At 35.9% G+C, this 56,777-nt stretch carries 66 protein-coding genes, 1 rRNA gene and 1 pseudogene (1 of these 68 running past the window's edge); 26 read left to right on the forward strand and 42 right to left on the reverse strand.

Annotated elements, in window-relative coordinates:
- Positions 1-181, reverse strand: a 16S ribosomal RNA gene (locus AC1DS7_RS25190); the annotation flags it as partial.
- A gap of 552 nt (positions 182-733) precedes the next feature.
- Between AC1DS7_RS25190 and AC1DS7_RS25195 the strand changes: the two genes are divergently transcribed.
- On the forward strand, positions 734-1,417 hold the full coding sequence (locus AC1DS7_RS25195) for an MgtC/SapB family protein (RefSeq protein WP_002143579.1): 684 nt from the start codon (positions 734-736) through the stop codon (positions 1,415-1,417).
- Between the two features lie 95 nt (positions 1,418-1,512).
- Positions 1,513-2,508 (forward strand): potassium channel family protein, encoded by a 996-nt coding sequence (locus tag AC1DS7_RS25200; protein ID WP_012261908.1) that lies wholly within the window; start codon positions 1,513-1,515, stop codon positions 2,506-2,508.
- On the opposite strand, the gene AC1DS7_RS25205 is transcribed toward AC1DS7_RS25200, so the two are convergent.
- The gene (locus AC1DS7_RS25205; protein ID WP_002131278.1) at positions 2,495-2,908 is read right to left on the reverse strand and encodes a YugN-like family protein; all 414 of its coding nucleotides are present in this window, start codon (positions 2,906-2,908) and stop codon (positions 2,495-2,497) included. The genes AC1DS7_RS25200 and AC1DS7_RS25205 overlap by 14 nt on opposite strands.
- Before the next feature lie 108 nt (positions 2,909-3,016).
- Positions 3,017-4,369, reverse strand: a complete 1,353-nt coding sequence (locus tag AC1DS7_RS25210) for a glucose-6-phosphate isomerase (protein ID WP_002015845.1) — start codon at positions 4,367-4,369, stop codon at positions 3,017-3,019.
- A gap of 281 nt (positions 4,370-4,650) precedes the next feature.
- On the opposite strand from AC1DS7_RS25210, the gene AC1DS7_RS25215 reads away from it, so the two are divergent.
- Complete coding sequence (locus AC1DS7_RS25215) at positions 4,651-4,884, forward strand: DUF378 domain-containing protein (protein WP_002034535.1); 234 nt, start codon at positions 4,651-4,653, stop codon at positions 4,882-4,884.
- 112 nt (positions 4,885-4,996) lie between these two features.
- Here the strand turns inward: AC1DS7_RS25215 and yugI are convergent, their stop codons facing one another.
- The 3 genes from yugI to AC1DS7_RS25230 form a co-directional block, all read right to left on the reverse strand.
- Positions 4,997-5,341 carry a S1 domain-containing post-transcriptional regulator GSP13 gene (gene yugI / locus AC1DS7_RS25220; RefSeq protein ID WP_002015848.1) on the reverse strand — a complete coding sequence of 115 codons (345 nt, stop codon included), beginning with the start codon at positions 5,339-5,341 and terminating at the stop codon, positions 4,997-4,999.
- A 252-nt stretch (positions 5,342-5,593) separates the two neighbouring features.
- Entirely contained in the window at positions 5,594-6,784 is a 1,191-nt protein-coding gene (locus tag AC1DS7_RS25225; RefSeq protein ID WP_002129685.1) for an aminotransferase, read from the reverse strand.
- Entirely contained in the window at positions 6,781-7,278 is a 498-nt protein-coding gene (locus tag AC1DS7_RS25230) for an Lrp/AsnC family transcriptional regulator (RefSeq protein ID WP_002067952.1), read from the reverse strand. Before AC1DS7_RS25230 ends, AC1DS7_RS25225 begins: the two co-directional genes overlap by 4 nt.
- 262 nt (positions 7,279-7,540) lie before the next feature.
- On the opposite strand from AC1DS7_RS25230, the gene AC1DS7_RS25235 reads away from it, so the two are divergent.
- Together AC1DS7_RS25235 and AC1DS7_RS25240 are read left to right on the forward strand one after the other, a co-directional pair.
- Positions 7,541-8,521 carry a 2-hydroxyacid dehydrogenase gene (locus AC1DS7_RS25235; protein ID WP_002034537.1) on the forward strand — a complete coding sequence of 327 codons (981 nt, stop codon included), beginning with the start codon at positions 7,541-7,543 and terminating at the stop codon, positions 8,519-8,521.
- Positions 8,522-8,631: 110 nt separating this feature from the next.
- On the forward strand, positions 8,632-9,471 hold the full coding sequence (locus AC1DS7_RS25240) for an alpha/beta fold hydrolase (protein ID WP_002089283.1): 840 nt from the start codon (positions 8,632-8,634) through the stop codon (positions 9,469-9,471).
- A 178-nt stretch (positions 9,472-9,649) separates the two neighbouring features.
- Here AC1DS7_RS25240 and AC1DS7_RS25245 read toward each other — a convergent pair whose 3' ends face one another.
- The gene (locus tag AC1DS7_RS25245) at positions 9,650-9,901 is read right to left on the reverse strand and encodes a YugE family protein (protein ID WP_002015854.1); all 252 of its coding nucleotides are present in this window, start codon (positions 9,899-9,901) and stop codon (positions 9,650-9,652) included.
- Positions 9,902-10,018: 117 nt separating this feature from the next.
- Here AC1DS7_RS25245 and AC1DS7_RS25250 point away from each other — a divergent pair, with 117 nt between their 5' ends.
- Positions 10,019-11,170, forward strand: a complete 1,152-nt coding sequence (locus AC1DS7_RS25250; protein ID WP_476999285.1) for a MalY/PatB family protein — start codon at positions 10,019-10,021, stop codon at positions 11,168-11,170.
- A gap of 118 nt (positions 11,171-11,288) precedes the next feature.
- On the opposite strand, the gene sodC is transcribed toward AC1DS7_RS25250, so the two are convergent.
- A complete protein-coding gene (gene sodC / locus AC1DS7_RS25255) occupies positions 11,289-11,828 on the reverse strand; it encodes a superoxide dismutase [Cu-Zn] (protein ID WP_002143588.1) in 540 nt (179 codons plus the stop codon).
- 68 nt (positions 11,829-11,896) lie between these two features.
- Positions 11,897-12,073, reverse strand: a complete 177-nt coding sequence (locus AC1DS7_RS25260; RefSeq protein WP_000982764.1) for a hypothetical protein — start codon at positions 12,071-12,073, stop codon at positions 11,897-11,899.
- 173 nt (positions 12,074-12,246) lie between these two features.
- Between AC1DS7_RS25260 and kapB the strand changes: the two genes are divergently transcribed.
- A complete protein-coding gene (kapB, locus tag AC1DS7_RS25265; protein ID WP_001209324.1) occupies positions 12,247-12,630 on the forward strand; it encodes a kinase-associated lipoprotein KapB in 384 nt (127 codons plus the stop codon).
- A gap of 40 nt (positions 12,631-12,670) precedes the next feature.
- Here the strand turns inward: kapB and kapD are convergent, their stop codons facing one another.
- Complete coding sequence (gene kapD, locus AC1DS7_RS25270; RefSeq protein ID WP_002034559.1) at positions 12,671-13,294, reverse strand: 3'-5' exonuclease KapD; 624 nt, start codon at positions 13,292-13,294, stop codon at positions 12,671-12,673.
- Positions 13,295-13,584: 290 nt separating this feature from the next.
- Between kapD and AC1DS7_RS25275 the strand changes: the two genes are divergently transcribed.
- Complete coding sequence (locus AC1DS7_RS25275; protein ID WP_002139350.1) at positions 13,585-14,910, forward strand: ArsB/NhaD family transporter; 1,326 nt, start codon at positions 13,585-13,587, stop codon at positions 14,908-14,910.
- 103 nt (positions 14,911-15,013) lie between these two features.
- Here AC1DS7_RS25275 and AC1DS7_RS25280 read toward each other — a convergent pair whose 3' ends face one another.
- Positions 15,014-15,481, reverse strand: a complete 468-nt coding sequence (locus AC1DS7_RS25280; RefSeq protein ID WP_002034556.1) for a hypothetical protein — start codon at positions 15,479-15,481, stop codon at positions 15,014-15,016.
- A 118-nt stretch (positions 15,482-15,599) separates the two neighbouring features.
- On the opposite strand from AC1DS7_RS25280, the gene AC1DS7_RS25285 reads away from it, so the two are divergent.
- Positions 15,600-16,313 carry a DNA alkylation repair protein gene (locus tag AC1DS7_RS25285; protein WP_012261909.1) on the forward strand — a complete coding sequence of 238 codons (714 nt, stop codon included), beginning with the start codon at positions 15,600-15,602 and terminating at the stop codon, positions 16,311-16,313.
- Positions 16,314-16,658: 345 nt separating this feature from the next.
- Positions 16,659-18,035 carry a glycine--tRNA ligase gene (locus tag AC1DS7_RS25290; protein ID WP_002034552.1) on the forward strand — a complete coding sequence of 459 codons (1,377 nt, stop codon included), beginning with the start codon at positions 16,659-16,661 and terminating at the stop codon, positions 18,033-18,035.
- A 39-nt stretch (positions 18,036-18,074) separates the two neighbouring features.
- On the opposite strand, the gene AC1DS7_RS25295 is transcribed toward AC1DS7_RS25290, so the two are convergent.
- On the reverse strand, positions 18,075-18,458 hold the full coding sequence (locus AC1DS7_RS25295; protein ID WP_002034550.1) for a hotdog fold thioesterase: 384 nt from the start codon (positions 18,456-18,458) through the stop codon (positions 18,075-18,077).
- A 96-nt stretch (positions 18,459-18,554) separates the two neighbouring features.
- Here AC1DS7_RS25295 and AC1DS7_RS25300 point away from each other — a divergent pair, with 96 nt between their 5' ends.
- Together AC1DS7_RS25300 and AC1DS7_RS25305 are read left to right on the forward strand one after the other, a co-directional pair.
- Positions 18,555-19,298, forward strand: coding sequence for a DUF3298 and DUF4163 domain-containing protein (locus AC1DS7_RS25300; protein WP_002089296.1), 744 nt, complete (start codon positions 18,555-18,557; stop codon positions 19,296-19,298).
- Positions 19,299-19,348: 50 nt separating this feature from the next.
- The gene (locus AC1DS7_RS25305) at positions 19,349-19,942 is read left to right on the forward strand and encodes a biotin transporter BioY (protein ID WP_002015867.1); all 594 of its coding nucleotides are present in this window, start codon (positions 19,349-19,351) and stop codon (positions 19,940-19,942) included.
- A gap of 45 nt (positions 19,943-19,987) precedes the next feature.
- Here the strand turns inward: AC1DS7_RS25305 and galU are convergent, their stop codons facing one another.
- Together galU and AC1DS7_RS25315 are read right to left on the reverse strand one after the other, a co-directional pair.
- Positions 19,988-20,875 (reverse strand): UTP--glucose-1-phosphate uridylyltransferase GalU, encoded by an 888-nt coding sequence (galU, locus tag AC1DS7_RS25310; protein WP_002015869.1) that lies wholly within the window; start codon positions 20,873-20,875, stop codon positions 19,988-19,990.
- 152 nt (positions 20,876-21,027) lie between these two features.
- The gene (locus AC1DS7_RS25315; RefSeq protein ID WP_002143591.1) at positions 21,028-22,752 is read right to left on the reverse strand and encodes a phospho-sugar mutase; all 1,725 of its coding nucleotides are present in this window, start codon (positions 22,750-22,752) and stop codon (positions 21,028-21,030) included.
- Positions 22,753-22,895: 143 nt separating this feature from the next.
- Here AC1DS7_RS25315 and cdaS point away from each other — a divergent pair, with 143 nt between their 5' ends.
- Complete coding sequence (gene cdaS / locus AC1DS7_RS25320) at positions 22,896-23,501, forward strand: sporulation-specific diadenylate cyclase CdaS (RefSeq protein ID WP_002067925.1); 606 nt, start codon at positions 22,896-22,898, stop codon at positions 23,499-23,501.
- 168 nt (positions 23,502-23,669) lie between these two features.
- Here the strand turns inward: cdaS and pepA are convergent, their stop codons facing one another.
- From pepA to AC1DS7_RS25345, 5 genes are all read right to left on the reverse strand, one after another.
- On the reverse strand, positions 23,670-25,154 hold the full coding sequence (pepA, locus tag AC1DS7_RS25325; RefSeq protein ID WP_002034546.1) for a cytosol aminopeptidase: 1,485 nt from the start codon (positions 25,152-25,154) through the stop codon (positions 23,670-23,672).
- Between the two features lie 205 nt (positions 25,155-25,359).
- Positions 25,360-25,986 carry a 3D domain-containing protein gene (locus AC1DS7_RS25330; RefSeq protein ID WP_033709844.1) on the reverse strand — a complete coding sequence of 209 codons (627 nt, stop codon included), beginning with the start codon at positions 25,984-25,986 and terminating at the stop codon, positions 25,360-25,362.
- A gap of 86 nt (positions 25,987-26,072) precedes the next feature.
- The gene (locus tag AC1DS7_RS25335) at positions 26,073-26,390 is read right to left on the reverse strand and encodes a YuiB family protein (RefSeq protein WP_002089308.1); all 318 of its coding nucleotides are present in this window, start codon (positions 26,388-26,390) and stop codon (positions 26,073-26,075) included.
- Positions 26,387-26,893, reverse strand: coding sequence for an NUDIX hydrolase (locus AC1DS7_RS25340; protein WP_002015875.1), 507 nt, complete (start codon positions 26,891-26,893; stop codon positions 26,387-26,389). Before AC1DS7_RS25340 ends, AC1DS7_RS25335 begins: the two co-directional genes overlap by 4 nt.
- A 120-nt stretch (positions 26,894-27,013) precedes the next feature.
- Positions 27,014-28,222 (reverse strand): NAD(P)/FAD-dependent oxidoreductase, encoded by a 1,209-nt coding sequence (locus AC1DS7_RS25345; protein ID WP_016102202.1) that lies wholly within the window; start codon positions 28,220-28,222, stop codon positions 27,014-27,016.
- Between the two features lie 464 nt (positions 28,223-28,686).
- Here AC1DS7_RS25345 and AC1DS7_RS25350 point away from each other — a divergent pair, with 464 nt between their 5' ends.
- From AC1DS7_RS25350 to AC1DS7_RS25360, 3 genes are all read left to right on the forward strand, one after another.
- Positions 28,687-29,676 carry an NAD(P)/FAD-dependent oxidoreductase gene (locus tag AC1DS7_RS25350; RefSeq protein ID WP_012261913.1) on the forward strand — a complete coding sequence of 330 codons (990 nt, stop codon included), beginning with the start codon at positions 28,687-28,689 and terminating at the stop codon, positions 29,674-29,676.
- Positions 29,677-29,854: 178 nt separating this feature from the next.
- Positions 29,855-30,331, forward strand: a complete 477-nt coding sequence (locus AC1DS7_RS25355; RefSeq protein WP_002191058.1) for a GyrI-like domain-containing protein — start codon at positions 29,855-29,857, stop codon at positions 30,329-30,331.
- A gap of 329 nt (positions 30,332-30,660) precedes the next feature.
- On the forward strand, positions 30,661-31,908 hold the full coding sequence (locus tag AC1DS7_RS25360; RefSeq protein WP_215588573.1) for an MFS transporter: 1,248 nt from the start codon (positions 30,661-30,663) through the stop codon (positions 31,906-31,908).
- 17 nt (positions 31,909-31,925) lie between these two features.
- On the opposite strand, the gene AC1DS7_RS25365 is transcribed toward AC1DS7_RS25360, so the two are convergent.
- A complete protein-coding gene (locus tag AC1DS7_RS25365) occupies positions 31,926-32,807 on the reverse strand; it encodes a helix-turn-helix domain-containing protein (RefSeq protein WP_016102204.1) in 882 nt (293 codons plus the stop codon).
- Positions 32,808-32,886: 79 nt separating this feature from the next.
- On the opposite strand from AC1DS7_RS25365, the gene AC1DS7_RS25370 reads away from it, so the two are divergent.
- Positions 32,887-33,348: a 2-thiouracil desulfurase family protein gene (locus tag AC1DS7_RS25370; protein WP_016102205.1), complete on the forward strand. Its 462-nt coding sequence runs from the start codon at positions 32,887-32,889 to the stop codon at positions 33,346-33,348.
- A 30-nt stretch (positions 33,349-33,378) separates the two neighbouring features.
- Here the strand turns inward: AC1DS7_RS25370 and AC1DS7_RS25375 are convergent, their stop codons facing one another.
- The 7 genes from AC1DS7_RS25375 to AC1DS7_RS25405 form a co-directional block, all read right to left on the reverse strand.
- On the reverse strand, positions 33,379-33,732 hold the full coding sequence (locus AC1DS7_RS25375; protein ID WP_016102206.1) for a YxeA family protein: 354 nt from the start codon (positions 33,730-33,732) through the stop codon (positions 33,379-33,381).
- Between the two features lie 177 nt (positions 33,733-33,909).
- The gene (locus AC1DS7_RS25380; RefSeq protein WP_080118317.1) at positions 33,910-34,095 is read right to left on the reverse strand and encodes a hypothetical protein; all 186 of its coding nucleotides are present in this window, start codon (positions 34,093-34,095) and stop codon (positions 33,910-33,912) included.
- Positions 34,096-34,127: 32 nt separating this feature from the next.
- Positions 34,128-34,319, reverse strand: coding sequence for a hypothetical protein (locus tag AC1DS7_RS25385; protein ID WP_016102207.1), 192 nt, complete (start codon positions 34,317-34,319; stop codon positions 34,128-34,130).
- A gap of 87 nt (positions 34,320-34,406) precedes the next feature.
- On the reverse strand, positions 34,407-35,165 hold the full coding sequence (locus AC1DS7_RS25390; RefSeq protein ID WP_151305060.1) for a hypothetical protein: 759 nt from the start codon (positions 35,163-35,165) through the stop codon (positions 34,407-34,409).
- 268 nt (positions 35,166-35,433) lie between these two features.
- Positions 35,434-35,787 (reverse strand): HesB/IscA family protein, encoded by a 354-nt coding sequence (locus tag AC1DS7_RS25395; protein ID WP_002034566.1) that lies wholly within the window; start codon positions 35,785-35,787, stop codon positions 35,434-35,436.
- A 41-nt stretch (positions 35,788-35,828) separates the two neighbouring features.
- The gene (gene dapF / locus AC1DS7_RS25400; RefSeq protein WP_002015893.1) at positions 35,829-36,695 is read right to left on the reverse strand and encodes a diaminopimelate epimerase; all 867 of its coding nucleotides are present in this window, start codon (positions 36,693-36,695) and stop codon (positions 35,829-35,831) included.
- Positions 36,696-37,022: 327 nt separating this feature from the next.
- Positions 37,023-37,262: a YuzB family protein gene (locus tag AC1DS7_RS25405; protein ID WP_002015892.1), complete on the reverse strand. Its 240-nt coding sequence runs from the start codon at positions 37,260-37,262 to the stop codon at positions 37,023-37,025.
- A gap of 428 nt (positions 37,263-37,690) precedes the next feature.
- Between AC1DS7_RS25405 and AC1DS7_RS25410 the strand changes: the two genes are divergently transcribed.
- The 3 genes from AC1DS7_RS25410 to AC1DS7_RS25420 all read left to right on the forward strand — a co-directional run bounded on the left by AC1DS7_RS25410 (position 37,691) and on the right by AC1DS7_RS25420 (position 40,467).
- Positions 37,691-38,761 (forward strand): NAD(P)/FAD-dependent oxidoreductase, encoded by a 1,071-nt coding sequence (locus AC1DS7_RS25410; protein WP_476999286.1) that lies wholly within the window; start codon positions 37,691-37,693, stop codon positions 38,759-38,761.
- Positions 38,762-39,029: 268 nt separating this feature from the next.
- On the forward strand, positions 39,030-39,689 hold the full coding sequence (locus AC1DS7_RS25415) for an ABC transporter ATP-binding protein (RefSeq protein WP_002129718.1): 660 nt from the start codon (positions 39,030-39,032) through the stop codon (positions 39,687-39,689).
- Positions 39,673-40,467, forward strand: a complete 795-nt coding sequence (locus AC1DS7_RS25420; RefSeq protein ID WP_002089330.1) for an ABC transporter permease — start codon at positions 39,673-39,675, stop codon at positions 40,465-40,467. Before AC1DS7_RS25415 ends, AC1DS7_RS25420 begins: the two co-directional genes overlap by 17 nt.
- A gap of 50 nt (positions 40,468-40,517) precedes the next feature.
- Here AC1DS7_RS25420 and phnA read toward each other — a convergent pair whose 3' ends face one another.
- The 3 genes from phnA to AC1DS7_RS25435 form a co-directional block, all read right to left on the reverse strand.
- Entirely contained in the window at positions 40,518-40,859 is a 342-nt protein-coding gene (gene phnA, locus AC1DS7_RS25425) for an alkylphosphonate utilization operon protein PhnA (protein WP_002089332.1), read from the reverse strand.
- Between the two features lie 281 nt (positions 40,860-41,140).
- On the reverse strand, positions 41,141-41,914 hold the full coding sequence (locus AC1DS7_RS25430; protein ID WP_002166528.1) for a DUF2628 domain-containing protein: 774 nt from the start codon (positions 41,912-41,914) through the stop codon (positions 41,141-41,143).
- Between the two features lie 353 nt (positions 41,915-42,267).
- Positions 42,268-42,642, reverse strand: coding sequence for a hypothetical protein (locus AC1DS7_RS25435; protein ID WP_002089336.1), 375 nt, complete (start codon positions 42,640-42,642; stop codon positions 42,268-42,270).
- Between the two features lie 41 nt (positions 42,643-42,683).
- Between AC1DS7_RS25435 and AC1DS7_RS25440 the strand changes: the two are divergent.
- Positions 42,684-42,944, forward strand: a pseudogene (locus AC1DS7_RS25440) (DUF4304 domain-containing protein); the annotation flags it as partial.
- Between the two features lie 42 nt (positions 42,945-42,986).
- Here AC1DS7_RS25440 and AC1DS7_RS25445 read toward each other — a convergent pair.
- Positions 42,987-43,781 (reverse strand): nucleotidyltransferase domain-containing protein, encoded by a 795-nt coding sequence (locus tag AC1DS7_RS25445; RefSeq protein WP_215588575.1) that lies wholly within the window; start codon positions 43,779-43,781, stop codon positions 42,987-42,989.
- Positions 43,782-43,833: 52 nt separating this feature from the next.
- Positions 43,834-44,142 carry a YuzD family protein gene (locus tag AC1DS7_RS25450; protein WP_476999287.1) on the reverse strand — a complete coding sequence of 103 codons (309 nt, stop codon included), beginning with the start codon at positions 44,140-44,142 and terminating at the stop codon, positions 43,834-43,836.
- A 206-nt stretch (positions 44,143-44,348) separates the two neighbouring features.
- Here AC1DS7_RS25450 and AC1DS7_RS25455 point away from each other — a divergent pair, with 206 nt between their 5' ends.
- Together AC1DS7_RS25455 and AC1DS7_RS25460 are read left to right on the forward strand one after the other, a co-directional pair.
- Positions 44,349-44,585 (forward strand): NifU family protein, encoded by a 237-nt coding sequence (locus AC1DS7_RS25455; RefSeq protein WP_000431159.1) that lies wholly within the window; start codon positions 44,349-44,351, stop codon positions 44,583-44,585.
- 204 nt (positions 44,586-44,789) lie between these two features.
- Positions 44,790-45,005 (forward strand): hypothetical protein, encoded by a 216-nt coding sequence (locus AC1DS7_RS25460; protein WP_002068096.1) that lies wholly within the window; start codon positions 44,790-44,792, stop codon positions 45,003-45,005.
- Positions 45,006-45,084: 79 nt separating this feature from the next.
- Here AC1DS7_RS25460 and yutH read toward each other — a convergent pair whose 3' ends face one another.
- Complete coding sequence (gene yutH / locus AC1DS7_RS25465) at positions 45,085-46,086, reverse strand: spore coat putative kinase YutH (RefSeq protein ID WP_215588576.1); 1,002 nt, start codon at positions 46,084-46,086, stop codon at positions 45,085-45,087.
- 120 nt (positions 46,087-46,206) lie between these two features.
- On the opposite strand from yutH, the gene AC1DS7_RS25470 reads away from it, so the two are divergent.
- Positions 46,207-46,698, forward strand: coding sequence for a phosphatidylglycerophosphatase A family protein (locus AC1DS7_RS25470; protein WP_002015902.1), 492 nt, complete (start codon positions 46,207-46,209; stop codon positions 46,696-46,698).
- Between the two features lie 19 nt (positions 46,699-46,717).
- Here the strand turns inward: AC1DS7_RS25470 and AC1DS7_RS25475 are convergent, their stop codons facing one another.
- Complete coding sequence (locus AC1DS7_RS25475; protein ID WP_016102214.1) at positions 46,718-47,197, reverse strand: GNAT family N-acetyltransferase; 480 nt, start codon at positions 47,195-47,197, stop codon at positions 46,718-46,720.
- 681 nt (positions 47,198-47,878) lie between these two features.
- Here AC1DS7_RS25475 and AC1DS7_RS25480 point away from each other — a divergent pair.
- Positions 47,879-49,153, forward strand: coding sequence for a helix-turn-helix domain-containing protein (locus AC1DS7_RS25480; protein ID WP_215588577.1), 1,275 nt, complete (start codon positions 47,879-47,881; stop codon positions 49,151-49,153).
- Positions 49,154-49,294: 141 nt separating this feature from the next.
- Positions 49,295-49,474: a hypothetical protein gene (locus tag AC1DS7_RS25485; protein ID WP_071737381.1), complete on the forward strand. Its 180-nt coding sequence runs from the start codon at positions 49,295-49,297 to the stop codon at positions 49,472-49,474.
- Positions 49,475-49,570: 96 nt separating this feature from the next.
- Here the strand turns inward: AC1DS7_RS25485 and AC1DS7_RS25490 are convergent, their stop codons facing one another.
- The 8 genes from AC1DS7_RS25490 to AC1DS7_RS25525 form a co-directional block, all read right to left on the reverse strand.
- Positions 49,571-49,876, reverse strand: a complete 306-nt coding sequence (locus tag AC1DS7_RS25490; protein ID WP_215588578.1) for a response regulator transcription factor — start codon at positions 49,874-49,876, stop codon at positions 49,571-49,573.
- 22 nt (positions 49,877-49,898) lie between these two features.
- Entirely contained in the window at positions 49,899-50,501 is a 603-nt protein-coding gene (locus tag AC1DS7_RS25495; RefSeq protein WP_215588579.1) for a hypothetical protein, read from the reverse strand.
- A 254-nt stretch (positions 50,502-50,755) separates the two neighbouring features.
- Positions 50,756-53,329: an FtsX-like permease family protein gene (locus AC1DS7_RS25500; protein ID WP_215588580.1), complete on the reverse strand. Its 2,574-nt coding sequence runs from the start codon at positions 53,327-53,329 to the stop codon at positions 50,756-50,758.
- Positions 53,313-54,101 carry an ABC transporter ATP-binding protein gene (locus AC1DS7_RS25505; protein WP_215588581.1) on the reverse strand — a complete coding sequence of 263 codons (789 nt, stop codon included), beginning with the start codon at positions 54,099-54,101 and terminating at the stop codon, positions 53,313-53,315. The genes AC1DS7_RS25500 and AC1DS7_RS25505 overlap by 17 nt, the downstream gene beginning before the upstream one ends.
- 109 nt (positions 54,102-54,210) lie before the next feature.
- Positions 54,211-56,043, reverse strand: coding sequence for an asparagine synthetase B family protein (locus AC1DS7_RS25510; RefSeq protein WP_215588582.1), 1,833 nt, complete (start codon positions 56,041-56,043; stop codon positions 54,211-54,213).
- On the reverse strand, positions 56,040-56,432 hold the full coding sequence (locus AC1DS7_RS25515) for a lasso peptide biosynthesis B2 protein (protein WP_215588583.1): 393 nt from the start codon (positions 56,430-56,432) through the stop codon (positions 56,040-56,042). Before AC1DS7_RS25515 ends, AC1DS7_RS25510 begins: the two co-directional genes overlap by 4 nt.
- Positions 56,429-56,713, reverse strand: coding sequence for a PqqD family protein (locus AC1DS7_RS25520; protein WP_215588584.1), 285 nt, complete (start codon positions 56,711-56,713; stop codon positions 56,429-56,431). The genes AC1DS7_RS25515 and AC1DS7_RS25520 overlap by 4 nt, the downstream gene beginning before the upstream one ends.
- 15 nt (positions 56,714-56,728) lie before the next feature.
- Positions 56,729-56,777, reverse strand: the final stretch of a protein-coding gene (locus tag AC1DS7_RS25525) for an ABC transporter ATP-binding protein (protein WP_215588585.1). The gene runs 1,730 nt beyond the window's last position; only the last 49 of its 1,779 coding nucleotides appear in the window; its start codon lies off the right edge, out of view; its stop codon occupies positions 56,729-56,731.

Below are 56,777 nucleotides of genomic sequence, written 5' to 3' on the forward strand. Positions count from 1 at the left end.
GGTATTAGTATTAGCCCCGGTTTCCCGGAGTTATCCCAGTCTTATGGGTAGGTTACCCACGTGTTACTCACCCGTCCGCCGCTAACTTCATAAGAGCAAGCTCTTAATCCATTCGCTCGACTTGCATGTATTAGGCACGCCGCCAGCGTTCATCCTGAGCCAGGATCAAACTCTCCAATAAAGTTAGTTTGTCTAGCATCTAAAAATAAAAATTGACGTTCACGTTGTTTGTTTCGTTCAGTTTTCAAAGAACTTATCTGCCGCTTCARAAGCGACTTCATCATATTAACATCTTCATTTTTCGATGTCAACTATGTTTTTCAATTTCTTTTTTGTCGTTTTCTGCGTTTCTGCATCAGCGACGTTTATTAATATATCATGTGAAAAAATGAAATGCAACACCTTTTGAAAACTTTTTTGAAACCAACTACAATTCTTTTTTAATATCATATACTTAAACGAAACATCTCTTTCATTTCTAAGTAATTCCTACATATATTCTATAGAAAGTCACTCTGTCAAAAAACGTTTCTTTCTATATAAAGTGAAACTTTAATCAGTGGGGGGTATTCATCCCMCACTGATTATTAGCCTTCACCAATCGGGCATTTACGGGCAGTCGTCTCCCACCTAACTTTCTCGCATTCGGCGAATTTTGAGGCGGGGCTGACTGCCCGCAAATAGTGGGATAAACGTTTTATTCATATACCATATCATACAAGGAGGAATATACATGGACTACACCGACTTATTAATAAAACTAGGTCTCTCGGCTATTTTAGGATTCGCTATCGGTTTAGAGCGCGAATTAAAACGTAAACCACTCGGCTTAAAAACGTGTTTAGTTATTTCTATTATTAGTTGCCTCCTAACTATTGTTTCTATTAAAGCAGCTTACAACTTACCACATACCGATCATATGAATATGGATCCACTTCGACTTGCCGCTCAAATTGTATCAGGAATTGGTTTTTTAGGTGCCGGTGTAATTTTACGCAGAGGAAACGATAGTATTGCGGGGTTAACGACCGCCGCTATGATTTGGGGTGCTTCTGGCATCGGCATTGCCGTTGGAGCTGGTTTCTATATCGAGGCTATTTTCGGAATGTGTTTCCTTATGATTAGTGTAGAACTTATACCATTAGCGATGAAATACGTCGGTCCTAGATCATTTCGCCAACGTGATATCGCAGTGAGACTCGTTGTACGAAATATGGACAATATCCCGACCGTAATTGAAGAAATAAAAGAAATGGATATAAAAGTTAAGAACATGAAGCTCAAAACATTGGAAAATGGTTCGCACTATTTACATTTAAAATTGTCTATCGATCAAAAAAGACATACTGCTGATGTTTATTATGCTCTTCAGCATCTTGAAAGTGTTCAACAAACTGAAGTTGAAAGTATGTATTAATTATGGAATGAACTCTCTTTTTAATTAGAGAGTTTTTCTTTTTTCTATAATGGTAACAATGAATGTAGTCCTGAAAAGTAAGGAGGAATAGGAACTTGAAATCCCGTCCGAATTTAGTAGATACATTTCGTGATTCCATTATTTTTCGTTTAATTTGTTTTATTATTGTACTTACTGCCTTCTCCGGCTTTCTTATACATATATTAGAGCCATCTCACTTCACCACATGGTTCGACGGGGTTTGGTGGTCAATCGTTACCATTTTCACCGTTGGATACGGCGATTTCGCCCCCCATACAACGATAGGAAAACTTATTGGTATATGTATTATTTTATTAGGAACGGGACTTTGTTCTTATTATATGGTTCTATTCGCTACCGACATGATTAATAAACAATATATGAGAATTAAGGGTGAAGCAGCTGCTACCTCTAATGGTCATATGATTATCGTTGGCTGGAATGAGCGTGCAAAACATGTTGTAAAACAAATGCACATATTACAACCGAACCTTGATATCGTTTTAATTGATGAAACACTTTCTTTACTTCCAAAGCCATTTCATCATTTAGAATTTATAAAAGGTTGTCCGCATCACGATCAAACTTTATTAAAAGCTAACATTACAACAGCTCACACTATATTAATAACAGCGGATAAAGAGAAGAACGAAAGCTTAGCAGATACACAGTCCATTTTAAATATTTTAACTGCAAAAGGACTTAATCCAAACATTCACTGCATCGCTGAACTTCTTACTTCTGAACAAATCCAAAATGCAACGAGAGCTGGCGTATCAGAAATTATAGAAGGAAATAAATTAACGAGCTATGTATTTACCGCTTCTCTTTTATTCCCTTCCATTTCAGGTGTACTATTCTCACTTTACGATGAAATCTCTGATAACAAATTACAACTGATGGAGATTCCCCCGTCCTGCACCGGACAATCCTTTGCAAATTGTAGCTATACTCTTTTAAAGCAAAACATTCTCTTACTAGGTGTAAAGCGCGACGAACAATATATGATCAATCCAGTTCATTCTTTCATTCTCATCGAAAGCGACATACTCATCGTTATTCACCATTAAAAAAATGATTTTCTAGTTCTTGTACCAATACTTTACCAATATTGACATACTTTCTTTTCACATCTCCATCTGGATCTTGCGGCTCCGCAAATTGATCCAATCCACTCGTTCCAGCTGTTAAAGCATTAACATTATCATCTAGTTCGTCTTGATATACGTGCGAAAGAATATACGGTGTTTCAAGACGGACTATTACACCAGGCACATCTAGTTCCCCATCCACCGCTGTAAATGGTACGCGTAAAAATTGATACCCTTCTTCTTCGTCGATTTTATAATCAAAGCATCCTTTATCATAATCCCAATTGCCGCCAATACTATATCCAAGTGGTTTCATAACCTCTTCTAACTTATATAACGCATATGTACATCCTTCTAATTTTGATTGAATCGGAATCAAGCCCATCCCTCCTAGACTTTTCCTTTAGCATACCCATTCTAGTTTGAATATACCGATGTACCTTTCAATAAAATAATAAAAAGCGACCGGAGACCCGATCGCTTTTCATTATTTTAAACGCTCTTCTAATTCTGCTTTTAATTCTTCAAATCCTGGTTTACCAAGTAAAGCAAACATGTTTTTCTTGTATGCTTCTACTCCTGGTTGGTCAAATGGATTTACGCCTAATAGGTAGCCGCTCATCGCACATGCTTTTTCGAAGAAGTATACAAGGTAACCGAATGTGTACTCATTTAATTCAGGGATGTTTACGATTAAGTTTGGTACTCCGCCATCGCTATGTGCAAGTAATGTACCTTCGTATGCTTTTGTGTTTACGAAGTCTATCGTTTCACCAGCAAGGTAGTTTAATCCATCTAAATCGTTGTCGTCTAATTCGATTTTTAGTTCGTGTGTAGATTTACCTACTTTAAGAACTGTTTCGAATAGGTCACGACGACCTTCTTGAATGTATTGACCTAATGAGTGTAAGTCAGTTGAGAAGTTTGCTGAAGATGGGAAAATACCTTTTTGATCTTTTCCTTCACTTTCACCAAATAACTGTTTCCACCACTCAGAGAAGTAGTGAAGTGCTGGCTCATAGTTAACAAGCATTTCAATTGTTTTCCCTTTATTATATAGAGCATTACGAACTACTGCGTATTGGTAAGCTGGGTTTTCTTCAAGTTCTGATTTCGCGAAATCATTATGACCAGCAGCTGCACCTTTCATCATCTCTTCAATGTTTAGGCCACTTACAGCGATTGGCAATAAACCTACTGGTGTTAATACAGAGAAACGACCGCCAACATCATCTGGAATAACGAACGTTTCGTAGCCTTCATTATCAGATAATGTTTTTAAAGCACCGCGTGCTTTATCTGTAGTCGCATAAATACGTTTGCGTGCTTCTTCTTTTCCATACTTTTCTTCTAATAATTTACGGAAAATACGGAATGCGATTGCAGGCTCTGTTGTTGTACCTGATTTGGAAATAACGTTAATAGAAAAGTCTTTACCTTCTAGTACGTCCATTAAATCTTTCATGTAAGTGGAGCTAATGTTTTGTCCAACAAATAGCACTTGTGGAGTTTTACGTTGTTCTTTAGAAAGCGTGTTATAGAAAGAATGGTTTAACATTTCAATTGCTGCGCGTGCTCCTAGGTAAGAACCACCAATACCTACAACAAGTAAAATGTCAGAGTCATTTTTAATTTTTTCTGCGCATTTTTGAATGCGAGCGAATTCTTCTTTGTCATATTGAAGCGGAAGCTCTACCCACCCAAGGAAATCGTTCCCAGCTCCAGTTTTTTCGTGGATTGCATGATGTGTTACTTTTACTGCATCACGTAAATAAGTTAGTTCATTTTCACCGATGAAGGATAACGCTTTAGAATAGTCGAACGTTACATGTGTACTCATCTTTTTCCCTCCAATTATGTATATGTATTTCTGTATTCACTTTAGCGAAACTAAAGTTGTAAATCAAGCGATTCAACAATTGTAAACGTAACCATTATTTATTTTTTAGAAAAAGTTCATTTTTTGCATAAAAATTCGAATTTTTCGGTATAGATGTATATACATCGTTTTTCGTACATTTTTCATGTATAAAAACAACAAAACTATACCATTCTATAAAGGAGTTAAATTTTCTTATTAACTCCTTGCTTGCTCACGCTTCACATTAAGGGGGGCTTTTCATGAGTACCTTGCAACGTATCGCATTAGTCTTCACTGTAATCGGCGCTGTTAACTGGGGACTGATCGGGTTCTTCCAGTTTGACTTAGTAGCAGCTATTTTCGGGGGACAGAACTCAGCTCTTGCACGTATTATTTACGGCATCGTTGGTATTTCTGGGCTTATCAATCTCGGCTTACTATTTAAACCATCCGAGAATCTTGGTACTCACCCAGAAACACATGAAATTCAATAGTCAGTATGTCTTTTTCGCCTCCGACATACGAATATGATTGCATGCAATCATATTTGCAAATATATATATCATAAGTCACAGTAAAAGAGGAACGCTCATATGCGTTCCTCTTTTACTTTATTACCTCCGACTCTTCAATCCATTCTGCTAGCTTTTCTCGCAGTGTATTAAATCCGTTCTCTGATGGATTCGGTATAAGAATTCGTCCTTGCTTTCTTTTCGCCGCTTTTAACGATAAACTCATTTTTCTGTGTTCTTCATCAATTGAAAGTACTTTTACTTCTACTGTATCTCCGACCTTTAAAAAGTCATGAATGTCTTTTACATACCCATTTGTGATTTCAGATATATGCACAAGTCCTTGTGTTTCTGCATCCAAAGCTACAAATGCACCGTAATCTTGAATTCCAGTTACTTTCCCTGTTACAACCACTCCCGTTGTATATTGTTCTGACATGTGAAACACTCCCATACGTTTACCATTTTCTCTACAATTGTAAATAGCAAAGCAGATGTATTTATTGTTAAATATCCGATTAGTGGTAAGTATCCTAAGTAAAACACCGAGGATACTCCCACCTTATATTAGTAAATTATACCACTTTGATAGAACTCATTCAAAATTCACGAAAAAATTTCCTGTAATACGTATAATTCTCCAATATTAGGATAGAATACTAACACATGGCTTTCTAGTATTCCCCCCCTTTTATGGACAAAACGTATTGTGTTTTGTCCTTTTTTTATTCTCTATGAACCGTTCCATTCTCTTCATTGCTTCCATAAGTTGCTCAAGCGATGTTGCATACGAACAACGAATAAATCCTTCACCACTCCCGCCAAACACATTTCCAGGAACAACAGCCACTTTTTCTTCTAATAATAATTGTTCTGCAAATTCTGCTGAAGATAGTCCGGTTGAAGCTATAGAAGGGAAGACATAAAATGCCCCGCCTGGCACATGACATGTTAAGCCCATTTCATTGAAAGATGTCGTCATAAAGTTACGACGTTTTTTATAGCTATCTCTCATTCGAATTACTTCATCATTTCCCCCGCGTAATGCTTCAAGTGCTGCAAATTGAGACATCGTCGGTGCACACATCATTGAATACTGGTGGATTTTGAGCATTAATTCTGAAAATTGAACAGGGGCTGCAATCATCCCAAGACGCCATCCCGTCATGGCAAACCCTTTTGAAAATCCTGAAATTAAAATCGTATGGTCACGCATATTTTTAATACTCGCGAAACTCGTATATGCTTCGTCGTATACGAGCTCTGCATAAATTTCATCCGATAACACGATTAAATTATACTTCTCAACAATAACAGCTAGCTTTTCTAATTCGGATTTATTTAACATTGCGCCTGTTGGGTTATTGGGAGAACAAAGTAATATTGCCTTTGTTTTCGTTGTAATAGCTGCTTCAATTTGATCTGGCTGTACTTTAAATTCATCTTCTAATGAAGTCGCCACTGGAACAGGGACCCCGCCCGCTAACGTAACAAGCGGTGCATACGAAACGAAACTTGGTTCAATAATAAGTATTTCATCATCAGGGTTTACAATAGCACGCATCGCTACATCTAGCGCTTGACTCGCTCCAACTGTAACAATGATTTCATCATTCGGATCATAAGATACTGCAAATTGTTTTTTTAGATACTTTGCTATTTCTTGACGGAGCTCCAATAATCCTGCATTTGCTGTATATGACGTATATCCTTGTTCTAAAGAACGAATACATGCTTGCCTTACATTCCAAGGTGTAACAAAGTCCGGCTCTCCCACTCCAAGTGAAATAACACCTTTCATACTTGCCGCTAAATCAAAAAACTTTCGTATACCGGACGGTTGTAAAGATTCTGCTACTCTAGATAGGTCAAATTGCTTCACGGTGTCACCACAATTCTCTTATCATCATCTGTCTTTTCATAAATAATCCCCTCATGTTTATACTTCTTCAAAATAAAATGAGTTGTCGTTGAAACGACAGATTCAATTGTTGCTAATTTCTCAGAAACAAACATCGCTACTTCTCCCATCGTCTTTCCTTCTAATGTAATAGAAAGGTCATATGTCCCAGACATTAAATAAACGGATTTCACTTCTGAATAGCGATAAATTTGTTCAGCTACTGCATCAAAACCGACACCACGCTTCGGTGTAACTTTCACATCAATCATCGCCGTTAAACCAGTATGTTCTTTCACTTTTGTCCAATCGATATGTGTTACATAGTCCACGATAATCTTTTCACTTTCTAATTTCGTAACCATTTTTTTCACTTCTTCTACTTCTATATTTAACAACTTCGCTAATGTATCTACAGATAAACGACTATTCTTTTCAAGACAAGCTAATAATTCCAATTCTTTCTCTGTCACCATATAAATCATCCTTCCTTTTAGTTTCTGTCTAAATTATACAAATACTCTTTCCAATTTGAAAAGAAGATTTTTTTAGTGAATTATGTCAAAATAAAGTGAAACTTTAATCAGTGGAAAGACTCACCCCGCTGATTATTATTTGAACCAATCGAGCTTTTACGGACCGTTGCTTTCCCACCTAACCTCTTTGCTTAAGCTGCTTTTTGAGGCGGGAGGCTTACTGTCCGTTAAATCGGGGTAAAGTGAAAAAACGCAGGATAAAGTGAAAGGGGATGGAACCGTGAAACCAAAAGTATATATTGCCGAACCAGTTCCAACATTTGTAGAAAACTATTTATCAGAACACTGTGATTTTGAAAAATGGGATCAAAACGAGAAAGTACCTCGTGATGTTCTATTAGAAAAAATAAAAGATAAAGATGGGTTATTAAATTTCGGATCTACTATAAATGAAGAATTATTGCAGGTTGCTCCTAATTTAAAAGTAGTAAGTAACATTTCTGTTGGCCATGATAACTTTGATTTAAAAGCGATGGAGAAACAAAATGTTATCGGAACGAATACTCCATATGTGTTAGATGATACAGTAGCCGATCTCGTTTTCGCTCTTATGTTATCTGCTGGTCGCCGTGTTTGCGAACTCAATTCCTATGTGAAAAATGGTGAATGGAACGCTGAAATTGGAAAAGAACACTTCGGACTAGATGTACATCATAGTACGATTGGTATTATCGGAATGGGACGAATTGGAGAAGCTGTCGCAAAACGAGCGAAATTCGGCTTTGATATGAATGTCCTTTACTATAACCGTCGCCGTAAAGAAGAAGCTGAGCAAAAATTTGATGCTACATATTGTGATTTACAAACTTTAATCAAACAATCTGATTTTATTATTCTTCTTACTCCATTAACAGATGAAACGTATCATCTTATCGGTGAAAAGGAATTTTCACTAATGAAAGAAACAGCAATTTTCATTAATGCTTCTCGCGGGAAAACAGTAGATGAAACTGCATTAATTCATGCGTTAACAGAAAAGAAAATATTTGCAGCCGGCATCGACACATTTACACAAGAGCCGATTCAAAAAGAGAATCCGCTCTTATCATTACAAAACGTTGTAACTTTACCGCACATCGGATCTGCAACATTAAAAACTCGGCAGCAAATGGCAATGACAGCTGCTGAAAATTTAGTAGCAGGATTACAAGGAAAAACACCACCTAATATTGTGCGTGGGTAATTATAAATAAGCGAAAGGCAAGATGACGATGTCATCTTGCCTTTTTTTGTTAACATATTTTGTTTCTTGCCGGGAGATGATATGAACAAAAATCAATGGAGTGACAAAAAATGAACCATGAATGCAAATGCCCTTACTTCACTTTTTCCACTCGCGGGACTACTATTCATTACGAATTGTATGAACATAATACTAAAAAAGAACGACCTACTTTCGTACTCGTTCACGGCTTCCTCTCTTCCTCATTTAGCTATCGACGACTCATTCCTTTACTAACAAAGGAAGGTACAGTAATTGCCCTTGATTTACCACCATTCGGAAAAAGTGATAAATCTCATCTCTTTAAATATTCTTATCACAATTTAGCAGCTATTATTATCGATTTAATCGAACATTTATCTCTCGCGAATATTGTATTAGTTGGCCATTCTATGGGCGGACAAATTTCACTCTTTGTAAACCGACTACGCCCTGAATTAATTTCAAAGACGATTTTACTATGTAGCTCTAGTTATTTAGCACGCGCAAACTTACCTTTACTGTACTCCTCTTATTTACCGTTCTTCCACTTATACGTGAAGAACTGGATTATTCGAAGGGGCATCGTCCATAACTTAATGAATGTCGTTCATGACCATTCATTAATTGACAATGAAATGATGGAAGGCTATGCTGCTCCTTTTTATGATGATCGTATATTCCCTGCTTTAACTCGAATGATAAGAGACCGTGAAGGTGACTTATCTTCAACTGAATTACAAAAAATCGAAACCCCAGTATTACTCATTTGGGGTGAAAAAGATCGCGTCGTCCCTGTACATGTAGGACACCGTCTCCATAAAGACCTGCCAAATTCAACTTTCATTTCTTACGAAAATACAGGGCACTTACTACCTGAAGAAAAGCCCGATCATGTTTATGAAGAAATTATTACGTTTGCGACGCAATAAAGTGAAGCTTTAATCCGTGGGGGTTTTTACGGGCAGTTTGATTTCTCGCCTAACCTCTTTGCTTCAACCGAATTTTGAGGCAGGAGTCTTACTGCCCGCAAATAGCGGGATAAAGTGAAGCTTTAATCAATCAGCACAAATGAAAATAAACAAAAAGGCTGTCGTAAATTCCGACAGCCTATAACGAACAACTTCCGCCTTCTTTTAGTACGAGTAACTCTACTGCTAATTTTTCGCATTTTTCAAGTGCAGGTACTTCTTCAAAAGACATAAAGTATATATGTTGAATCTTCTTTGCGATGTATTTCGGATCATCAAACACACTTACGACGTTTACAACATCGCTCGCTTCTGTTTCATAAAACTCCGGTCCCATTTGAAACGGATCCCAATTTTTCACAACCTCAATCATTTTGTCATATGCACCCATCTGCTTCCCGCCTTTTCACTTTTTAATGCTTTTCTTTATCGTATCACATCAGCTATTCTATAAGAAGAGTGAGAATTTTCATAACTTAACAGTTTGACAGAAGAAAGGAGCAAACATATGCAACTATTTCATAAAACGGTAAATCGTCGCGGAACGCATAGTACAAAATGGGATACATATAAAAATGAAGAGCTCATCCACGCTTGGATTGCCGATATGGATTTTGAAGTACCAAAACCAATTCAAACTGCATTACAAAAACGCACAGAACATCCTATTTTCGGCTATACACTTCCTCCTGAAAATATTGGGGATATCATTTGTAATTGGACGAAAAGCCAATACAATTGGGAAATACAAAAAGAATGGATTGTATTTAGCGCAGGTATCGTTCCAGCTCTTAGTACGAGCATACAAGCTATAACGAAAGAAGGAGAAGCCGTACTAGTACAACCTCCTATTTATCCACCATTTTTTGAAATGGTCAAAACAAATAATAGACAATTATGTGAGAGTCCCTTATTTAAACAAAATGGCATATATAAGATAGACTTCGAGCATCTAGAAACTCAATTTAAACAAGGTGTAAAACTAATGCTTCTTTGCAGCCCTCACAATCCTATCGGGCGCGTTTGGACGAAAGAGGAGCTAACAAAACTCGGTACGTTATGTACGCAATATAATGTAACCGTTGTCGCGGATGAAATTCACGCCGATATTATTTATAGAGGCCATACTCATACACCGTTTGCTTCTTTATCTGAAGAATTAGCAGCACGCACTATTACTTGTATGGCTCCGAGCAAAACATTTAATATCGCTGGATTACAAGCATCGATCATTATTATTCCGAATGAAAATCTCCGTAATGCCTTTATGTCTATCCAATATAGACAAGGATTCCACGGATTAAATACATTTGCTTATACAGCAATGCAAAGTGCCTATACAGAATGTAATGATTGGCTAAATGAAATTCGATTGTATGTTGAAGATAACGCTCAATTTGCTTGTGAGTATATTCAAAATCACATACCATCTCTTTCTGTAATTAAACCAGAAGGTAGTTTTTTACTGTGGATTGATTGTTCCCACTTGGATCTTTCTCAAGATGAACGAACAGCATTGCTTGAAGAGAAAGGTAAAATCATCGTTGAGCCTGGTGAGAAATACAGAACAGGTGGAGAAGCCTATATCCGAATTAACATTGGCTGTCCTAGATCTGTTTTAGAAGAAATTTTAAACAGACTACACCATACATTCTCATAACAAAAAAGGAGGCTATCCCAAAATGATTTTGGGACAGCCTCCTTTTTTTCGATAAATCGATATAATTCCACTTACTATTATGCGGTTTTACAACAAAATCTACCATTCAAGGTAGCTTCTATTTTTTCTTCATATCCGACACTTTTTTTACGATAACACCGCAAGCAATTCGGCCACCAGATTTACCCGTTGGTTGCGTCATACCATCATCAGCGTTTTCTGTAATAATAATAGACGCTCCATCTTTTCTATGAATCGTCGTTTTTCCTTCTTCAAGCGTTATATGCGGAGCATCGATTTCTGCTTTAATCTTTCCCGAACCGTCTGCAACTACGTTCGGTAAATCACCATTTTCTGCACCCTTCGGATTCAAGAGCCCATGTTTTTTATTATCCGGATTAAAATGATTCCCAGATGATTCGAAACGTGGCGCTTTACATTCTCCGATTTCATGCACATGTATCCCGTGTGGTCCTGGTGTAAAGCCTTCCGCTTTAATCGTAATTTTCACTCCACTTGTTTGCTGAACTACTTTTGCAGTCCCAACTTCATCACCTGAAGCATTATGTAATTTCACATCAATTTCTTTCGGCTTCCCTTGGTCACAACCCGCCATTAGAAATAATAAACAACAACTGAAAAAAAGCCGTCTTTTCATTCAATTCCCTCCAAAATGCTTTCTGCCCTTAGATTGTCCGAGCATAGAGGGAAACATACAAAAATGAATTACCGTTTCTTTTCAGCTAAAAGCTTTTCTTCTACCTTCTGTAATCGCTCTGCTTCTCGTTTTGATACACGAATAAACATACGCCACGTAGCAACCGCACCGATGATAAATAGAACGCAAACAATACCTGGAATAATATACTCCGTTTTATCTTCAGGGAAATATAAAGGCATCATATGAAACACTCCTTATCGGGGAATTTATAGTAAGAATAAACATCAGAATTTTCTGTTTTATCATCTTAAATTATAATTGAAGCCTGTCATATTCTCAAGGGGGCGTTCCGAAAGCGAATGATTTCTTTGACTCCTTCGCGCACTTTCCTTACTATAAACTTGAGGTGAAAAATATGAGAGAAACATTTGAAATTGGTGAAATCGTTACTGGTATTTATAAAACTGGAAAATACATCGGCGAAATTACAAATAGCCGTCCTGGCAGTTACGTCGTAAAAGTACTAGCTGTTTTAAAACATCCAGTGCAAGGTGATTTACATAATGTAAAACAAGCTGACGTACCATTCTTCCATGAAAGACGTGCTTTAGCTTTTCGTGAACAGACGAACATTCCAGAGCAAATGGTGAAGAAATATGAAGGGGAAATTCCGGATTATACAGAGTCACTAAAATTAGCATTAGAAACTCAAATGAATTCATTTTCTGAAGATGATTCACCTTTTGCGGGGCGTAGTCTAGAAACACTTCAGCAATTGAAGCAAGATTACAAACTTTAAAAAACAAAACGACCAAATTACATATTTTGCAATTTGGTCGTTACTGTGTACTCACTTTCTTTAACACTTTCGAAAAATCAACAAGTTCCCCTAATGTCGGAGGTGCTGGTTTGACTAAATACTCTTTATCTTTTTCTACTAACTTAAAAATATTATATGTCGTCATCGCATCATCAAGCGCACAATGATGCTTTCCTGTTCCTGCTTTTCCATACGCCTCAATTGCTTTCCACAGCCCTGTTTGATTTCTCTCTCCAAAAAACTTCTTATACTCAAGCGATAAATCACGACACTGTCCAAAGAATGGAAATTCTACTCCCGCCATTTCACAGTTATGCTTTAAGACTTTCATATCCATATTTCCCCACGTTACAATTGTCGGTTTACCACTCTTCTCATATTCTGCAAGTTTCTCAACAAGTTCATGAAAAGAAATTCCTTTGTCCACTACTTCCTGTTTAATTCCTAAAAATTTTTTACATCGATCCGTTAAAGACGGAAATGTTTTCGGTCTAATATGCGATGAATACGTATCTTCCACCTTACAACCAACAACTGAAACGAGTCCGACCTCAATAATTTCTGGGAAAAAACCTTTTGGCTTTTTTCTATGCTGGGGCATCGTAAACTCAAAGTCTAAAAACAAAAATCGTTGTTCATCCATACGATCCCTTCCTTATCATATTTGTCATTCCTTTCTATTTGACACTCCTACACGAACAAGCTCGAATGCTGATTCGATTTTAAATATTCAGATTGGATGTATCTTATATATATGTCAGATGCCCACAAATATTTTTAAAAATAAGAAAAAATGACCTATGCAGAAAATATGACAAAATAAACCCTTCCATTTACATCCGCCATTTTTCTACTTTATAATGACGTTATGTGTGTTTCATCTAGTTAATTTTTTGACACACTAAGAAAAGTGAATGAAAGGAGATGAGAGTTTTGCACGAAACAACGCAAGAACTCGCAAACTGGCAGTATTATTTCGCTATCGCAGTCTTTTTAATTACATATGCCATTATTATTTCTGAAAAAATTAACCGTGCTGTCATCGCACTTCTTGGTGCAGCATTCATGGTAATTGCAGGGGTCGTTGACTTACACAATGCCTTTACGAAACATATTGAATGGGGAACAATTACATTACTCATCGGTATGATGATACTCGTAAACATTACAAGTAAGTCAGGTGTCTTCCAATACGTTGCCATTAAAGCCGCAAAAGGAGCACAAGGAAATCCAATTAAAATTTTAATTTCACTTTCCTTACTTACCGCGCTCGGCTCCGCATTTTTAGATAACGTTACAACAGTACTTCTTGTTGTTCCAGTTACTTTATCTATTACGCGCATCTTGCAAGTAAATCCTGTTCCATATTTACTTTCTGAAATTATTTTTTCAAATATCGGAGGAACAGCAACATTAATTGGTGATCCGCCAAACATTATGATTGGTTCTGCAAATAAGCATTTAGATTTCAATGCTTTCTTATTCAACTTAGCACCTATCGTGATCATCATTATTGCTGTTACGGCAACAATTCTTTACTTCATGTACCGTAAGCAATTAATTGCTGATCCTGTACAAATTAAAAAATTAATGAGCTTAGATGAAAAACAATACATTAAAGACCCAGTATTAATGAAGAAATCTTTAACAGTACTTGGCCTTACTATTTTAGGTTTCATGACTCATTCCATTTTCCATATTGATGCAGCTATCATCGCCTTAACTGGCGCTACTGTACTTATGCTAATCGGTGTGAAAGAGCATGAAATTGAAGAGGTATTCGCAAGTGTAGAGTGGGTAACAATCTTCTTCTTCGCGGGACTATTCGTACTCGTTGGAGGACTTATTGATATCGGGCTTATCAAAATGTTAGCTCAAAAAGTAATTGGAATAACAGGCGGAGATATTTCTCAGGCATCTATCCTTATTCTATGGGTATCTGGTATCGCCTCTGCAACAATCGATAACATTCCATTCGTTGCAACAATGATTCCACTTATTAACGATATGGCAGTTGGGCTAGGTTTATCACCTTCTGACGCACAAGTCGACGTACTATGGTGGGCATTAGCATTAGGTGCTTGCTTAGGTGGAAACGGAACATTAATCGGGGCTTCTGCTAACGTAATCGTAGCTGGTATCGCAAGTCGTGAAGGACATAAATTCAGCTACATGGAATTCCTTAAAGTCGGCTTCCCAATTATGATCGTTTCATTAATCATTTCTCATATTTACATTTACTTACGCTATCTTATGTAGTAGAAAAAAGCGCCCTGCTCAGCAGGGCGCTTTCGTTCTTTTTTCAGCATATCCGAATTATTATAGAACCAAATATATCGACCGCAGGGCAACTTTGATACGCCTACTCGTTATACCTCACCGGCTCATTCCGAATAATGAACAAATGAATCGGCAAGAAAACCGAAAATGTGATTGTATGAATGATCGTAAATAGTATGGAATTCGTTCCGTATCTATCCAAAATAGCATAGATAAGATAAATAGACAGTACAAGTGATACAGCTGTTGCTAATATATATAGAATTGGTACGAAATTAAAGATGAAGCATCCAACATATATGCCAAATACTTTCCACCCTGCTTCTTCTTTCAAGAAATCTGGTAATTTATCTTTCGCTAAATCACCCCATATCTTACTATTTATAAACGGAATAAAAGCAAGAACACCATCAGTTGCACCATCATTTTTCGCCATCGTATAAAGTGCAAAAGCCGTTAACAAATACGAAATAATTGCCCAAATTATTATAACAAGCATAAACGCAAAACTAAGAGCAAAGAAACCTGCTAGTACGCCTTGATCTTCCATCTTATCCTCTCCTCTCTCTTCTCAACATATTTCATTACAGTGCAAGTTATGTTTTAAAATTTAACCAAACTCTTTGTATAATAAGAAGAGAAAGATAATGAGAGAGGAGTACATACCTATGCATCCATTTGTAAAGGCATTACAAGAGCATTTTACAGCTTATCAAAATCCCGAAAAAGCAGAACCGATGGCACGTTATATGAAAAATCACTTCCCGTTTCTCGGTATTCAAACTCCTGAGAGAAGACAGTTATTGAAAGACGTCATTCAAATACATACTCTCCCAGATAAAAAGGACTTCCAAATTATCGTGCGTGAACTTTGGGACCTACCAGAACGTGAATTTCAAGCTGCCGCACTCGATATCATGCAAAAATATAAAAAACACATAAACGAAACTCACATCCCATTTTTAGAAGAACTTATTGTCACAAAATCTTGGTGGGATTCTGTTGATAGCATCGTCCCTACATTTTTAGGTGCTATCTTTTTAAAACATCCAGAATTAATTTCTGCATATATTCCAAAGTGGATTGCATCAGAAAACATATGGTTACAACGTGCCGCTATTTTATTCCAGCTAAAATATAAACAAAAAATGGATGAAGAACTCCTTTTCTGGATTATCGGACAACTACATTCCTCAAAAGAATTTTTCATTCAAAAAGCAATCGGCTGGGTCCTTCGCGAATATGCAAAAACAAAACCAGATGTAGTATGGGAATACGTTCAAAACAACGAACTTGCCTCGCTTAGTAAACGCGAAGCAATTAAGCACATTAAGCAAAATTACGGAATAAATAACGAAAAAATAGGCGAAACTCTATCCTAGGTGGGCACGTTCCTCTATTGAGATTTAAAAAAGAACGTGTTAAAATATGTTCATTATTATTAATATAAGTAGCGATGACGGACTTATAAGTACTTGCATAAAAAGCGATTCAGGGATAGTGAAAGCCTGAAGCTGCGAGGAAACGGCAGTCTCGAGCAATACGTGATAAAGTGGATGCACATTTTGTGTATCAACTAGGGTGGAACCGCGGGCAAACGCTCGTCCCTAGGCGATTAAGCCTTGGGATGAGCGTTTTTTTATGTTTTTCAAAGCATATATTGCTCGTTTCCAAAGTACCCATCACGTCATCGCAAATACGTTAACTTTCAAAAGGAGGATTTTATTATGTATTCAATGGAACAAGTTGTAAACTTAGCGAAACATCGCGGTTTCGTTTTCCCTGGTTCTGAAATTTACGGTGGTCTTGCAAACACATGGGATTACGGTCCACTTGGAATCGAATTAAAAAATAACGTCAAAAAAGCTTGGTGGAAAAAATTCATTCAAGAATCTCCACACAACGTTGGTTTAGATGCTGCTATTTTAATGAACCCAAAAACTTGGATCGCTTCTGGTCACGTTGGTAACTTTAATGATCCAATGATCGACTGTAAAAAATGTAAAGCTCGTCACCGTGCTGACAAATTAATTGAAGATGCATTAGACGTAAAAGGTATCGAAATGGTCGTTGACGGTCTTACTTTCGACCAAATGGCTGACTTAATGAAAGAACATGAAGTAAAATGCCCAGATTGCGGTAGCCAAGAATTCACGGAAATCCGTCAGTTCAACTTAATGTTCAAAACATTCCAAGGTGTTACAGAGTCTAGCACAAACGAAATCTTCCTTCGTCCTGAAACAGCACAAGGTATTTTCGTAAACTTTAAAAACGTACAACGCTCTATGCGTAAAAAACTTCCATTTGGTATCGGCCAAATCGGTAAAAGTTTCCGTAACGAAATCACACCTGGTAACTTCACATTCCGTACACGTGAATTCGAACAAATGGAACTTGAATTCTTCTGTAAGCCTGGTGAAGATTTAGAGTGGTTCGCATTCTGGCGTGAAACTTGTAAAAACTGGTTACTTTCACTTGGTATGACTGAAGAAAGCATGCGTCTTCGTGACCACGGTGAAGACGAATTATCTCATTACAGTAACGCAACAACTGATATTGAATTCAGATTCCCATTCGGTTGGGGCGAACTATGGGGCGTTGCATCTCGTACAGACTTCGATTTAAAACGTCATATGGAACACTCTAACGAAGACTTTAACTATATCGATCCACAAACGAATGAGCGTTACGTGCCTTACTGCATCGAGCCATCTCTAGGTGCAGACCGTGTAACATTAGCATTCTTATGTGATGCATATGAAGAAGAGCAATTAGAAAACGATTCTCGTACAGTTCTTCGTTTCCACCCTGCTTTAGCACCATATAAAGCAGCTATCTTACCATTATCTAAAAAGCTATCTGAAGGTGCTACTGAAGTATTCGCAGAACTAGCTAAAGACTTCATGGTAGACTTTGATGAAACTGGTTCTATCGGTAAACGTTACCGTCGTCAAGACGAAATCGGTACTCCATTCTGTATCACATACGACTTCGACTCTGTTGAAGACAAAGCTGTTACAGTACGTGACCGTGACACAATGGAACAAGTTCGTATGCCAATTAGCGAACTAAAAGGTTTCTTAGAGAAAAAAATCCAGTTCTAATTATAAAAAAAGAGGCTGCTCATCAGAGCTGCCTCTTTTCTATTTTTCACGTTTTTCTTTAATTGCTACTGTACATCTTGATATGCATAGTAACTCATCATTTTCATCAATGATGCGAATATCCCAAACCATTGTCGATTGTCCTCTATGTATCGGTGTTCCAATTGCTGTTACAATTCCATCTTGCTTTGAGCGAATATGATTTGCATTAATTTCTAATCCGAAACAAATACATTTTTCTTGATCAATTAAATTGTATGAGCCAACACTTGCCACAGTTTCTGCTAATGCAACAGATGCACCACCGTGTAAAAATCCAAACGGCTGATGCGTGCGTTCATCAACAGGCATTGTAGCAACTACTTTATCCTCTGTCATTTCTAACAACTCAATTCCAAGCGAATCCATTAAAGTTTTTGACATATCGTTTTCAACCTCTCTCCCTTTAGATCAAATGTATAATTTTACCTGTTTAATTTCAAACTACCTATAACACTTATATAAGGAGGTTTCACCTAAATGAAACAGAAATTTTGTATACTATTGCTTATGTTCTCCTTGCTGACTATTGTACCAAATTGTGCAATAGCAGCCAAAGCATCCAACCTGACAATCAATGTTAAGACTGTAACGCAAAAAGGTAAGAAACCTTATATAGAATATCAAATTAATAGGCCTTCCTTTCACAACTTTTCTGATTCGAAATTTCAAAATAAGCTGAATTCCTATTACAAAAACTCTACTACTAAATTTAAAAGTAAATTAGAAAAAGAAGCGAAGAAATATTATGAAGAAACAGAAGGATCTAGCACACCTTTTCATCCATACGTTGCAAATGTTGACTATAAAGTAGCTTTAAACAAACCACCTTTCCTAAGTCTATATGTGAATTACTATCAATATACAGGCGGAGCGCACGGACTGTATACGTGGAAGGCAAATACATTTGATTTAAACGAAAAAAAATTATTACACTTAGACGATTTATTTCAACAAGAGGATAAATATAAAGAAATAATTCGCACAGAAATTGTAAGACAAATTAAACAAAATGAAAGCATTTATTTTCCTGATGCAGTCGAAAAAGTAACGAGCACTAAAAAGTTTCACTACTTTTTAGAACCCGATAATCTTGTGATTTATTTCCCTTTATATGAAATTGCTCCTTATTCAAGCGGAATTCCGCAGTTTCGTATTCCATACACATTGCTTAGAGACTATTTAAAGCCTTCTTATCAAAATATTTTGATTGACAACAAGTAAATATTTTCGCTACGATAATGTTAACCTAAACACAACTGGAGGTTAACATTATGAAGAAGCTTCATGTTTTAGATTTAGCATTAGCTGCCATGTTCGTCGCTCTTATGGCTATTGGTGCAAATATTGTATCGTGGGCACCATTCTTACAAATAGCGGGCATTCCATTATCTATGCAACCATTTTTCGCAATTTTAGCAGGTCTTCTTCTCGGGAGTAGACTTGGGGCATTATCAATGACTGTTTACATGCTTGTTGGAGTAGCAGGTGCGCCAATCTTCGCTAACTTCAAAGCTGGATTTGGAGCACTTTTAGATCCTACTGGTGGTTTTATTATCGCATTTATTATCGTTGCTTACGTATCAGGAAAACTAGTAGAACAAAAAGAACGACCAACATTCAGCACCTTTGCAATTTCTTCTTTCGTCGGAATCATTTTAACGTATATTATCGGTACTACTTATATGTACGGGGCAGTCAATATTTTCATGGGTGGTAATATGAGTTATAAAGCTGCCTGGATGATTATGATGTGGTTCGCAGTAAAGGATATTGCGTTTACAATTATCGGCGCTATTATCGCACCTCGCATATACTATGCTGTACGTCGTTCCGCTTATCAGCATTCTCATTCGACGATTTCATAATAAACAAGGAGCTGTTCCTATAGGAACAGCTCCTTGTTTATTATATTAAGACTCTTGCTTCATTTGCTCGTCTAAAACTTTCTTCATCATTACTAGCATATCATCACGTAATTCTGGGTGCTGCAATGCCATTTCAATTGTCGTTTGAACGAATCCTAATTTTTCACCAACGTCATAACGCTTTCCTTCAAAATCATATGCAAATACACGTTGAATTTCATTTAAGCTTTGAATTGCATCCGTTAACTGAATTTCGCCACCCGCTCCAACTTGTTGCTGTTCCAAGAACATAAAGATTTCAGGAGTTAAAATGTAACGTCCCATAATCGCTAAGTTTGAAGGCGCAGTACCTTGCGCTGGTTTTTCAACGAATTTACGAACTTGATAACGACGTCCCTCTTGCTCTAACGGATCAATAATTCCGTAGCGATGTGTTTCTGCTTCAGGAACAGTTTGTACACCAATAACAGAAGAAAGTGTTTTGTCATACTCGTCCATTAATTGACGTAAACATGGTTTTTCAGCTTGAACGATATCATCGCCTAATAATACTGCAAACGGCTCATCACCAATGAATTTACGTGCGCACCAAACAGCATGTCCTAATCCTTTTGGTTCTTTTTGTCGAATGTAATGGATATCTACCATTTTAGAAGAAGCTTGTACTTTTTCAAGTAACTCATACTTTTTCTTCTCTAATAAGTTTTGCTCTAATTCAAATGCGTTATCAAAATGATCTTCGATAGAGCGCTTTCCTTTACCAGTAACGATAATAATATCTTCGATGCCTGATTTTACTGCTTCTTCTACGATGTATTGAATTGTTGGTTTATCTACAATTGGAAGCATTTCTTTTGGCATTGCTTTCGTTGCTGGTAAAAAGCGTGTTCCTAATCCCGCTGCCGGGATAATTGCTTTTCTCACTTTTTTCATGACAAATACCCTCGCTTTTCATTCTAATTCTCTTAGTAAAGTGTAAATTTATAACACTCGCTCGTAATAATCCTCTACATCAAACAAAACTACAAGAAAAGAGGAGGCCGTTCTCCGTTCTCCTCTTTTCCTATCAGTAGCACTCTATTCTATTATAAACGATTCATAATATCTTCTTTAATAGTAAGTAACTTTTGTTCACTATTTTGTAAGGAATCATCTTGTACACCAAAGTAGAATTTAATTTTCGGCTCTGTTCCAGATGGACGTAAGCAGAACCAAGAACCATCTTCTAATTGATATTTTAACACATTTGATTTCGGTAAGTGAATCTCTTCCTTATTTCCATCTTGTAACGTTGTAATGATGCTTTCTTTATAATCCTCAACTGCAACGACTGTTAAACCAGCTACTTCTTTCGGAGGATCCTCACGGAATGTTGCCATCATCTTTTGAATCTGTTCGGCACCATCTTTTCCTTTTAACGTTAACGATACAAGGTCCTCACGGAAGAACCCATACTTCTTAAATACTTCTAGCAGACCATCGTATAACGTTTTACCTTGTGATTTGTAGTATGCAGCTACTTCACATGCAAATAGGACGGATTGCACCGCATCTTTATCACGGCAGAATGGACGGATTAAATAACCGTAGCTTTCCTCATAACCGAATTGGAATTCATATTGTCCGCTTTCTTCATACTGTTTAATTTTTTCACCGATAAATTTAAATCCAGTTAACGTATCAACTGTATCTAAACCGTATGCTTTTGCGATTGTACGGCCAATTTCAGACGTTACGATTGTTTTTAAAACAACACCGTTTTCTGGAAGCGTTCCGTTTTCCTTCTTTTGTGATAATAAGTAATCAAGCATTAACGCACCTGTTTGGTTACCAGTTAATACTTGGAATTCACCATCGTGATTGCGAACTGCTACACCTAGACGGTCTGCATCAGGATCTGTTGCGATTAACACATCTGCGCCTACTTTTTCACCGTCGCGAATTGCATACTCAAACGCTGCATGCTCTTCTGGGTTTGGTGATTTTACTGTAGAGAAATTTGGATCTGGTAACTCTTGCTCTTTTACAACTGTTACATCTGTAAATCCAACTTCTTCTAAACCACGGCGTACCGAAATATTTGATGTTCCATGCAATGGTGTAAAGACGATTTTTAAATCTTTTCCTACTTCTTTCACCATCTCTTTATTAATAATGACATTGTTCAATTCTGCTGCATAAGCATCATCTACTTCTTGTCCAATTATATGTAATAAACCGTCAGCTTTTAATTGCTCAACATCAGCAACTTCAACTGTTAATTCATTCTCTACTGCATTTACGTAGCTAATTAACTCATCAGCTTCCTTTGGAGGCAACTGGCCACCATCTTCACCATATACTTTATAACCGTTATATTCGGGCGGATTATGGCTTGCCGTAAGAACGATTCCACTTGCTGTATGTAAATGACGAACTGCGAAAGAAAGCACTGGTGTTGGACGTAAGCTTTCAAATACATATGTTGTAATACCGTGTGCACCAAGAGTAGCAGCTACTTCCATTGCGAATTCAGGTGATTTATGACGAGAATCATACGCGACAACAACACCGCGTTTTTTCGCTTCTTCACCTAGTTTTTCAATAAACATAGCTAATCCTTTTGTTGCTTTACGAACTGTATATACATTTAAACGGTTCGTACCAGCACCAAGTTCACCACGCATACCACCTGTTCCGAACTCTAGATTTTTATAAAAGCTATCCTCGATTTTCTTCTCATCTTGCTTCATGTTTTCTAGCTGTTCTTTTAATTCTGCGTCTAATTCTGCATATGAAAGCCAGCGACTAAATTCTTGTTTCCAATTCATACTTCCATCTCCTCTCGCCTGTCGTACCTTCATTATATGAAAAAAACAACCTGAATCTCAATATTTTTTAAAATCTAGCAGGATTTTACTATAAATATTTGTATACACTATGGTTAAATACTCCACCAAAGGGAATGAGGATTATGCAAGAATGGGGCTTGTCAGAAGAGCTCAAAATAAAAACAAAGCAGATGATTGAAATTGCTGAAAAAGAATTATCAAACATGAAGCATGCAATCGATAAAGAAGATGAATGTATTCTATGTAAAATGGAAGATATTCATCATATGTTAACAAATGTACAGACGTTAGCAGCTACATATTATATTCAAGCATATTTATCACCTTATACGGAAAGTTCACATTTCATCACTACAGCTGTCCAACATTTAAGCGCTCGAAAACACGGTGCTCTTATTATTGTGGAACGAAGTGACGCTCTTGATTCTTTCATTCAAACTGGAACGACATTAAACGCACACTTAACCGCGCCACTACTTGAATCGATTTTTTATCCAGGGAACCCTCTTCATGACGGAGCCGTTCTCATTAAAAATAATCATATTGTCTCAGCAGCTAATATTCTTCCATTAACAAAAAGCATGGAAATCAATCCTGAGCTAGGAACACGTCATAGGGCTGCAATTGGCTTATCTGAGAAAATTGATGCACTTATATTAGTTGTCTCTGAGGAAACAGGGCGTACTTCATTCGCTTTAGGTGGGACGTTATATACGATTTCTTTATAGGACGAATCTTTAGCTATGTAGCACTTTTTGGAACGGTAAAATAGTAAATGAAATTATATTAACCGTAACTCCAAATATATCGACTTACCGACAAAAACTGACAATAGTCATACCATATCAATAAGAAAAGGCTATCCCAAAAATTTGAGACAGCCTTTTCTTCAAAAATTATTCTTCTCCGAAACGCTCAACAAGTGTTGCAAGTGTACGCACCATTGCACCTGTTGCTCCAGATGGTCCTAAATCATGTGCTCCTGATGTTTCAGATGTTCCAGCGATGTCTAAGTGTACCCATGGTGTTTCTTCTGCAAATTCACCAATGAATGTCCCAGCCATAACCGCATGTCCTTCACGGCCTGGTGAGTTATTTAAATCAGCAAATTTACTGTTTTTGACACGTTCTTTATCACGTTCAAAAATCGGCAATTGCCAAATTGGCTCATCCGTTTCCATAGAAGCCTCTAACACTTGTTCAAACAATTCTTCATTATTTGTCATCGCGCCTGTTGTATGATTTCCAAGTGCAACAATTACACCGCCTGTTAATGTTGCAACATCAACTAAGTAATTTGCGCCAAGTTTCTTCGCATACGTAATACCGTCAGCTAACGCTAGGCGACCTTCTGCATCTGTATTTAATACTTCAATTGTTTTTCCGCTCATAGATGTAATAACATCATCTGGCTTAAATGCTGTACCACTTACAACGTTGTCAGTTGATGGAATAACAGCAATTACATTTTGCTCGGGGCGAAGTTCACCGATGATCTCCATCGCGCCAAGAACAGCTGCAGCTCCGCCCATATCACCTTTCATACCAACCATGCCTTCACGTGGTTTTAAAGAATAACCGCCTGTATCATATGTAATCCCTTTTCCAACAAACCCAATTACATCTTTCCACTCTTCTTTTCCTTTATAAATAAGAGCGATCATTTTTGGCGGTTCAGTAGATCCTTGGTTTACTGCAAGTAATGCACCCATACCAAGCTCTTCCATCTCTTCTTTCTCAAGAACCTTATAATCCATATCGTATTTTTCTGCTAATTCAACTGCATACTCAGCAAGCTTTGTCGCTGTTAATACGTTTGGCGGCATATTTACAAGCGTACGAGCTGAATTCGTTGCACGTCCATGTACGTATCCTACCGTTAATGCTGCTTCAATTTCTTGTGCATCTTCTGCTGTAATAGCCGTAAACTTCTCTAATTCTACACGATCCTTTTTATCTGATTTATACGTTTGTAATTCATATGTACCAAGACCTTGTACTTCTGCCGCAATATGAGCTACATCAATCGCATCTAATTTATCTGTCACGAAAGAATCAAGTAAGATTGCTGCATCTTGTACTTTTGCTGCTTGTAACGCTTTAAACGCCTTACCAAGAGCAGCACGTAACGTTTCCGTTGTATATGACTCTTTCTTACCTAAACCAACAAAATAATAACGTTTAACATTTGTTTTTCCTAAGCTATGTACTTTTGAAATGGCTTTCTTCTTAGTTGAAAGTTCTTTTTCTTCTAATAAAACTTGTAATTGTCCTTCAAACGCTTTATCCAGTTCTTGTACAAAGCTACTCTTTTTATCTTCTTCAAATAAGGCAACAATTACCGCTTCATGACTTACTAATTCTTTTTGTACTCGAAACATGTTCAGACCCCCTAAATTTCTCTACGTCCATTATAACTTTATTTTCGATAAAATGCGACAATTCTAAATTCTGTTATTTCATATAAAGTGAAACTTTAATCAGTGGGGGTTTTACCGGCCGCAAATAGCAGGATAAAGATACTATCTCCAATATCTTCTATGGTGAAATAAGACAAGAAAAAAGTCTAGCGTTATTACCACTAGACTATCTTTGTTTTAAATATTGTCCACGAAACACTTGCATCGTTTCGTCTTGATTTAACATCGTTAACTCTTCTTCCGAAAACTTGCCATTTCCTATTTTCACTATATACACATTTACTTTTTTCTTACCCCATTGGCTATAAACATCTTTCACCGTATCATAATATAAATCGAGACGATTTCCTTTTATAGCACCGCCCTTATCAGCTACAACACCATATCCGTAACCTGGCACGAATAGAATTGTCCCAAGCGGGAATACGCGTAAATCGGCAGCGATTGTGGAATATAAATCCCTTTTTGCTTTAACACCTGAATATGTAATGCCATACTCTGGATGCCCCGGCCTCTTTCCAGTTGACTCTATACCTGATGTATAACCAGTTGCAGTCATTTCTATAACACGATATTTAGACCAGTCATTTGCCTGCTCTAAAGCATTTATCACTTCTTTACTCGGAGCAATTTTTTTCTCAATTTCTGCTGCATGTACTTCTTTTACACTTGTTCCTTCATATGATTTTATAATCTCTACTAAAGAAACTCCTGTGAAAGCCTGCCATGTTACGCATAATGCGAATGCAAGTAAACAAGTCATCATAATGCGAATACAATATCGTTTTAACATTTTTATATTCCACACTCCTTCATCGTTAATCATTCCCTATACGATGAAGGAATATGCAAAAAAATAATCTCCAAATTGATTGGAGATTAAAACATTTGATATCCACTTTTCCGAAGTTTTTTAATTATAATTCCTGCTAAAGCAGCACCTACTAATCCAGTAGATAGAATAAACACATCTGCGTGTCCTAAATGCGATACACTTGTCCCAAATGAAGAAAATGTTTCTTTTGGCTTTGAAAAATAGTCCCATACACTCGCTTTATTAATAATAAGCATACAAATAATCGGATATACAATAACCATTACCCACGTAGCTCGCAAAATCATGTTGAGTAAAAATCCAATTCCAAAAAATAAAATAAAGAACAACATCATTGAAATAAGTAGTACCGGTATACTCACTTCTTCTCCCTCTCCTTCGCATACGCCGTAAACACATGATAAGCCGTATAACCAAATTGCTCTCCTGGATTTAATGTTTTGTCCATTTCAAAATGCGACTCTGCTCTTCCTTCTAATAAATATTTGATGAGTACAGAAGTATTTTGATCATCTGCAATATTTTCTGGATGTAAAAAAGCTACTTCCGACAATTCTTTCTCCTGTACGATAACGTCTTCTCCCTCTGGCTCTAGAAGAAAAATAATCATATTATCACTAATTTCATTATGAATAACACCTGAGCGAATACCAATAATCCCCTTTACATGAGCAACAATGCCTGTCTCTTCCAAAATTTCACGTTTCACAGCTTCATCAACAGTCTCGCCTTCATTAACAAAACCAGCAGGTAAAGACCATTGCCCTTTCAATCCACCGTATTTTTTCTTAACGAATAGCCATCTCCCATCTTCTGTAGCTACTAAGCCACTGACAGCTAACCACACTTTCCCTCGCTTCCCCATGATATAACCTCCTCCATCAAAACGAACAGAATATTCTTTCTTTTTTATATATTATACTATATTTTCAATACGAAAAAAGCAGAAACAGCTCATAGCCGTTTCTGCTTTTTCTACTATATATTAAAAGAACTTCAATTTACCTTTTTTAAGAACTAATAAAGGTCCGCCTAGTAAGAATAAGTAACGGTTGTCGATTACTTTCTTCATGAATGAAGCTTTCCAACCTGTTAACTTTTTACCCATAACAACGCCCATTGCATCGTCATGACCTAATGAACATACAGATCCTTTATTATCAAATGCGAACTTTTTCATTTCACCTTTGCCGCGAACTAACACAGTTAAATTGTGTGCAATATTATAACCTTCTTGAATTGCAATCTGTGCTGTTGGTGGGTATGGACGGTTAATCTCTTCGTTGATGATTAACGCTGCATCACCAACCATGAATACATCTTCATGACCTGGAGCGTGCATGTACTCATCCACTTTAATACGTCCGCGCATTGCTTCAAATCCAGACTCTTCCACAATACCATTACCACGAACACCTGCAGCCCAAACTACAGTTTCAGATTTAAGAAGTTCAGCATCATCACCGTTGGCAACGATAATACCTTCTTCAGTTGCTTCCTTAATTGCTGTACCGATGCGGAATTCTACACCTTTTTTCTCAAGTTGTTTTACAGCGTACTCTACTAATGCTGGATCGAAACCAGGAAGTGCTGTTGGAGCAGCTTCTACACAGATGATACGTGCTTTTTCACGTGGAACATCGTACTCTTTGCAAAGTTCAGGAATACGGTTTGCAAGCTCACCTACGTACTCGATACCCGTAAATCCAGCGCCACCAACAACGATTGTTACTAACTCATCACGTTTTTCAGTCGCATATTGAGCGAATTTTTCTTCCATATGCTCACGAATTTGACGAGTTGCATTAATGTTAGTGATTGAGAATGCATGCTCTTTTAATCCTTTAATTCCGAACGTTTCTGATTCGAAACCAAGACCGATTACTAAGTAATCATACTCTAATTCACCATCTTTTAAGATAATACGTTTTTCAGCAGCTTTAATCTCTACTACTGTATCTTGTACAAAGTTCACTTTATTTGTATCGATAACGTCTTCAATATCTAGACAGATTTTATCATCTTGTAATGTACCAGCTGCACTCTCATGTAACCAAGTTGCTTGGTAGTGATAGCTGTTGTTGTTTACTAACGTAATTTCAGCTTCACTTACAGATAATGTTTTTTGCAGACGAACAGTCGTAATCATCCCGCCATAACCTGCACCTAAAACTACGATTTTTGGAGTCTTCACTAAATCACAACCCTTTTCTTTATATAATAGTAATAAAAAATAATACCAAGTACTAAAAACTCTATTTGTCAAGAATGTGGAATTTATCACATTCTATATCATAACAAAACGCAGTCAAAAAATCGTACGAAATTTGTCATAGAAATTTAACATAATACTTCCCTATATTAGTCGGTTTCATTCCATAATTCAAGCACCTAGAGAATTATCAATATTTTAAAATAACATAGCGTTTTCAAGGGTTTTTCAGCCTTTTTTTCATGTATTTTCCTTTCGCTACATTTTATACAATTCTAAAACATCTATGCGCAAACTTACTTATTATTCAGTCGTTTTCAGAAGTATTATTAACTGAAATATGCTATCATTTATTTGAAAGTGTCATCATTTGCAGGATTTTCATGTACATATGAACAATATATGAAATCAATATTAAAATTCCATCATCTATAGGGGGAATGAAAATGACAGAAAATCAAAAAGTTTACGACATAACGATTATTGGTGGTGGCCCAACAGGACTATTCACCGCATTTTATGGCGGAATGAGACAAGCAAGTGTAAAAATTATCGAAAGCTTACCTCAACTTGGAGGGCAATTATCCGCGCTATATCCCGAAAAATATATTTATGATGTAGCTGGATTCCCAAAAGTGCGCGCACAAGAGTTAGTTGATAACTTAAAAGAACAAATGAAAAAGTTCGATCCAACCGTTTGCTTAGAAGAAGCTGTTGATACTCTTGAAAAACAAGCTGACGGTATATTTAAGCTTGTTACAAATAAACAAACTCACTACTCTAAATCTGTCATTATTACTGCTGGTAATGGTGCGTTCCAGCCACGCCGCTTAGAATTAGAAGGCACAGCAAAATATGAAAAGAAAAACTTACATTATTTCGTTGATGATATGAATAAATTTGCTGGAAGACGCGTCGTTGTATTCGGCGGTGGTGACTCAGCAGTAGATTGGACAATGATGTTAGAACCGATTGCGGACAAAGTTACAATTGCTCATCGCCGCGATAAATTCCGTGCACATGAACATAGCGTAGAAAGCTTAATGAATTCCCGTGCAGAAGTAAGCACACCTTACGTTCCAGTTGAACTTATCGGTGATGATACTATTGAACAAGTTGTTCTTCAGCACGTAAAAACAGAAGAAAAAATTATCATCGATGTTGATGACGTAATCGTAAACTACGGCTTCGTTTCTTCACTTGGTCCAATTAAAAATTGGGGCTTAGATATTCAAAAAAACAGCATCCTCGTGAACTCAAAAATGGAAACAAATATTCCTGGCATTTACGCTGCTGGTGACATTTGTACATATGAAGGAAAAGTAAAACTCATTGCTTGCGGCTTTGGTGAAGCACCGACAGCAGTAAACAATGCAAAAGCTTACTTCGATCCAAACGCAAAACTTCAACCAATGCATAGCTCAAGCATGTTTTAATATAGAAATGAAAAGAACTCCTTTTACATGAAAGGAGTTCTTTTGTTATAAAGATCCCTAATCCAAATTACCTCTCTTTCTTCACAGCTATGTACTTTAGAAAAAAATACCACATACTCCTAAAATATGTTACAATAAAACAGAACATACGTTTCATTCAATGGAGGGGAATTTTATAATGAAAGAACCTATTATCATTAAGAAAGAAGCTTTCCAAGCAATCGGCGTTTCTATTACGACGACAAATGAAAAAGAAGCATCTACTGAAGGAAAAATCCCACAACTTTGGAACCAATACTTCCAAGAACAAATCATGCATCACATCCCAAATCAACAAACAAAAGAAACATTCGCTTTCTACTCAAACTACGAATCAGATGAAACTGGTACATATCAATTTACTATTGGCATGCCTGTTTCTTCATTAGAAGACGTTCCTGAAAATATGACAGCCTTAACAATACCTGCCGCAACGTATGCGGTATTTACAACGAGAAAAGGTCCTGTGTCTGAAGTCATTTGTGAAACTTGGGAATATATTTGGCAATGGTCGAAAGAAAACAAACGTGCTTTTACAACAGACTTTGAGCTTTATGACGAAAATGCAGTAGATCCAAATAACGTACAAGTGGATATTTATATCGCTTTAGCGTGAATGACAAAAAAGAAGATACCCTTTGGTATCTTCTTTTTTGTCGTTAAATAGCCACTGTGCAAATTCATTATTATTGTCTACAATGAGAAAGTGCAGTATAGAAATATTAGAAACTGTATAAAGTGAAACTATACTCAGTGGGGGTTTTTGTTCATCCCCCACTGAGTATTAGCCTTCACCAATCGGGCGTTTACGGGCAGTTGGTCTCCCACCTAACTTCTTTGCCCTATTCCAATTTTGAGGTGGGAGTTTTACTGCCCGTTAACGCGGGATAAAACGATTGTTAATAGGTTTTTCAGTCTAAATTTGGTACGTAGAAAGGAAGCAATATGGAGGAACTACAACAAAATAAATCTGCTTTAGAAGGAAGCGAAAAACCGTTATTAAAAAATACGAACTTCCTTTTTCTTTGGGCAGCTACTCTCTTTTCAAGTTTTGCTTTAGCCTTTTTTACTTTTTCACAAACATGGTACATAGCAAAAACATTAAACCTTGAGGCTTCACTCGGTATTGTTTTCGTGGCTCTTAGTGTTCCAAGACTCATCTTTATGATTATCGGCGGTGCATTAGCTGATAAATTCCCGAAAAAAAATATTATGTTTTACTCTAATATTATTCGCGCTATTCTTGTCGCAACCATTCTCACCTGGTTCATCGTCGGTGATGTAACACTATATACATTTGCTTTGTTTGCTTTGTTCTTCGGACTTGCTGACGCTTTCTTCTGGTCAGCAGATGGATCTATTCTGCCTGAACTTGTAGAAAAAAGCCGTTTAACACAAGCAAATTCACTTACTCAAATGACAAACCAAGGATCGGTCATCTTGGGCCCTGTACTTGGCGGTATTCTCATTAAATTTACGAACTATGAAACAATCTTTTCAATTACAATCCTGCTACTCATTATCGCTGCGATACTCGTTCAAAAAATACAATTTACAGTACCCGAAAAAAATGAAACAGATAAAGGCATGTTTACTTCTATTAAAGAGGGAATTTCATATGTAAAAGAATCACCATTTCTTTCAACTTTCCTTATATGTAGCGCCTTTTTAAATTTATTTTTAATCGGCCCAATGCAAGTAGGCTTCCCGCTCTTCGTCAAAAACGTTCTGCACGGTGATTCACTTCAGTTTAGTTACTTAGAAGCGTCTGTTGGCGGCGGGATGGCGATAGGAGCTGTCATTGTCGGATTAAAAAACATTAACCGCAGACGTGGTCTATTTTGTATTATCATGATGCTACTGTCTGGTGTATTCTTCCTAGCCATCAACTTTAGCACCGTACTTTGGCAAGCGTTATTAGCTGGAATGTTTTACGGTATTACAATTGCGATGGCTATCGTTCCACTTATGGCAATGATTCAATCAACAGTAAAAGAAGAGATGATGGGACGCGTTATGAGTTTACTCATGCTTTCATCGATGGGATTCATTCCGCTCTCTTACGCATTTACATCGCTTGCACTTGGGATAGGCATTCCAATTGTAACGGTTATGAAAAGCGGTGCAATCGCTGTTATCGTCTTTGTACTATTTGTAGCAATTCGTGTTCCAGTTGTAAGAAAGTTCGATTAGCTACTTGGAGTCATGTATTATACGCATGGCTCTTTTTTAAATGGATCGAATAACGGTATTCCCTTACTTCTCCTTAATGCCGCTCCCCACTCTAATCCAATTTCTAAAAATAAATCTCGCATCGTACTATACAATAATGCTCCAACATCTTTACGAATTTCTCCGTACTTATACGCTCTCACAACACTTTTCACCCTCCAAATTAAATTTCCACACACTTCTTCATCAGCTAATATTCCCTCTAATAAAGCACCTTGCTCTAGTAATCCGCTCTTTTTATAAGCAAGTTCCACCTTACTCCAAAATATATTAATCTTCTTCGGATTACTCGTCATCGGCACCAGTGCGTATATAAAAGGCTTCGGTATATCGTGACGACAATACGTTTCATCAAGCTCGTACGTTACTTTTCTTTTCTCTTTTATTTGTGGAATGTTTTTAGAAAGAATTGTTTCCTCCTCATTTTTTTGCTCGTTTCCACTACAGCCATCTGTACGATCATCACTTTCACATGCGGACATTTTCATACGGTCATCCATGCGGTCAATTGCAGATTTAAGAAATACATATAAGTTTGCACTATATCCCCCGCGCTTATATCTTTCTTTTGTCGCAACACGTTTTATAATCCCTAGTTCCTCTAACTTTGCAATCGAGCGGCGTACCGTACGAATACTCTTTCCAACATTTGTAGCAATCGTCTCCATTAACGGACAAGCAACTCCCACTGTTTTCTGTTTCTCATTCACTGCATACTTTCCTAAAAAATGAATAATGATAGCATCCGTTTTATTCAATTGAAATCGATAGCACTTCAAAACTTGTTTTTGATATGCATTAAACTCCTCTTTACTTCGAAATTGACTATATGGTTTCATTAAATTATATAAGCTTCCCATTTTTATCACCTCACTTATAGGTAAGAAATAGGAAGAGAAATTGGCGTGATATTTAATATTTTTTATTGGAGATGAAAATATGATTGTAATTAGTGCTTGTTTAGGTGGTATTGCTTGTCGTTATGACGGTAACGATAATCTCGTTTCACAAATAGAAGAGTTATTACAGAGGGAAGATACCATCCTTGTTTGTCCCGAAGTATTAGGCGGTTTACCAACACCACGCCCTTCTGCTGAAATTATCGGCGGTAATGGCGATGATGTTTTAGATGGAAAAGCAAAAGTAATGACGAAAGAAGGACAAGATGTCACGGAAGCTTTCGTGCGTGGTGCTTATAAAGCATTAGAACAAATAAAAGATTTAAACCCAGAATATATAATTTTAAAAGAACGCAGTCCATCTTGTGGTAGTTCTACTATTTACACAGGGGAATTTAACGGCAATAAACAAACTGGTTACGGAGTGACAACTGCTTTATTTAAAAGAAACGGATTTAAAGTCATTTCAGAAGAGGATTTTGAAAGTAAAAAAAGGAATTGACCCTGTTCGTCAATTCCTTTTCCATCTGTCTTATTTCACACCTAATTTTTCTTTCACTTTCGCAGGAAGCTCGTCTTTCTTCACTTCTTCCCAAGCAGATACACCCTTTTTATCTGAATGATATACACGTAGGAATGCTTCTTTACGAAGATTTTTTTGCGCTATGAATTCCAATTCTTTCTCTTTACCGTCTTTATCAAAACCAGTTAGTTTATATTCGTAATCTTTAAACGTCTCACCATTATCAGCTTTACTATGATATTCTTTTCCATCTACTGTAATTTGAACGTAATACTCATCTTTACCCATACGGTTTAAATCACAGCCAACTAATAGGCTTGCAAATACGACTAAAATACTAAAAAGTGCAATATATCTTTTCAATTCCTTCACCTCATATGTTTTTCTTATATTGTTATCTTAAGGCCTTCGCTTTAAAGAAGAAATTCAAAAACATGACATAAACATTACACTTTTGTAAGATAGTAAATTAAAACTTTAATCAGTGTTTTTTCATTGAAAACGTTATTGACACTCATCTAGCCTAGTCATGACAATCTATTAACGCCAATAACGTCTTCCACGCCAATTTTTCCACTTGTCACGAATCTTATCACGTAATTTCCTTATACCGCTTATTACACCTTCTATTACGCACTCTATTATGATATCAATTACAAGGTAACTTACAAATCTAATTATAGGTTTAATCACATATCTCCTTACGAATTCAAAAATATCGTCAATCTTGCGTCCCCTCCCGCTCGTACAAAAAACTGCTACTTCCCATTCATTTTGCGCAATCTACGTTCTGTTACAACCGCTGCGCCTACTGCAGTAGCTATCAACAAAAATAGTACGGCGATAGCGTCCACAATGAGGCTATTGAATTTGGACGAAACCCCAACAAATACTAACGCTATCGTTAATACTGCTAGCATAATTATCGTTATCTTATCTTCGTTCATCATTGTCCTCTCCGATTACTCACGGTTCTCTCTCCAAGACTTTATAAAGCCACCGACAACTTTACTGCAATTGTTCCCGTAATTAATTTATTATCGATGCAATCCATCTTCTACTACCTGCGTAACAGTTCCATTTGGTTCGAAGATTACACGTAATGTTCCTTCGCCGCCATAACCGGTATAGCCGTATACTGAATACGATTTATATTTCTCAATCATACGTGGCTGTCCAATCGCAGCTTTTACTTGATTCGCAGGCATACCTTTTTTGATTTTCAAATAGTGATTATAGTCTACTTCCGCCGAATCGTTATTTACATCTTTATACCACGGTACGCGGTCGTTTTTTTCTTCATATTCCTTTACAGGTTCTTCACTGCTTTTCGTAGATACCTGACTCTCTTTATCCGCATCCTTTATAGCAGTGCGTTCAATATTAACAACGTAACCATATGTATTTAATTCAACCATAATTTCATATGTACCATCCGTATCCTTTTCAGTATAAAACACGCGTTTTTCCTTGTTATTATAATGTTTTATGTTCTCACCACCGTAGTCAATCTCGTTAAGGATATCCGTATATGTCATGCCTTCCTCAATCTTTTCGGCTTCGTCACGAGAAATATAACGCTTCTGTGACGATGTAGCGTCCTCATATTTAATGCTGTCACGTTCGCTCGTAGTCATAGGGGTTTCCTTCTGTTCTTTTAGTACTTCCGCTTCCGATTTCACTTGTTGCTTTGCTCCCGCTTTTGTTAACACGTCTGTATCGTTAGAACAAGCTCCAAATATTGATGCTGTAACCAACGTCATCCCTAATACCAGTACTTTCTTAAATGACTTCATTGTAATTCCTCCGGTAGTTTTTAATTTCTAGTAATCAGCGTATTTTAATTAATATGGAACGAGTCAGTTCTATACAATTCGATATAGCCTGCACCTTCATGCATCCTCTTTAGCCTTCTTCTTGCATATATTCGTTATCTTTGTCATGCTCTTTTTCTTTTTAGCGCAAAAGAAAAGACCTTCCTAACGATTTGGTTTCATCGCTAAGAAGGTCTTTATATGCAACCTACCCATTCAATTTCCACTTAGAATAAAGGGATGAAAAAACTTAGCAATCTTCTGGCTTACCAGCATTCGACGCTGTACGGAAAGATGATCCGCATCCACATGATGCGATCGCGTTTGGATTGTCGATTGTGAATCCGCCGCCAAGCATAGATTGCTTATAGTCAACTTTCACTCCCTTTACAATCGGAGCACTTTCTTTATCGATAACAAATTCAACACCGAAAAACTCAAGAACTGTGTCGTCTTCTTTTGGTTCTACTTCAAATCCTAAGCCGTAAGAAAGACCACTACATCCGCCGCCATGTACAGCAAGGCGCACGTACTTCTCTCCATCTTCAGCATCTTTTAACATATCTTTAATTTGAAAAGCTGCTTGTTCTGTTACTTCAATCATGAAATACACCATCCTTTCTGTTCTCATTCTATTATACATCTTTACGCTTCTATCTTGTACTCATACACTCCGCGGCAAATTATTTCCGCAGGTCCTTTCATTAATACATTTCCTTCTTCTGTCCATGCGATCATTAAGTCGCCGCCTGCTAAGTGAACCGTAATTTCTTTACCGTGTTCCATTTTCCCATTTAAAATTGCCGCAACGACAGCTGCGCATGCTCCTGTCCCGCAAGCTTGTGTTACACCAGATCCTCGTTCCCAAACGCGGAAATTCATCTCTTCATCATTCAAAATCTCGATGAATTCAACATTCACTCGCTCTGGGAACATTTCATGCGTCTCAAGAACCGGTCCTAACGTTGTAAGAGGCGCTTTTTCTACATCATCAACAAAAATAACCGCATGTGGATTCCCCATTGAAACAGCTGTAAATGCATAACGGTGATTATTGTATAAGAAGTTTTCACGAATAAATGGTGTTTCTCCTTCACCAAGCATCGGTATCTCTTCACGTGTTAAACGAGGTGCTCCCATGTCGATTTTCGCTAATGTAACTTTGTCATCTTCTACCGTTACTTCTGCCGTAACAATACCAGCTAACGTTTCAATTGTGAAAACTTTACCTTCTACTAGTTTATGCTCATACGCATATTTCGCTACGCAGCGTAAACCATTTCCACAGCTCTTTCCTTCTGAGCCATCGTTATTAAACATGCGCATTTTTACTGGTGCCACGTCAGAAGGACAAATTAAAATCATTCCATCTGCACCAATACCAGTATTAATATTTGAAACCTTTTCCGCTACAATTGCTAAATCTTCTTCTCTAATTTGTTCCTCAAACATATTTACATATATATAACTATTTCCAAGACCATGCATTTTTGTAAAAGAAAATTGGCTCATTTTTATTCACTCCAAAAATAATTTATTATTTCAAGTATAAAATGCATGCTTTTAGAACACAATATGAATGTCCCCCGTTTCTCATATTTGACAGTGTTTTGGCAATAAGCCGTTCTTACACAAATCGTGTAAGAAAAAAGCCCTTCTAAAAGGGCTTTTTTTTCGAAATAAACACTCCTAATAAAGTGAAACTTTAATCAGTGGGGGGACGGGAAACAGGGCTTCAACCTAACTTCTTTGCTTCAGCTGAATTTTGAGGTGGGAGTCTTACTGCCCGCAAATAGCGGGATAAATGAAAAAAGAAAAACGTTGCCTGTTTGCAACGCTTTAAAACATTGGATTTTCATCCATATAATCATATACATTATTTACAAGTTCTTCTACTGTTGCACCTTGTACCACTTCACCATTTACAAGTGCAAATGGACCTTCAAAACAGATGCCACAATATCCTAAACAACCATATTCCATTACGTCTAAATTAGGATCTTTTTCTAATTTTTCTAAAGCTGCTTGCGAACCGCTTGCAAGGTTACCTACACAAAATTCGATTAATGGTTTAATCAAAACTCTCTCCCCCCTGTATCTCTAAACAAATTACCATTTACTTTATATGGTATGTGCATACCTAATTTGCGAAACGGATAAGTAACCCTCTCTACTTGTTACCATTCCACTTTATTTATAAGAAGGAAACTAAGCTGTTTCTTGTTGTTTTCGTTATATATTCTAAACTATTTGGTTACTTCACTATTTCACTTCATAATAGATAGTCTTCTTTATATAACATACTACTCATAATGAAATAGTAAATAGTAACTAGAAAATGAAAACCATTTACTTTACTTTTCTTCTTATTGTACAACAGAGTATTCATTCATGCATTGTTATTTGTTCACAAATTCGATATAATTTGATTGTGTAAAGTCAAAATATTTTATTAATATAAAATTGTATGATTAGGGGATATTTCAACAGAAAAGGGGTAATCCATCATGAAACACCTCGTACTACTAGGTGGTGGCTACGGTGGAATGAGAATTCTGCAGCGGCTACTTCCAAGCAACCAACTTCCAGATGATGTACAAGTGACATTAATCGACAAAGTACCATATCATTGCTTTAAAACTGAATATTATGCATTAGTTGCGGGTACAATTTCAGAAACGCATATTCGCATACCGTTTCCTGAGCACCCACGTCTCAATATTCAATACGGAACAGTAACAAATATTGACCTCGAAACGAAGGCCGTTCATCTCGATGGCGGTGAAACGATTCAATATGATGATTTAATTATCGGGCTTGGCTGTGAAGATAAATATCATAACGTTCCTGGGGCGAAGGAATATACACATAGCCTACAATCAATTGAACAAACACGTAAGACATATGAACAATTAAATAGCTTAGAACCAAATGCAACAGTAGCTGTCGTTGGGGCTGGTTTAAGCGGCGTTGAAGTGGCAAGTGAACTTCGCGAAAGCCGTTCAGATTTAAAAATCTATTTATTTGATCGAAAAGATAGAATTTTATTCCCATATCCAGAGAAATTAAGTAGATACGTAGAAGAATGGTTTGTAAAACATAAAGTTACCATTATACGAAACTCTAACATTACAAAAGTGGAACCAAACATTGTATACAACCATGATGAACCACTTGAATGTGATGCAATCGTCTGGACAGCTGGTATTCAAGCAAATGAAGTTGTTCGAAACCTTCCAGTAGAACAAGATGGTAGCGGACGGGTTGTTTTAACTAAATGTCACAATATTCCAAATAACGAGCACGTTTATGTCGTAGGAGATTGTGCAGCACTTCCACACGCACCATCTGCTCAACTTGCTGAAGGCCAAGGAGAACAAATTGTCCAAATATTATTAAAACGTTGGAATAATGAACCCCTTCCTGAAGAACTGCCTGTTATTAAATTAAAAGGTGTTCTCGGTTCTCTCGGCAAAAAACACGGATTTGGTTTACTAGCAAACCAACCATTAATGGGACGTGTACCGAGATTATTAAAATCCGGTCTTCTTTGGATGTACAAATATCATAACGGTTAATACTTTAAAGGCTGCCTACATAGTAGACAGCCTTTTTCTATTCATTTTTTGTAACTACTCAGTCATTCTATGAAAAACCGACAGAAAAGCATTTTTTTAAATGGTCGAGAGGGACTGGCTATGTATAGTATAGGATCGGTCAGTGCCTTTTCCTGCCACGCGCAAAGTTTTAAAACAAAGAAAAAAGATGTTCCTTCTAAAGAGACTTTATTTTTCTATTTCCCTCTCTTTTTGATACGATATAACTAGAATCAGAAAGGAGCAATTTATGTTTATATTAAAAGACATCACATATAAAGATATTCTACACATTCCTTATTTACAGATTCAAAAAGAAAAAACAACTTGTATTATCGGTGAAAGTGGTAGTGGTAAAAGCACATTACTTCGCATGTTAAACGATTTACAATCACCAACATCTGGCACAATTGAATATAACGGAAAATCTATTTTAGATTATCCTCCCATTCAATTACGCCGTGAAGTTGTCATGCTCGGACAAACTCCGCCTATTTTTGATGGAACAATTAAAGATAATTTATTAATGGGACTTCGATTTTCTGAAAAGCCATTTCCAAATGACGATGCCCTGCAAGGCGCATTAACGACTGTTAGCCTAGATAAAAAATTAGAAGATAACGCCTCTTCTTTATCAGGTGGCGAAAAACAAAGACTTGCTTTCGCTCGTATTATACTAATGGATCCGCCCGTCTATTTATTAGATGAACCAACTTCGGCACTAGATGGTGACACAGAACGCCGCGTTATGAAACAATTTACTATGCTGGCAAGAGAAAAGAAAAAAACAGTTATCTTCATCACGCACTCGCAACAACTTCCAGAAGAAATCGCAGACGATATTATTGAAATTAGTAAAACAAACGGTGCAACTAGAAAGGAAGTGCTATCAATTGAAGGGCGTTATTGAACTACAAATTTGGCAACTTGCAGCTGCATATATTTTCATCCTTATTTTAATCGGACTTGTGAAATTAAAAGGAATACCGCGTGAGAAACAAATTACAATTGCTACATTACGTATGACAATTCAGCTTGTACTAGTTGCATATGTTCTTACATACATATTTGAAAATAGTAATCCGTTTTATACAATAGCTCTCATTACTTCTATTACTACATTTGCTATTTTCAACATTTATAAACGAATAAACCTTCCTATGTCAAAAGAATTAAAAAGAGTTGCTGCCATTTCCATGATTGCTGGATCAATTGGCCCTCTTCTACTATTTATCTTTGTCATTATCGGACACGATCCTTGGTATGCTCCGCAATATATCGTTCCTATTGCCGGCATGCTAATCGGTAACGCTATGACAGGTATTTGCCTCGGGGCAAACACCTTTTTAAACAGTATGAAATCACAAAGAGACCATATTGAAGGTGCACTTATGCTTGGCGCAACTCCAAAACAAGCAGCTGCTCCGCTCATACGGGACGCTTTCGATTCTGCTATTTTACCAACAATTAATTCCATGGTCGGAATGGGAATTATAAGTCTTCCAGGCATGATGACAGGACAAATTTTATCCGGTGTATCACCATTTACAGCTATCCAATATCAAATTGCGATTATACTTGGCATTTCTGGAAGTACAGCTTTCTCTGTTATTATCTTCTTACAGCTTGGTTATAAAACGTTCTTTAATAAGCGGTGCCAGTTGAAAGAAGTTGAAGTACAATCATAAAAAAGACGCTCTGCAAGTTACTTACAGAGCGTCTTTTTTCTTTGCTAATCTTACGCTTTCTTAACGAACTGTGATTTTAACTTCATAGCTCCGAAACCATCGATTTTACAATCAATATCGTGATCTCCCTCAACTAGACGGATACTCTTTACTTTCGTACCAATCTTTACAACTGAAGAAGTTCCTTTTACTTTTAAATCTTTAATGACAGTAACAGCATCGCCATCTTGAAGAACGTTTCCGTTCGCATCTTTTACAACTTTTGCACCATCATTACTTTCAGCTTCCGCTTCTTGACCCCACTCATGGGCACATTCTGGACATACGAAAAGAGCGCCATCCTCATACGTATATTCTGAATTACATTTTGGACAATTTGGTAAAGTAGCCATAAATTCATTTCCTCCGTTCATTATTTATACGTAAAAATCAAATCGAATTTTTACATGTCGATAAATAAAATTTGTATAGCATTTCTTTATACTGCCATAGTCTTACGTTATTGACAAGCCTACCTCAAATTCTCATTTTTTATTGTATTTTACAAAATTTCAATTAGTATGGCGTTTGTTTACTAATGTTTTTCTCTTCTTGTTACATATCCTTTCTCATAAATAAAAAGAAGAATCTTCATTAGACTCTTCTTTTTGCGATACATCATTATCTATTTATATTAATACCAGGCATTTTCTTCAATATAAAATTGATACTCTTCTGCTTCTTCTTCATTTAACTTTTTATCGTTTAAATAAATTTCTTTCCATTCAAATCTCTGTTTATCTAAATACACAGCGAACTTAACCTTTACATCCTTTTTTTCCTCATAATCATAACCAGTAAATTCTACTATATCAAAACGTCCTTCTTTTTTTACATACGTCCATTTTGGATCATCAGTAAAAACTTCCAATGTAATCCCTTCATCACTTAAACGAACTACATCTTTTATATTCGGTTCCGTCGGTAAATACGATAACCCGTAACCAGCTGCACCAAATACTACAAATAATAACGCATTTAATCCAAGCATAATCCCAACATGAGTGCCACCCTTTGTTTGGAAGTAATAATTGTGTTGTGCATCAGATAACTCTTTTGCCTTATGTAAAACACGAACTGTATGCTTGTAATATAAACGATTCCCTTGCCATCCAGTAAATAGCATAGTTCCGAAATAAACAATAAAATCGATCCACATCGGGATATCTATAAAAACAGAGGTAATTAAAGTAGGAACTCCTACTAATGCAATAATAATAAATAATTTATACATTTTGCGATAAGCTAACCACAATAATGGGAAGAAAAAGGCTATCCAGTTCCAACTATTTCCCTTCTCGGGATCTTTTGCTTTCCCCCACTTAAAGTCGTAATATGCAGTATTATTTCTCACAACTTTATGTAACTCTTTAGGAGCTATCGCTTCCTGTAAAACAGTGTCCTTCACGTACATCATCCTTCTCTTATTTCTATATAACTTTATTGTATATCTATAAAAAGAAGGAATCTAACAAAAAATAGTTATATTTCATAAAAATGAACAAAAACCGAATACATTCCGACAATTATCCATTCTATATTCCATTTTACTATTAAATATATTAGAATACTCATATATAAGACATTTAATACACTATGTTAAACATCTTGTATATTCGCAAAAAAGGATGTATCAAAATCATTTTGACACACCCTTCTCCTATTAAACTACTATTGTAATATGACCAAACCTAAAATCTCGACTTAAGAGACTTCACAAATTAGCTCTCTACTATTTCAAACATATTTCCACTTACACAACTATCCCACATTACCCTTCACTTTCTCAATAACATCTTCTATACGCTTAGCTATACATTCTGGCTCCCAATCTCCCTCACCATGCATAGCTGTATAAACCGGATAATTCTCATCATTACTATCTACAAAGATCGGGTCTCCGAGATAGGAATCTATCCCAATTACAATCCATCCCTCTTTCCAATCTCCCTCTTCATTTCCGACTAAGCTTTGCCCTTCCTCATCAAAGCTATAACCAAGTTGTCCTTCTTCTATTTCTTCACTATTAAATAATTCGATTGTCATAGGTTCAAATTCACACTCTAACTCAATTTCATTATCCTCAGCGCGATCTACATGTGCTAAAAGTTGTTTAATTTTATTGTGGTTAATCATAATATCTTCCCCCTCTATTGCGCAATATTTTAATTAACTATAATATACAAAACAGCCAGTTTGGAGACGATTTCTATATAGACATAGGTGTTCATCCTATCGGTCTCCCCCAGCTTATAACGAACCATTTACAAATAAGAGAAAACATTTCAATATTCGATTGTATTCTACAAACAAGAATAGATCTTATAAACATCAAAAAGAACAGTCTATTGCATAATGTTTCACATGAAACTATCCATATTTTAGATTATCTTTCGACTTCTCATTCCTTGCAAAGTACTTTTTCATTATATAAAAATAGTAAAAGCATCCTTTATATGAAGGATGCTTTTACTATTCACCTACCACTTCCTCCTACACTCTTCAATCAAACACAGCAAATACCTCTTCGTCATATCAGCCCTCCTCCAAATAGAGAGCTTGCGCTTTCCCTTTGGATTATTTCGCATTCGCTCTACCTCTTTTAATAAAGGCTCCCATTCTTTCGCTGAACGTTCTAATAAGTATTGCAATCCTCTATCTTTTGAAACAATTGTTTTATGTTCTAACGTATATAAAATACGTCCCATCGTAACGACAGCTGATTCTACCCATTCTTCCATGAAAAATAAATAGGGACGCTTCGCTTTTTCAAGCCAGTAATGTTCTACGTTGTATTTCATTGTATTTACTACATCGTCCCACTTTATTTGAAAGGAAAGGTCTTCTACTTCTTTCCCTCTAACTGTAATACCTTGATTTTTCAATGTCCACCATGTGACCGCGTTAATATCCCAATGACCAATATCAGCCTTACCATCTGAACAATACACGTACTCATTTATTTCATGATTGTATTTCCCTAAGTCAGCAAGCGGAATATACATACCGTCCATTCTTTTACCTAACGTACTTTTACTAATTTTTTTATGCAGTTCTATAATTTGTTGTTTTTCAGCTTCATTCACGGAATCACTTATTACCGTAACAAAGTCAACATCGCTCGTTTCTATATGAAATGCTCCTAACGCGATTGATCCGTAAATATATACCCCGACTATTTTTTCATCCGAAAAAATTCCTTTTAATTTTACTATGTACTGCTCCATTAATTGCTTTACTTCTTCTGGTAAAACTTGTTTTATTCCATTCTCCACATCTATCCCTCCATTAAAAAAAGCCTTTGCAAATTCGCAAAGGCTTCCTGCTTTATAAATATTTCTCGATTTCTTCGTAAACATCCTTCAAACGAGGATTTCCTTCTCCAACAATTTCTCCATTTACAAGAACGACCGGATAAAATAGATTTTCTTCCACTACGCGCTCTGCGAATGCTTTTTTATCTTCATCTTCTTGTTCTTGTTGAAAATCAATATACTCGAAATTAAATTTATTTTCTTGTCCTTCATATTTACGACCAATCGCCGCTTGTAACCACTCAAATGTTTCTGTTGAAGATGGCATTCCGACGCAGCTCGCACAAATTACTTTCGTCCCATACACTTGCACATTAACCATTTCTTCTCCCCCACTTCTTGCCCTAACAGTATATTCAGATGTCTTAGTACATAAGCACATCATTTTACAAACTTATTCCATACCCCTATACTGAAAAAACACGTTGTACACACGATATAATATTTTGACAATAAAACAAGAAGAGAAAAAATAGATTTTCCCCTCTATCTTGATTATAATAAAACTGATGAAAGGAGTCGATAAAAATGGAAAACCCACATATGCAAGAACAAGTACTAGAGGTATTAGATAAATTACGTCCATTCTTACTTCGCGATGGCGGAGACGTTGAATTAGTAGACATTGAAGAAGGTATCGTAAAATTACGCCTTATGGGTGCATGCGGAAGCTGCCCAAGTTCTACAATCACACTAAAAGCTGGTATCGAACGCGCATTACTTGAAGAAGTACCAGGCGTTATTGAAGTAGAACAAGTATTTTAATTTAAAAGCGGCGGTGGCTCGTTCAAAGCTACTTCTAAGAAAAGAGACCAAATTTGGTCTCTTTTTTTGTACGCAAAAAAGACATACTCCCCTACACTATTAACATCATAAAACAAAATTGGAAATCCTTCTCAAAAAATGCGATAATTAATATATAGTGAATCGTTCACACATATACAGCGAAAAACATAGGGGGGACGACGTATGCCAAAAATAGGGAGTACTTTTGTAACAATTCAAGAATTAGAGCAGAAAAAAGAATATTTATTAAGTCTTTCACCCGTTATACCGACATGGAATACGAGCTATCAATTTTTATTTAAAGAAATACAACAAGAATTATTAAAAAAGGTAAATGAAAAAATTGAAAGACACCACATTATTTTAACTATATGTACAGATCAAAAAGTAGGAGCATAGCTTCTTATTATATAAAGATAGACACGGTTATCTGTTGTGGTATAAAAAAAAGACCTCAATTGGTCTCTTTTTTATACGTTTAAGACAGCCAATCTAATTTCCTAATGCCTAACTTCTCAACAGGTAAACGAAATGACTCGTAAAAATGATTCATAAATTGCTCAGTGTGCTTCACATCATGTAAAATGATTTCTAAACGGGCTCTATATATGCCTTTTTGTTCTTCGTTTCCTGTTTGATAATATCGTTCAATCGTTTCAAAGTAGTGAAGCGGGAACAGAAGCCTTGCGAATAATAAGCGCCAGCCAAATGAAGAGAGCGAATAATTACGTTCATAATCTGTAATGAATTGAACTACCGTTTGCTCCCAATCTTTCTTTTTTTCTATCATCATATAGCGAATACATTCTGCTATATCTCTACTTGGGTGATCATATACCCAATCAAAAGGAAGTTTTAAACGCTTCGTTTGCTGCCATAATAAAGGTGTAAATCGTTCTTGGCAAATTGTTGCTGCGTCAGTTATTTGTGGTGTATCGTCCATTTCTGTATCGACAACATATTGAATTGCATTTTCTGCAACTCCTAAGTAATACGGGAAGGATTCAATAAACAATTGATCGAATACGTCTGAAGGATGGTTCATCACTTGCGATTGCCAAAACCTTTCTAATTGGTCGAGCCTTTTTTCCCATAATGCTTTCCATTCACCAATGCGGCTTAATTGCTCAACTTCTTCTGGAAAGAATGCGCCACGTTTATGGAATATAGAAAGCTCACTTCCTAATGATGTAGCATGTCGCTCTAACATACGCATACCTTTTAATAAGCAGTAATTTTTTTCTTCTATCTCACTTACATAGTAGCCGTGTATAGTCGGAACGAAAGTCGAAACAGTTATATCCCCTTGCTGGTTCATATAATCACTGAGCTTTTTCATCTCTACAAGTACTTCTTCCTCCATTTCTCCAATTGGAACAAGTACATAAATTTTGTTGCGAATCCAAAAGCTTTTATAGGGGCCAAGGGGGATTAATTCTTTAACATGCATGTGATAATGCTCATAAATATGCTGAATCATCGCAGTCGCCACCTATGGTTTTTCTTTATATATATGAGCTTGTGCTCGCCTTTCATTCCTATGCACATGATAAAGCAACGAAACGTATACAAATACTAAAAAGAAAAAAAGGTGATAAACATGAAAGACTCAAATCAACTACAAGAAAGAGCATTACAACTATTACAAGAGCGCGGTGTAACAATTGACGATATTGCTGATCTTGTTCATTTTCTTCAAAAGAAATACCATGCAAATTTAGAGATGTCAGAATGTCGCTATAACGTTGAGCGTGTACTATCAAAACGAGAAGTACAAAACGCTCTTATTACAGGCATTGAACTTGATGTCCTTGCTGAAAAAGGAATGTTAAGTCAGCCGTTACAAGATATCGTAAAACGCGATGAAGGACTATATGGAATTGATGAAGTCATCGCACTTTCAATCGTTAACGTGTACGGGTCAATTGGCTTCACGAACTTTGGATATATCGATAAATTAAAACCAGGTATTTTAGAATACTTAAATGATAAATCAACTGGAAAGGTGCATACATTCCTTGATGATATCGTTGGCGGAATCGCTGCCGCTGCTTCAAGTCGTTTAGCACACCGTGCTGAGCATTCAGAGTAACGTATCTAGGCCGTCAGTTTCACACTGACGGCCTTTCATATTCCATAAGCATGAACTCTCTTCCACGGCTCAAAAAAAGAGGTCCTACTTGAAATCCAATGTTTTTATACAGCCTAATCGCTCTCTTATTGAATGTCGCTACACTCAGTCGAAACATTTTCGAATTCAATTCCTCAGTAGCAAATGCTATTCCCGCTTGAAAAAATATTTCCCCCATCCCTTTCCCTGTTAACTCCGGCTTCATTCCAAGCCCAATATCTACTACATCTTCTCCCCTATATAAATTAGCATCTCTTCCCCCTGGCACTTGCGCATTTTCTCCAAAACAAAAATAGCCGATGAATTCTCCATTCTCATCACAACAACCGTAATACGTCCCATCTAATAGCTCTTCTATTACTTCAGCCTCTCCTGAAAAACTATATAAATTGTACGGTTCCTCATACGTCCACATATTTATTTCATTCGCTTCTTCCTCTGTTAATTTATGTATTTTCATTCCTCTCGCTCCTCATCAAATATTCTATATATATTTACTCATTCATTTTTCACATTCAATTTCCCTCTAATTACAATATGCATAATTGCATGCGCGCACCCATTTAAAAAATGCTACAATTTATTCGAATCGCTGTTGCTACACTTCTTGATTAAAGAAAAGACGTTAAAACGGAAATTAGCGTCTTATCAAACTCAAGCAATTGACACATTTTGTCATCATGAAAGACACTCGAAAGAGTGTCTTTTTTTTCTATACCTGAGAAGGACCTGCTCATTTACAAAATAAATGCATAAATTAATATAACTCTTAAACGTATTATTCCCTTTCTATACGTTGCAGCGTTCGTTGCGACAGATTCGGATAATAAAAAGCACTCCAGCCAGAGTGCTTTACTTTCAAATAAGGAGGTTACATATATGGATAGTACTCTTTTATTTAACTTCGGCATTGGTATTGTCATCATTTTATTTGTCTTCTTTGTTCTTTGTATGAGCGGGGTATGAATACAAAAAACACACATCACTTTACATGTAATTAAAAGTTGAAAAACTTTTTTTTGCTAATAAACACTTTATATATTTGTATTTCTTGATTATTATATTAATTATATCCATTTTTTAGGATGAAACTATATTTATTAAATTAAAATAGTATAAAGCATGAAACAGAGGTGATATTTTGAAGCTGGGTGAAAGAATACGACAAATTCGAATACATCGTGAAATGACACAAGGGGAACTAGTAAAGGGTATATGTTCTATTACATATTTAAGCAGAATTGAAAATGGTCAAATAAAGGCCTCTCAATCTTTCCTGCAAAAAGTCGCAAAAAAACTTGATATAGATATAAACCACCTTATCAAAGTAAATATGCATAGTGCAGAAGAGACAATATCTAATATTACGGATTGCTACAAAGAGACGAAAGAATTAGCCGAAAACGAAGTTTCTATTTTGGAACTACACGCACGTGAAATGCATCCAACTTCTATACTTTTAAAAATTTTTGGTGTCTTAGTTCATTATTATGTCCGCTCTGAATCAATTAAAAAAGCTCAAACAATTTACAATCATTCTACAAATTTAATACCAAGTCGTCCAAATAATCAATTTACTTCCGACTTTTTATATTATTACATAGCATGCGGAAATTATTTTTACTATATACAAGATTTCCTTAAGGCAAATGAACATTATGTACAGGCTGATAAATTATTGACTTCTGAAGAAACTCTACAACGCGCCGACCTATACTACAATATGAGCTTAGTAAAACAACGTATTATTAATAGTCAATCTGTCAGCTTAGCATATTCAAAAAAAGCATATAACATTTATCAAAAATTGAATATCCCTTCAAGAATAACAGAAACCCTTATAACAATATGCGTTCAATATCATTTAGACGGAAACTACGAAGAATCATTAAAATATTTAAAAAGAGCTGAGGAATACATAAAACCTCTCAATGACCCCAATCTATTAGCGATGGTTGAATATAATTATGGAAGAGTATTCCAAGGGCTAAAAGAATACGAAAAAGCTATTCAACATTTTAATAATACACTTGAGATTAATGAAAGCTTACATCAACATATGGATAAAATATATGCTTTGCGAAGTCTCATTGAAATTTATTTAGAATTAAAAGAATGGGAGCAAGTAGATAAATATATGTCAACCGCTCTACAGATTGTTGAAACTTATGATATTTCCTCAATACAAGTTGAAATTTATATGTACAAAGCACAAATACTTAAGACTCGTGGCGACTACTATAGTTACGAAAAAGAAATGCAAAATACAATTCAGTTAGGTATAGAGAAAAACCAATATGTTCGTACAAAACAACTGGCTACCGAATTGGGAGATTATTATTACGACATTAGGGCATATAAACAATCTGCTAAATATTATAAAACGGCTTTAAATTGTTGCATTGATATAAAATAACTCTATTAACTTATGTTGTAAAATAAGAGCTATTTTTCATGTAAATAATGCACTTAAATTTAACTAATTTTTACTTATTCTTTTTAACTACCCCTTTGATTTATATTTTAATTAACAAAACAACTCAAAGGGGTAGAGAAAATGTTAAAAATTAAAGCTTGTATCATGTTTTTATTGATTGGATTACTTTGTATTAGCTCATACAATTTTTCAAATCACTCAACAACAACACATACAAAAACACTTCATTTAGCAGAACTACAACCAAAGCCTCATTCTCCCGCTGTCCCAACTGAAATTTCAAAACCTCATACAATTTAACATCTATACTTCAACAGACCTCCTTATAATAAAGGAGGTCTTATTTTGTTTTAAATTATGAATTTAAAATAAAAAAACTTACTTGATTTATAAAAATCAAGTAAGTTTTTTTATTAATCCTCCAGTATGTTTGAATAACGGGATACGATTTATTGCTTTTGCATATATACCAGAATCATCATGTATCTCATTAACTTTATTTATCGTAATCCACCCGTAGTAATACGCCCAAATCCCAATTTCCACACGATGATGAATATTCCACTTTTCTTTAATAGATGCTATAATTTCGCCAACTCGTCTTCGGCTAATATACAATGTTTTAGCAATATCTTTATCCTTCATACCTTTAGATACCAGAATAGCTACCTCTTTTTCTTTTTCACTTAATATTGTACTCATCATTCATTCTCCTCTTATCATATTATTTATTTATAATCCATTGATATAAAAAAATTGCTGATAAATTATACTGGTACAACCCAGACTCTTGTATAGTATTCTCTTCAAAATCACATGTTAATTCACCATGAATATTTAACAATTCATTCATTCTATGAATCATATACATAAGCTCTTCTTCTATTCTCATATCTATATCTTCCGGACTAACATGTACTAGATTATTTAACTGTACGACGTAACCAATCGCTAATGAAGCGCTATAATTTTTTTCTCCCTCTAAATTTTTAACGTCATCAATACGAACCAGTTGCTCCCCCTCAAAGTCAACGATATATACTCCAGGTTCATTTACATTCGTAACAGTTAAGGAATCTAAAATCACAATTGTAGGAACTACTAACGTTTTTTGAAAATCTATCTTTTTGAAAACCCCATATAGTAATTGAACCAATACATTAATATGAATATTAAATTTACTTTCCAACTTCACTACACTTAGATCTTCATTAGTTTTTAAAATGTTATACGATATTCCACACTTTCTTTTTTGAGAGAATTGTTCTATTCCAATAATTTTCGGAACAATTTCTTTTATACGTACCTTTATTTCTTTCTTTTCCATTATTTTTTCACCCCTGCCATTCATGTTCTAACTTTAATTTATAGCTTTTTGTTGGTTAATTAATAGAAGTTAAATACAATAAAAAAAATACAAATAAATTAAAGATTTACAGACCAAATTTAACTAAGGATATACTGTATTTAGTAATATTTCCTCTTCACTTCTAATCACGCGAACTTATGGTTTACATATTTGTAAAAAATAAAAAAGACCGTATTTGAAATACGGTCTAAACAAAATATTATTAACTCATTTTATGCAGATAATTCTTTTAACGTATCGCTTAATTTAAATTGACGAAGTTGGAATGCTGCAATGCTTGCTGCACCTGATCCAAGTAAAATACTTGCAATAGCAAGGAAAATAATTTGATCATACGGAACAATAAAGGCAGTTAATTCTAGGCCTGATAAAACAATATAACTAAAAATTAGCCCCCCTCCAATTCCAATAACTCCTGCTATAGCTCCAAGTAGCGTTCCTTCCAACCATACAATTCTTCTCATTTGCTTCGGTATCGCACCTACTGCACGAATCATACTAATTTCAGCACGTCTTTCATGTAGACTTGCTACAATTGCATTCATTAAACCTATTCCTGAGATAACAAAAATAATACCTACTAATAAGCGAATTAAAGTAACCATTTGTGATAACAATTGTTGTTGTTCTTGTAAAAGATCGTTACTATTGATTACTTCTACATTGTCTCTTCCACTTGTAATGCTCTTTACTTCTTCTTTTATTTTCTCAAAAGGAACCTTTGAATCAGTCATTACTTGAATAGATTCATATCCTTTTAGATTAAATTCGCTCTGAGCCCATTGTTCATTTACAAATACATATGATCCCTTTAAGCGTAAATCCTTTTCAATAATCGAAACAATTTTTATCTGCTGTACTTGTTTTCCCTTTGCTTGTATAGAAATTGTCTCATTCAGCTTAATTCCTAAATTTTTAGCAGTTTCTTTTGTGACAACGCCTTCTCCATTTTTTAATGGAGTACTTAATTCTCTTCCAGATACAACATTCATTTTCGTGATTTTTTGGAATGCTACAATATCTACTCCTGCAACTTCCATTAATTCATAATCAAGTTTACGAGTTTTCATAAACTCATACCACTCTTGATTTGCCTTTTTAAAGTTATAATCAATTAACTTAGATGTAGAATCTGGAGCTATTCCTACGCTTTCTCTTATACCGTTAACTTTTTGAACTTTAGATAACCAGCTGAAAGGTAATGATTCTGTTTCCTGTACTTCAACAGGAACACGGATTACTAAATCTGCCGGCAAATTCTTCTCTAGTCCTTGTTTCATGCCTTCATACATGGAATTCACGTACATTGTCCCTACAAGAGATAGCATAAATCCAAATGCCAATATTGCAACTGAAACAGCAGCTTTTTGACGATAACGTACTACATTTCGGCTACTAATGGCCGTTTCAACACGAAATATAGCTTGAAACGGTTTAGAAACAATTGGAGTAAGTAAGCGAATAAATAAAGGTATTGTAAACAATAAGCCAATTGCAAAAAAGATTGCTCCAATTGCACTAGGATTAAACCCTATATATTTTTCAATAAACGATCCACCCAGACCAATTAACGTACCAATGAATAAAATACAAACACTAATTATACTCCATCTTCTTTCCTTCTTTTGATCACTTGGAAGTCCAGGTCTTAATGCTTGAACTGGTGGAATCTTTCTTACCATAAACGCCGGAATGATTGCTCCTACTACTGACATAATCATTCCTAGGACAAAGGTAATAAGTAAAAGTGTTCCTGAAATAGCAAATACTTCGTTCCCTGTACTTTCTGCATTCACCCATTGATTTATAAAGGAAGCGGTAATTTGATGCGTAGAAGCACCTAAAATTACCCCTGCCAAAGAACCAATACCACCGATAAACAATGCTTCTAATAGTACAACCATAATAACTTGGTTCGGATTACTACCAAGCGCTCGTAAAAGTGCCCATTGCTTAAACCTGCTACGAACGGATAAGAAAAAGCTTCCCATAATTAAAAGTGCTACAACGAATAATGCAATTCCACCAAGACTAAATATTAATGGTTTCATGACGTTTAATCGTTCAAATGCTTTATCTACATATGTACGTTGATCAATTTTCACATCTTCTAGCTTCTTATTTAAGTCAGAAGCTATTATCCCTTTTACACTCGGATCAAACACTTTTATTTGAACAAGATTGAACTTTCCATTTAACTGCAATTCATCTTGTAGCCAACGAATAGGGAAATAAGCACTATGTCCCATCGCTGCCATCGCTGGAGGATTTAATATCCCAACAACTTTAACTGATTTTTCACCATGTGGAGGAAAGGGTAACTTTATTTCCTCTCCTACCTTTATATGTTCCCGCTCAGCATATCCTTTTGTAATAGCAACTTCTGCTCCTTGTTCTGGATATCTTCCTTCTGCCAATTTATAAGAAAGCATGTCCGGAGAATCTTTTTCAACTCCCCAATACGATGGTTTTCCAGTAAGCTCTTGCTGGTTTGGCATTGGATACGGAATTAATATTTTTGATATTTTTTCAGCATTTTCTAAACTATCGATTTTTTTTAGTTCTCCATCATTTAAGTATGCATCATTTTTCACATACCCAAATTGCATATCATAATCACCATAACGGCTTACTACTTGTTGATGAACTGTTTGCTCTACAGATTGATTTCCAAGCAATAGCATAGTTGCCAACATAACACCTAGAGCCGCTCCAAGCGCAATTAACATATTTCTTAACCAATTTTGTTTAATTGATTTCGCTGCATACTTAATTGCCCAATGCATCGTCCCTACCTCCTACCTTAAAGTGCGTATTCATAATTTCTTGAATACGAGCAACTTGTTGAGAGATATTACGGAATTTCCACCCCTTACTTTCTGCATGCTCATAAATGATCTGACCATCTAATAAGAAAATCACCTTATCTGCATGAGCAGCAACAAATGGATCATGTGTAACAACAACAGCGGTTTGCCCTAACTCATCACAAGCATTTCGCAAAGCAGCAATAATATTTTTGCTATTTTCAGAATCCAATGCCCCTGTTGGCTCATCGGCTAATATAATAGCTGGCTCATTCGCAAAAGCTCTTGCAATTGCAATACGTTGCTGCTGACCACCTGATAGCTGAGACGGAAGATATTTTTCTTTTCCCTTTAAACCGACAATCTCAAGTAAACGCTTTGCTGTAACTGTTGCTTTTTTCTGAGATACATTATCTAATAATAGTGGTAAACCAACATTTTCTTCCGCATTAAAAACTGGAATTAAATTAAACTGTTGAAAAATAAATCCAATTTTATGTCTCCGGAATAAAGCAAGTTCCTTTTCTTTTAATGATGATATTTCTGTATTTTCTATCCGAATGTTACCCTTAGTCGGTAGATCTAATCCTCCGAGTAACTGTAACAATGTCGTTTTACCAGATCCACTTGCTCCCATAATACATACAAAGTCGCCTTTTTGAATCTGACAATCTATTCCTTTTAAAACTTTTGTTTCACTATCACCAAGGTCAAATGATTTTTCTAGTCCTTCAATCTCAATAATGTTCATATCATATACCCCTTCGTCTTAAATTTTTTCTCTCTCTACTAACAATATACATTTTTAAATAATAAGAATATATGAATTAAATACTTTCTCAACTTTATACAGAAAATTTTTAACCATGCAACTTTTTAGGTTGCTTATTTTCTAATCTATAAAACCATAATTCTAAAGTTGCAATTGTCCACAAATAGTCAACATTATTCGTTTCTCCTTGTCTCCATAGGTGAAGATCTTTTTTGAATCCCTCATGATCAACCAATCCGAGATCAGCTAAATATCCTTTACTATATGCTTTAGCCATTTCTGGCCATTCACGTTGTAAACCAGAATAAATTACAGAGTAGTGAGCTGTTTTATCAATTCGCTTTCGAATTGGTTCTGGCAGTATTTCCTTCATAGCATTTTTTAATATTAATTTTTTAATAGATCCTTGTAATTTTTGCTCCATTGGTATAGCAATTAAGAATTCTACTAATTCTCTATCAAGAAACGGATGTCTTGCCTCCATTCCTAGTGGAGCTGCGATATATTGATCGATAAAAGGAGTAATATTCGTTGTAATCTGATTTTCTTGTTTTCCTCTTGCAAGTCTTCCCCGTGCAATCCCCTTACCCGTCATAGCATCTTGAATATCTTTCGCTAGCCAAGGACTAGCATTCATCTGTACTTTTTTGAATAATGGATGAATTCCATATTGAAGAAGATTTTTAAAGAATGGTTCTTCCCTCAAATAGGCTAATTGTTTTACATCTCTAATTGCCTTCCCCCATTTGAAATTCCAAATATAATCGGAAATTACCAAGTTACTTCCAGAAAGTACTTCATCTCCCCCAGCTCCAGTTAACATTATATTTGCATTTGCTTCCTTCGCTTTCGTATATAAACTTTCTTGTACTCCAAAAGTAGATGCATTTACAAATGGCTCCGCTGTAGATGGCGCATCATATGGGAAGTTTTTAAAACTCCACAAATCATCTGCTACAATTTCATGTGAGCGAACATTGTATTTTTGGTTTATTAATTCAATGTATTTCCTTTCATCATCTGAGGCGTATTTATCAAAAACAAGGGATACAGGGAAAAATTCTGCTTTGTTATTTTTTTCGTTTAGTAACTGTCCAGCTGAAAAGATACTAGTTGAATCTAGTCCACCACTCATAGCAACTGATACTGGTGAGTTCGATCGCATACAATCTTTCACAGCTTGGAAAAAGATTTCACGAAAACGTTCTTCATAACTTTTAGGGTCGGAATATTCAATGTTTTTAACTTGCTCAATATCCCAATATTTCTTTACTTCTAAACGCCCCTCCTGCAGGATTAAAATATGTGCTGCTGGCAGTCTCTTAACTCCCTCATACGGAGTCTTGTCTGTTCTAACAAATCCTTGTTCTGTAATGTATTCAATAAAATATTCTCTGTCCCATTTCAATGAATGATTTGTACCATATATGAGTCCTTCTAACATGCTAGAAAACTCTAGGTCTTTACCATTCCATTTATAAAACAATGGTCTAAACCCTAAATAATCTCGACCACAAAGTAATCTTTTTACATTGGCATCCCATATAGCAAAGGAAAACTCTCCATAAATATATTTTGGAAAGTCGATTCCCCATTTTCTATAAGCCTTCCATAACAACTCAACATCTGTTTCTTGAATGGAAGAATGCATACCACTTTGATTAAATTCATTAACTAATCGTTCTCTACGATCTAGTCTTACATCAGCCATAATCGTTATTCCCTCTTTAGAAAAAGGTTGCCGTTCTCTCATTGATTCGGTTGTTAAATTAAGTGCATTAAAACCAAAACCAATTTGTTCTTCTACATATACTTGTACGTAGTCATTCCCTCTCGTTAAGTTTTCATTTATCATACGCAATACTATAGACCGATCTGGGATGAGATTCTCTTTATAATACACACCAGTAATTCCGCTCATTTTTGGCCTCCTATTCTTAATACCTCAATATAAGATTCTTTTACAGTCTGTATATCATTTACAACTGATCCATCATGTTCTAACCAAGCGTGTGAGCCAAAAGGAAATTTTTTCACTCCTATTACTAATTCGGCAGGGAGTCCCCATTTACGTACTAACTTAAAGCCAATTAAGGAGCGATGTAAACACTGAGCATTTCCGAAAAACCAAAAGCATACTTTATCAATTTTGTTTAATACTCGTGTTAGCTTCTCTTTATCCATGTTCCCTTCTTGATTTAATTGCCCATATTTCGAACCGTATAATTCAGTTATATAACCAAACTCATATTTTTTAAGATAATAATTTACTAATAACGTTTCATAAATAATCCGAATATATTTCATCATTTTTGATCACCTTGATAGACTAATGATTTTTCTTCTAATTTACTTAAAAAGCTACCAATATCATTTTTTACAATGTCTAGCTGCGAGCTATCTATTTGATAATTATTTTTTACTAATTCAATAATCTCATCCGCATTTAACTTATTCTCAATTTGTCTCCAAACAAAAGATCCCATTTCATCGAGTCCAAAATATGTGCCTACTTTCGTATCTAATAATACTGCCTCTCCATCTACTTCAGTAAAAACCACACTATCTTTCTTCACATATGTTATATTCATTCTTTTTCCTCCTCATTATCCTACTTTTATAGTATGTCTCTCGGTTTGACTGTTATAAAGTGCT

It is taken from the genome of Bacillus sp. P4_E1 (genome assembly GCF_056401715.1).

Excerpts from the sequence above, each read along its gene's own strand:
- yutH (WP_215588576.1), bottom strand. The coding sequence starts at position 46,086 with ATGATTCAGCATATTTATGAGCATTATCACATGCATGTTAAAGAATTA.
- AC1DS7_RS25505 (WP_215588581.1), bottom strand. The coding sequence starts at position 54,101 with ATGAACATTATTGAGATTGAAGGACTAGAAAAATCATTTGACCTTGGT.
- kapB (WP_001209324.1), top strand. The coding sequence starts at position 12,247 with ATGAGAGAAACATTTGAAATTGGTGAAATCGTTACTGGTATTTATAAA.
- AC1DS7_RS25515 (WP_215588583.1), bottom strand. The coding sequence starts at position 56,432 with ATGATGAAATATATTCGGATTATTTATGAAACGTTATTAGTAAATTAT.
- yugI (WP_002015848.1), bottom strand. The coding sequence starts at position 5,341 with ATGTCAGAACAATATACAACGGGAGTGGTTGTAACAGGGAAAGTAACT.
- AC1DS7_RS25305 (WP_002015867.1), top strand. The coding sequence starts at position 19,349 with ATGAAGAAGCTTCATGTTTTAGATTTAGCATTAGCTGCCATGTTCGTC.
- galU (WP_002015869.1), bottom strand. The coding sequence starts at position 20,875 with ATGAAAAAAGTGAGAAAAGCAATTATCCCGGCAGCGGGATTAGGAACA.
- AC1DS7_RS25260 (WP_000982764.1), bottom strand. The coding sequence starts at position 12,073 with ATGATGCCTTTATATTTCCCTGAAGATAAAACGGAGTATATTATTCCA.
- AC1DS7_RS25475 (WP_016102214.1), bottom strand. The coding sequence starts at position 47,197 with ATGAAAATACATAAATTAACAGAGGAAGAAGCGAATGAAATAAATATG.
- phnA (WP_002089332.1), bottom strand. The coding sequence starts at position 40,859 with ATGGCTACTTTACCAAATTGTCCAAAATGTAATTCAGAATATACGTAT.
- AC1DS7_RS25195 (WP_002143579.1), top strand. The coding sequence starts at position 734 with ATGGACTACACCGACTTATTAATAAAACTAGGTCTCTCGGCTATTTTA.
- AC1DS7_RS25360 (WP_215588573.1), top strand. The coding sequence starts at position 30,661 with ATGGAGGAACTACAACAAAATAAATCTGCTTTAGAAGGAAGCGAAAAA.
- AC1DS7_RS25330 (WP_033709844.1), bottom strand. The coding sequence starts at position 25,986 with ATGTTAAAACGATATTGTATTCGCATTATGATGACTTGTTTACTTGCA.
- AC1DS7_RS25315 (WP_002143591.1), bottom strand. The coding sequence starts at position 22,752 with ATGAATTGGAAACAAGAATTTAGTCGCTGGCTTTCATATGCAGAATTA.
- AC1DS7_RS25280 (WP_002034556.1), bottom strand. The coding sequence starts at position 15,481 with ATGGAAGATCAAGGCGTACTAGCAGGTTTCTTTGCTCTTAGTTTTGCG.
- AC1DS7_RS25415 (WP_002129718.1), top strand. The coding sequence starts at position 39,030 with ATGTTTATATTAAAAGACATCACATATAAAGATATTCTACACATTCCT.
- AC1DS7_RS25285 (WP_012261909.1), top strand. The coding sequence starts at position 15,600 with ATGCATCCATTTGTAAAGGCATTACAAGAGCATTTTACAGCTTATCAA.
- AC1DS7_RS25290 (WP_002034552.1), top strand. The coding sequence starts at position 16,659 with ATGTATTCAATGGAACAAGTTGTAAACTTAGCGAAACATCGCGGTTTC.
- kapD (WP_002034559.1), bottom strand. The coding sequence starts at position 13,294 with ATGGATGAACAACGATTTTTGTTTTTAGACTTTGAGTTTACGATGCCC.
- AC1DS7_RS25370 (WP_016102205.1), top strand. The coding sequence starts at position 32,887 with ATGATTGTAATTAGTGCTTGTTTAGGTGGTATTGCTTGTCGTTATGAC.
- AC1DS7_RS25495 (WP_215588579.1), bottom strand. The coding sequence starts at position 50,501 with ATGGAAAAGAAAGAAATAAAGGTACGTATAAAAGAAATTGTTCCGAAA.
- AC1DS7_RS25490 (WP_215588578.1), bottom strand. The coding sequence starts at position 49,876 with ATGAGTACAATATTAAGTGAAAAAGAAAAAGAGGTAGCTATTCTGGTA.
- AC1DS7_RS25395 (WP_002034566.1), bottom strand. The coding sequence starts at position 35,787 with ATGATTGAAGTAACAGAACAAGCAGCTTTTCAAATTAAAGATATGTTA.
- dapF (WP_002015893.1), bottom strand. The coding sequence starts at position 36,695 with ATGAGCCAATTTTCTTTTACAAAAATGCATGGTCTTGGAAATAGTTAT.
- AC1DS7_RS25355 (WP_002191058.1), top strand. The coding sequence starts at position 29,855 with ATGAAAGAACCTATTATCATTAAGAAAGAAGCTTTCCAAGCAATCGGC.
- AC1DS7_RS25455 (WP_000431159.1), top strand. The coding sequence starts at position 44,349 with ATGGAAAACCCACATATGCAAGAACAAGTACTAGAGGTATTAGATAAA.
- AC1DS7_RS25435 (WP_002089336.1), bottom strand. The coding sequence starts at position 42,642 with ATGATTAACCACAATAAAATTAAACAACTTTTAGCACATGTAGATCGC.
- AC1DS7_RS25240 (WP_002089283.1), top strand. The coding sequence starts at position 8,632 with ATGAACCATGAATGCAAATGCCCTTACTTCACTTTTTCCACTCGCGGG.
- AC1DS7_RS25390 (WP_151305060.1), bottom strand. The coding sequence starts at position 35,165 with ATGAAGTCATTTAAGAAAGTACTGGTATTAGGGATGACGTTGGTTACA.
- cdaS (WP_002067925.1), top strand. The coding sequence starts at position 22,896 with ATGCAAGAATGGGGCTTGTCAGAAGAGCTCAAAATAAAAACAAAGCAG.
- AC1DS7_RS25410 (WP_476999286.1), top strand. The coding sequence starts at position 37,691 with ATGAAACACCTCGTACTACTAGGTGGTGGCTACGGTGGAATGAGAATT.
- AC1DS7_RS25510 (WP_215588582.1), bottom strand. The coding sequence starts at position 56,043 with ATGAGCGGAATTACTGGTGTGTATTATAAAGAGAATCTCATCCCAGAT.
- AC1DS7_RS25300 (WP_002089296.1), top strand. The coding sequence starts at position 18,555 with ATGAAACAGAAATTTTGTATACTATTGCTTATGTTCTCCTTGCTGACT.
- AC1DS7_RS25340 (WP_002015875.1), bottom strand. The coding sequence starts at position 26,893 with ATGGGGAAGCGAGGGAAAGTGTGGTTAGCTGTCAGTGGCTTAGTAGCT.
- AC1DS7_RS25365 (WP_016102204.1), bottom strand. The coding sequence starts at position 32,807 with ATGGGAAGCTTATATAATTTAATGAAACCATATAGTCAATTTCGAAGT.
- AC1DS7_RS25215 (WP_002034535.1), top strand. The coding sequence starts at position 4,651 with ATGAGTACCTTGCAACGTATCGCATTAGTCTTCACTGTAATCGGCGCT.
- AC1DS7_RS25450 (WP_476999287.1), bottom strand. The coding sequence starts at position 44,142 with ATGGTTAATGTGCAAGTGTATGGGACGAAAGTAATTTGTGCGAGCTGC.
- AC1DS7_RS25460 (WP_002068096.1), top strand. The coding sequence starts at position 44,790 with ATGCCAAAAATAGGGAGTACTTTTGTAACAATTCAAGAATTAGAGCAG.
- AC1DS7_RS25230 (WP_002067952.1), bottom strand. The coding sequence starts at position 7,278 with ATGGTGACAGAGAAAGAATTGGAATTATTAGCTTGTCTTGAAAAGAAT.
- sodC (WP_002143588.1), bottom strand. The coding sequence starts at position 11,828 with ATGAAAAGACGGCTTTTTTTCAGTTGTTGTTTATTATTTCTAATGGCG.
- AC1DS7_RS25250 (WP_476999285.1), top strand. The coding sequence starts at position 10,019 with ATGCAACTATTTCATAAAACGGTAAATCGTCGCGGAACGCATAGTACA.
- AC1DS7_RS25385 (WP_016102207.1), bottom strand. The coding sequence starts at position 34,319 with ATGATGAACGAAGATAAGATAACGATAATTATGCTAGCAGTATTAACG.
- AC1DS7_RS25470 (WP_002015902.1), top strand. The coding sequence starts at position 46,207 with ATGAAAGACTCAAATCAACTACAAGAAAGAGCATTACAACTATTACAA.
- AC1DS7_RS25350 (WP_012261913.1), top strand. The coding sequence starts at position 28,687 with ATGACAGAAAATCAAAAAGTTTACGACATAACGATTATTGGTGGTGGC.
- AC1DS7_RS25210 (WP_002015845.1), bottom strand. The coding sequence starts at position 4,369 with ATGAGTACACATGTAACGTTCGACTATTCTAAAGCGTTATCCTTCATC.
- pepA (WP_002034546.1), bottom strand. The coding sequence starts at position 25,154 with ATGTTTCGAGTACAAAAAGAATTAGTAAGTCATGAAGCGGTAATTGTT.
- AC1DS7_RS25500 (WP_215588580.1), bottom strand. The coding sequence starts at position 53,329 with ATGCATTGGGCAATTAAGTATGCAGCGAAATCAATTAAACAAAATTGG.
- AC1DS7_RS25245 (WP_002015854.1), bottom strand. The coding sequence starts at position 9,901 with ATGGGTGCATATGACAAAATGATTGAGGTTGTGAAAAATTGGGATCCG.
- AC1DS7_RS25485 (WP_071737381.1), top strand. The coding sequence starts at position 49,295 with ATGTTAAAAATTAAAGCTTGTATCATGTTTTTATTGATTGGATTACTT.
- AC1DS7_RS25520 (WP_215588584.1), bottom strand. The coding sequence starts at position 56,713 with ATGAATATAACATATGTGAAGAAAGATAGTGTGGTTTTTACTGAAGTA.
- AC1DS7_RS25295 (WP_002034550.1), bottom strand. The coding sequence starts at position 18,458 with ATGTCAAAAACTTTAATGGATTCGCTTGGAATTGAGTTGTTAGAAATG.